At 64.4% G+C, this 54616-nt stretch carries 60 protein-coding genes and 1 pseudogene (2 of these 61 only partly in view); 27 read left to right on the forward strand and 34 right to left on the reverse strand.

Annotation, left to right across the window (positions count from 1 at the left end):
- On the forward strand, positions 1 to 354 hold the 3' end of the coding sequence (locus tag DPM33_RS29675; protein ID WP_112100943.1) for a TraB/GumN family protein. 711 nt of this gene lie to the left of the window's left edge; the window shows 354 of its 1065 coding nt (coding positions 712-1065); its start codon lies off the left edge, out of view; the stop codon is at positions 352 to 354.
- Positions 355 to 893: 539 nt separating this feature from the next.
- Here DPM33_RS29675 and lpdA read toward each other — a convergent pair.
- The 13 genes from lpdA to mdh all read right to left on the reverse strand — a co-directional run bounded on the left by lpdA (position 894) and on the right by mdh (position 13837).
- A complete protein-coding gene (gene lpdA, locus DPM33_RS29685) occupies positions 894 to 2300 on the reverse strand; it encodes a dihydrolipoyl dehydrogenase (RefSeq protein WP_112100945.1) in 1407 nt (468 codons plus the stop codon).
- A 23-nt stretch (positions 2301 to 2323) separates the two neighbouring features.
- Entirely contained in the window at positions 2324 to 3079 is a 756-nt protein-coding gene (locus tag DPM33_RS29690) for an SDR family oxidoreductase (RefSeq protein WP_112100946.1), read from the reverse strand.
- On the reverse strand, positions 3076 to 3537 hold the full coding sequence (locus tag DPM33_RS29695; protein ID WP_112101014.1) for a hypothetical protein: 462 nt from the start codon (positions 3535 to 3537) through the stop codon (positions 3076 to 3078). Before DPM33_RS29695 ends, DPM33_RS29690 begins: the two co-directional genes overlap by 4 nt.
- A gap of 59 nt (positions 3538 to 3596) precedes the next feature.
- Positions 3597 to 4205 (reverse strand): hypothetical protein, encoded by a 609-nt coding sequence (locus DPM33_RS29700; RefSeq protein WP_245442464.1) that lies wholly within the window; start codon positions 4203 to 4205, stop codon positions 3597 to 3599.
- Positions 4202 to 4936, reverse strand: a complete 735-nt coding sequence (locus DPM33_RS29705; protein WP_112101016.1) for a DUF4241 domain-containing protein — start codon at positions 4934 to 4936, stop codon at positions 4202 to 4204. The genes DPM33_RS29700 and DPM33_RS29705 overlap by 4 nt, the downstream gene beginning before the upstream one ends.
- Positions 4937 to 5006: 70 nt before the next feature.
- Positions 5007 to 6281, reverse strand: a complete 1275-nt coding sequence (gene odhB / locus DPM33_RS29710; protein WP_112100947.1) for a 2-oxoglutarate dehydrogenase complex dihydrolipoyllysine-residue succinyltransferase — start codon at positions 6279 to 6281, stop codon at positions 5007 to 5009.
- Between the two features lie 63 nt (positions 6282 to 6344).
- Entirely contained in the window at positions 6345 to 9332 is a 2988-nt protein-coding gene (locus DPM33_RS29715) for a 2-oxoglutarate dehydrogenase E1 component (protein WP_112100948.1), read from the reverse strand.
- A gap of 127 nt (positions 9333 to 9459) precedes the next feature.
- Positions 9460 to 10362, reverse strand: a complete 903-nt coding sequence (sucD, locus tag DPM33_RS29720) for a succinate--CoA ligase subunit alpha (RefSeq protein WP_112100949.1) — start codon at positions 10360 to 10362, stop codon at positions 9460 to 9462.
- 12 nt (positions 10363 to 10374) lie between these two features.
- The gene (locus DPM33_RS29725; RefSeq protein WP_112100950.1) at positions 10375 to 10863 is read right to left on the reverse strand and encodes a DUF1579 family protein; all 489 of its coding nucleotides are present in this window, start codon (positions 10861 to 10863) and stop codon (positions 10375 to 10377) included.
- Between the two features lie 3 nt (positions 10864 to 10866).
- Entirely contained in the window at positions 10867 to 11238 is a 372-nt protein-coding gene (locus tag DPM33_RS29730; protein ID WP_112101017.1) for a cupin domain-containing protein, read from the reverse strand.
- A gap of 16 nt (positions 11239 to 11254) precedes the next feature.
- Positions 11255 to 11635, reverse strand: coding sequence for a hypothetical protein (locus DPM33_RS29735; protein ID WP_112100951.1), 381 nt, complete (start codon positions 11633 to 11635; stop codon positions 11255 to 11257).
- A gap of 15 nt (positions 11636 to 11650) precedes the next feature.
- Complete coding sequence (gene sucC / locus DPM33_RS29740) at positions 11651 to 12844, reverse strand: ADP-forming succinate--CoA ligase subunit beta (RefSeq protein ID WP_112100952.1); 1194 nt, start codon at positions 12842 to 12844, stop codon at positions 11651 to 11653.
- Positions 12845 to 12868: 24 nt separating this feature from the next.
- The gene (mdh, locus tag DPM33_RS29745) at positions 12869 to 13837 is read right to left on the reverse strand and encodes a malate dehydrogenase (protein WP_112100953.1); all 969 of its coding nucleotides are present in this window, start codon (positions 13835 to 13837) and stop codon (positions 12869 to 12871) included.
- A 211-nt stretch (positions 13838 to 14048) separates the two neighbouring features.
- Between mdh and DPM33_RS29750 the strand changes: the two genes are divergently transcribed.
- Positions 14049 to 14477, forward strand: a complete 429-nt coding sequence (locus DPM33_RS29750) for a GNAT family N-acetyltransferase (RefSeq protein ID WP_112100954.1) — start codon at positions 14049 to 14051, stop codon at positions 14475 to 14477.
- Here the strand turns inward: DPM33_RS29750 and DPM33_RS29755 are convergent.
- From DPM33_RS29755 to DPM33_RS29770, 4 genes are all read right to left on the reverse strand, one after another.
- Positions 14474 to 15334 (reverse strand): ADP-ribosylglycohydrolase family protein, encoded by an 861-nt coding sequence (locus tag DPM33_RS29755; RefSeq protein WP_112100955.1) that lies wholly within the window; start codon positions 15332 to 15334, stop codon positions 14474 to 14476. The two genes, DPM33_RS29750 and DPM33_RS29755, sit on opposite strands and share 4 nt — an antisense overlap.
- On the reverse strand, positions 15331 to 16545 hold the full coding sequence (gene zapE / locus DPM33_RS29760) for a cell division protein ZapE (RefSeq protein WP_112100956.1): 1215 nt from the start codon (positions 16543 to 16545) through the stop codon (positions 15331 to 15333). The genes DPM33_RS29755 and zapE overlap by 4 nt, the downstream gene beginning before the upstream one ends.
- Positions 16546 to 16738: 193 nt before the next feature.
- Complete coding sequence (locus DPM33_RS29765; protein WP_112101018.1) at positions 16739 to 17302, reverse strand: protease inhibitor Inh/omp19 family protein; 564 nt, start codon at positions 17300 to 17302, stop codon at positions 16739 to 16741.
- 188 nt (positions 17303 to 17490) lie between these two features.
- Positions 17491 to 17943, reverse strand: coding sequence for a VOC family protein (locus DPM33_RS29770; RefSeq protein WP_245442466.1), 453 nt, complete (start codon positions 17941 to 17943; stop codon positions 17491 to 17493).
- 132 nt (positions 17944 to 18075) lie between these two features.
- Between DPM33_RS29770 and DPM33_RS29775 the strand changes: the two genes are divergently transcribed.
- The 8 genes from DPM33_RS29775 (at position 18076) to DPM33_RS29810 (ending at position 25307) form a co-directional block, all read left to right on the forward strand.
- On the forward strand, positions 18076 to 19083 hold the full coding sequence (locus DPM33_RS29775; RefSeq protein WP_112100957.1) for an MBL fold metallo-hydrolase: 1008 nt from the start codon (positions 18076 to 18078) through the stop codon (positions 19081 to 19083).
- A gap of 62 nt (positions 19084 to 19145) precedes the next feature.
- Positions 19146 to 19307 (forward strand): DUF1328 family protein, encoded by a 162-nt coding sequence (locus DPM33_RS29780; protein WP_112100958.1) that lies wholly within the window; start codon positions 19146 to 19148, stop codon positions 19305 to 19307.
- Positions 19308 to 19461: 154 nt separating this feature from the next.
- Entirely contained in the window at positions 19462 to 20346 is an 885-nt protein-coding gene (gene dapF, locus DPM33_RS29785; protein ID WP_112100959.1) for a diaminopimelate epimerase, read from the forward strand.
- Complete coding sequence (gene mtaB, locus DPM33_RS29790) at positions 20346 to 21659, forward strand: tRNA (N(6)-L-threonylcarbamoyladenosine(37)-C(2))-methylthiotransferase MtaB (RefSeq protein ID WP_112100960.1); 1314 nt, start codon at positions 20346 to 20348, stop codon at positions 21657 to 21659. Before dapF ends, mtaB begins: the two co-directional genes overlap by 1 nt.
- Before the next feature lie 15 nt (positions 21660 to 21674).
- Positions 21675 to 23375: a signal recognition particle-docking protein FtsY gene (gene ftsY, locus DPM33_RS29795; RefSeq protein WP_112100961.1), complete on the forward strand. Its 1701-nt coding sequence runs from the start codon at positions 21675 to 21677 to the stop codon at positions 23373 to 23375.
- Between the two features lie 60 nt (positions 23376 to 23435).
- Positions 23436 to 24092: a septation protein A gene (locus tag DPM33_RS29800; RefSeq protein ID WP_112100962.1), complete on the forward strand. Its 657-nt coding sequence runs from the start codon at positions 23436 to 23438 to the stop codon at positions 24090 to 24092.
- Positions 24093 to 24110: 18 nt separating this feature from the next.
- A complete protein-coding gene (locus DPM33_RS29805; RefSeq protein WP_112100963.1) occupies positions 24111 to 24731 on the forward strand; it encodes a pyridoxamine 5'-phosphate oxidase family protein in 621 nt (206 codons plus the stop codon).
- A gap of 39 nt (positions 24732 to 24770) precedes the next feature.
- Positions 24771 to 25307, forward strand: coding sequence for an NADPH-dependent FMN reductase (locus DPM33_RS29810; protein WP_112100964.1), 537 nt, complete (start codon positions 24771 to 24773; stop codon positions 25305 to 25307).
- 224 nt (positions 25308 to 25531) lie between these two features.
- On the opposite strand, the gene DPM33_RS29820 is transcribed toward DPM33_RS29810, so the two are convergent.
- Both DPM33_RS29820 and DPM33_RS29825 read right to left on the reverse strand, forming a co-directional pair.
- The gene (locus tag DPM33_RS29820) at positions 25532 to 25738 is read right to left on the reverse strand and encodes a tautomerase family protein (RefSeq protein WP_010912352.1); all 207 of its coding nucleotides are present in this window, start codon (positions 25736 to 25738) and stop codon (positions 25532 to 25534) included.
- A 159-nt stretch (positions 25739 to 25897) separates the two neighbouring features.
- Positions 25898 to 26818, reverse strand: coding sequence for an SMP-30/gluconolactonase/LRE family protein (locus tag DPM33_RS29825; RefSeq protein ID WP_112100965.1), 921 nt, complete (start codon positions 26816 to 26818; stop codon positions 25898 to 25900).
- 294 nt (positions 26819 to 27112) lie between these two features.
- Between DPM33_RS29825 and DPM33_RS29830 the strand changes: the two genes are divergently transcribed.
- Positions 27113 to 27277 (forward strand): hypothetical protein, encoded by a 165-nt coding sequence (locus DPM33_RS29830; RefSeq protein WP_245442469.1) that lies wholly within the window; start codon positions 27113 to 27115, stop codon positions 27275 to 27277.
- A gap of 120 nt (positions 27278 to 27397) precedes the next feature.
- Here DPM33_RS29830 and DPM33_RS29835 read toward each other — a convergent pair whose 3' ends face one another.
- The 5 genes from DPM33_RS29835 to ccmA form a co-directional block, all read right to left on the reverse strand.
- A complete protein-coding gene (locus DPM33_RS29835) occupies positions 27398 to 27976 on the reverse strand; it encodes a DsbE family thiol:disulfide interchange protein (protein WP_112100966.1) in 579 nt (192 codons plus the stop codon).
- Positions 27973 to 28140 carry a heme exporter protein CcmD gene (ccmD, locus tag DPM33_RS29840; RefSeq protein WP_112100967.1) on the reverse strand — a complete coding sequence of 56 codons (168 nt, stop codon included), beginning with the start codon at positions 28138 to 28140 and terminating at the stop codon, positions 27973 to 27975. Before ccmD ends, DPM33_RS29835 begins: the two co-directional genes overlap by 4 nt.
- Before the next feature lie 82 nt (positions 28141 to 28222).
- A complete protein-coding gene (locus tag DPM33_RS29845; protein WP_112100968.1) occupies positions 28223 to 28606 on the reverse strand; it encodes an Imm50 family immunity protein in 384 nt (127 codons plus the stop codon).
- The gene (ccmB, locus tag DPM33_RS29850) at positions 28606 to 29271 is read right to left on the reverse strand and encodes a heme exporter protein CcmB (RefSeq protein ID WP_112100969.1); all 666 of its coding nucleotides are present in this window, start codon (positions 29269 to 29271) and stop codon (positions 28606 to 28608) included. Before ccmB ends, DPM33_RS29845 begins: the two co-directional genes overlap by 1 nt.
- Positions 29272 to 29482: 211 nt before the next feature.
- Positions 29483 to 30091, reverse strand: a complete 609-nt coding sequence (gene ccmA, locus DPM33_RS29860) for a heme ABC exporter ATP-binding protein CcmA (RefSeq protein WP_112100970.1) — start codon at positions 30089 to 30091, stop codon at positions 29483 to 29485.
- A 284-nt stretch (positions 30092 to 30375) separates the two neighbouring features.
- Between ccmA and acnA the strand changes: the two genes are divergently transcribed.
- Positions 30376 to 33066, forward strand: a complete 2691-nt coding sequence (acnA, locus tag DPM33_RS29865; protein WP_112100971.1) for an aconitate hydratase AcnA — start codon at positions 30376 to 30378, stop codon at positions 33064 to 33066.
- 155 nt (positions 33067 to 33221) lie between these two features.
- Here acnA and DPM33_RS29870 read toward each other — a convergent pair whose 3' ends face one another.
- On the reverse strand, positions 33222 to 33893 hold the full coding sequence (locus DPM33_RS29870; protein ID WP_112100972.1) for a ceramidase domain-containing protein: 672 nt from the start codon (positions 33891 to 33893) through the stop codon (positions 33222 to 33224).
- 185 nt (positions 33894 to 34078) lie between these two features.
- Between DPM33_RS29870 and DPM33_RS29875 the strand changes: the two genes are divergently transcribed.
- Entirely contained in the window at positions 34079 to 34870 is a 792-nt protein-coding gene (locus tag DPM33_RS29875) for a DUF1223 domain-containing protein (RefSeq protein WP_112100973.1), read from the forward strand.
- A 639-nt stretch (positions 34871 to 35509) separates the two neighbouring features.
- Complete coding sequence (locus DPM33_RS29880) at positions 35510 to 35896, forward strand: DUF2794 domain-containing protein (RefSeq protein WP_112101021.1); 387 nt, start codon at positions 35510 to 35512, stop codon at positions 35894 to 35896.
- An 85-nt stretch (positions 35897 to 35981) separates the two neighbouring features.
- Here the strand turns inward: DPM33_RS29880 and DPM33_RS29885 are convergent, their stop codons facing one another.
- The 4 genes from DPM33_RS29885 to DPM33_RS29900 form a co-directional block, all read right to left on the reverse strand.
- A complete protein-coding gene (locus DPM33_RS29885) occupies positions 35982 to 36563 on the reverse strand; it encodes a GNAT family N-acetyltransferase (protein ID WP_112100974.1) in 582 nt (193 codons plus the stop codon).
- Between the two features lie 117 nt (positions 36564 to 36680).
- A complete protein-coding gene (locus DPM33_RS29890; protein WP_112100975.1) occupies positions 36681 to 37421 on the reverse strand; it encodes a Bax inhibitor-1/YccA family protein in 741 nt (246 codons plus the stop codon).
- Between the two features lie 228 nt (positions 37422 to 37649).
- The gene (locus DPM33_RS29895; protein WP_112100976.1) at positions 37650 to 40190 is read right to left on the reverse strand and encodes an ABC transporter permease; all 2541 of its coding nucleotides are present in this window, start codon (positions 40188 to 40190) and stop codon (positions 37650 to 37652) included.
- Positions 40190 to 40888: an ABC transporter ATP-binding protein gene (locus tag DPM33_RS29900; RefSeq protein ID WP_112100977.1), complete on the reverse strand. Its 699-nt coding sequence runs from the start codon at positions 40886 to 40888 to the stop codon at positions 40190 to 40192. The genes DPM33_RS29895 and DPM33_RS29900 overlap by 1 nt, the downstream gene beginning before the upstream one ends.
- A gap of 83 nt (positions 40889 to 40971) precedes the next feature.
- Between DPM33_RS29900 and DPM33_RS29905 the strand changes: the two genes are divergently transcribed.
- Together DPM33_RS29905 and thpR are read left to right on the forward strand one after the other, a co-directional pair.
- Positions 40972 to 41634 (forward strand): arylesterase, encoded by a 663-nt coding sequence (locus DPM33_RS29905; RefSeq protein ID WP_112101022.1) that lies wholly within the window; start codon positions 40972 to 40974, stop codon positions 41632 to 41634.
- A gap of 118 nt (positions 41635 to 41752) precedes the next feature.
- On the forward strand, positions 41753 to 42346 hold the full coding sequence (gene thpR, locus DPM33_RS29910; protein ID WP_112100978.1) for an RNA 2',3'-cyclic phosphodiesterase: 594 nt from the start codon (positions 41753 to 41755) through the stop codon (positions 42344 to 42346).
- Here thpR and DPM33_RS29915 read toward each other — a convergent pair.
- Positions 42253 to 42768: a low molecular weight protein-tyrosine-phosphatase gene (locus tag DPM33_RS29915; RefSeq protein ID WP_112100979.1), complete on the reverse strand. Its 516-nt coding sequence runs from the start codon at positions 42766 to 42768 to the stop codon at positions 42253 to 42255. The two genes, thpR and DPM33_RS29915, sit on opposite strands and share 94 nt — an antisense overlap.
- A gap of 103 nt (positions 42769 to 42871) precedes the next feature.
- Here DPM33_RS29915 and DPM33_RS29920 point away from each other — a divergent pair, with 103 nt between their 5' ends.
- The 3 genes from DPM33_RS29920 to DPM33_RS29935 all read left to right on the forward strand — a co-directional run bounded on the left by DPM33_RS29920 (position 42872) and on the right by DPM33_RS29935 (position 44461).
- Positions 42872 to 43165: a 4a-hydroxytetrahydrobiopterin dehydratase gene (locus DPM33_RS29920; protein WP_112100980.1), complete on the forward strand. Its 294-nt coding sequence runs from the start codon at positions 42872 to 42874 to the stop codon at positions 43163 to 43165.
- An 86-nt stretch (positions 43166 to 43251) separates the two neighbouring features.
- A complete protein-coding gene (locus DPM33_RS29925) occupies positions 43252 to 43614 on the forward strand; it encodes a YkvA family protein (RefSeq protein ID WP_112100981.1) in 363 nt (120 codons plus the stop codon).
- A gap of 340 nt (positions 43615 to 43954) precedes the next feature.
- A complete protein-coding gene (locus DPM33_RS29935; RefSeq protein ID WP_112100983.1) occupies positions 43955 to 44461 on the forward strand; it encodes an invasion associated locus B family protein in 507 nt (168 codons plus the stop codon).
- 65 nt (positions 44462 to 44526) lie between these two features.
- On the opposite strand, the gene DPM33_RS29940 is transcribed toward DPM33_RS29935, so the two are convergent.
- Complete coding sequence (locus DPM33_RS29940; RefSeq protein WP_112100984.1) at positions 44527 to 45876, reverse strand: chloride channel protein; 1350 nt, start codon at positions 45874 to 45876, stop codon at positions 44527 to 44529.
- Positions 45877 to 46067: 191 nt separating this feature from the next.
- Positions 46068 to 46367 carry a hypothetical protein gene (locus DPM33_RS29945; protein WP_112101023.1) on the reverse strand — a complete coding sequence of 100 codons (300 nt, stop codon included), beginning with the start codon at positions 46365 to 46367 and terminating at the stop codon, positions 46068 to 46070.
- Positions 46368 to 46670: 303 nt separating this feature from the next.
- Here DPM33_RS29945 and DPM33_RS29950 point away from each other — a divergent pair, with 303 nt between their 5' ends.
- The 4 genes from DPM33_RS29950 (at position 46671) to DPM33_RS29965 (ending at position 50332) form a co-directional block, all read left to right on the forward strand.
- Positions 46671 to 48113, forward strand: a complete 1443-nt coding sequence (locus DPM33_RS29950) for a DHA2 family efflux MFS transporter permease subunit (protein ID WP_112100985.1) — start codon at positions 46671 to 46673, stop codon at positions 48111 to 48113.
- Between the two features lie 100 nt (positions 48114 to 48213).
- Positions 48214 to 49443: a dual-specificity RNA methyltransferase RlmN gene (gene rlmN / locus DPM33_RS29955; RefSeq protein WP_112100986.1), complete on the forward strand. Its 1230-nt coding sequence runs from the start codon at positions 48214 to 48216 to the stop codon at positions 49441 to 49443.
- A 14-nt stretch (positions 49444 to 49457) separates the two neighbouring features.
- Positions 49458 to 49868 (forward strand): hypothetical protein, encoded by a 411-nt coding sequence (locus DPM33_RS29960; RefSeq protein WP_112100987.1) that lies wholly within the window; start codon positions 49458 to 49460, stop codon positions 49866 to 49868.
- Positions 49865 to 50332, forward strand: a complete 468-nt coding sequence (locus tag DPM33_RS29965) for a hypothetical protein (RefSeq protein WP_112100988.1) — start codon at positions 49865 to 49867, stop codon at positions 50330 to 50332. Before DPM33_RS29960 ends, DPM33_RS29965 begins: the two co-directional genes overlap by 4 nt.
- A gap of 2 nt (positions 50333 to 50334) precedes the next feature.
- Here the strand turns inward: DPM33_RS29965 and DPM33_RS29970 are convergent.
- Positions 50335 to 50484, reverse strand: a pseudogene (locus tag DPM33_RS29970) (LysE family translocator); the annotation flags it as partial.
- A 187-nt stretch (positions 50485 to 50671) separates the two neighbouring features.
- On the opposite strand from DPM33_RS29970, the gene DPM33_RS29975 reads away from it, so the two are divergent.
- The 3 genes from DPM33_RS29975 to DPM33_RS29980 all read left to right on the forward strand — a co-directional run bounded on the left by DPM33_RS29975 (position 50672) and on the right by DPM33_RS29980 (position 52868).
- The gene (locus DPM33_RS29975) at positions 50672 to 51895 is read left to right on the forward strand and encodes an argininosuccinate synthase (RefSeq protein WP_112100989.1); all 1224 of its coding nucleotides are present in this window, start codon (positions 50672 to 50674) and stop codon (positions 51893 to 51895) included.
- A gap of 145 nt (positions 51896 to 52040) precedes the next feature.
- On the forward strand, positions 52041 to 52352 hold the full coding sequence (locus DPM33_RS35970; RefSeq protein ID WP_146770343.1) for a hypothetical protein: 312 nt from the start codon (positions 52041 to 52043) through the stop codon (positions 52350 to 52352).
- Positions 52353 to 52397: 45 nt separating this feature from the next.
- On the forward strand, positions 52398 to 52868 hold the full coding sequence (locus DPM33_RS29980; protein ID WP_245442472.1) for a hypothetical protein: 471 nt from the start codon (positions 52398 to 52400) through the stop codon (positions 52866 to 52868).
- Between the two features lie 93 nt (positions 52869 to 52961).
- Here the strand turns inward: DPM33_RS29980 and DPM33_RS29985 are convergent, their stop codons facing one another.
- Entirely contained in the window at positions 52962 to 53765 is an 804-nt protein-coding gene (locus tag DPM33_RS29985; RefSeq protein ID WP_112100991.1) for a lytic murein transglycosylase, read from the reverse strand.
- 454 nt (positions 53766 to 54219) lie between these two features.
- Between DPM33_RS29985 and DPM33_RS29990 the strand changes: the two genes are divergently transcribed.
- Positions 54220 to 54616 carry the 5' portion of a DUF1236 domain-containing protein gene (locus DPM33_RS29990; RefSeq protein WP_112100992.1) on the forward strand. 218 nt of this gene lie beyond the right edge of the window, so only the first 397 of its 615 coding nucleotides appear in the window; its start codon is at positions 54220 to 54222; the stop codon falls past the right edge of the window.

Here is a 54616-nt window from a genome sequence, read left to right on the forward strand (position 1 = left end):
GCCTCGCTGCCGCTCGAATTCCATATGAAGAGCCTGGTCGAGACGATGAAGCTCGGCGACAAGGTGAACGACGTCAACGAGACGATGATCGTGCTCTACCAGCGTGGCGAGGTCGGCATGTTCTGGCCGCTGTTCAAGGCCGTGCTGCCGGACTCCTCGGACGACAAGGCCGGCTATACCGCCTTCGAGGAGACGATGATCACCAGCCGCAACAAGGTGATGGCGGCGCATGCCGGTCCGATTTTGGCCAAAGGCAACGTCTTCATGGCGGTTGGCGCCATGCATCTGCCCGGCTCGGAAGGACTGGTCGAGGATTTTCGCAAGGCAGGGTATACTGTTACCGTCGTCAACTGAGTCGACTGGCGATTGGCGGGCCCGAAAACGCCGTTTTTTCAGCGCTTTCGGTCCGTTTGTGTGAAACCCATTGCGGGATCCGCGCGTTGATGGCTGTTATTTTGATGCTTTCATCCAAGGAGGACACGTTTCATGGCGAACCCTAACGACCCCTTCACTCCTTCGAGCACGCCTCCCAAGTCGGGTGGCGGCGGCAGCGGGTGGCTGATCGCCCTAGTTGTCATTATCCTGGCCATTGTTGCGTATTATGTATTTGGCAGAAGCGGCGGCGAGCATGCCCCGGCCCCGGCTGAGCCGCCGGCCGCCAGCACCCCGGCTCCGGCGCCGGCAACGCCGGCTCCAGCGCCTGCGCCCGCTCCGGCACCTGCCCCGGCTCCCGCGCCAGCCCCGGCTCCCGCACCGGCCCCTGCACCGGCCCCTGCGCCAGCTCCTGCACCGGCGCCGGCTCAGTAATCGGGCTACAGCTCAACAACGAACGGCCCGCCGAAAGGCGGGCCGTTTTCGTTTGGTGGCAACCGCAGCCGGCGCGTACCGCGCGCCTAGATATGAATCGGCTTGAAGAACGTCGCCAGCGCCGCTTCCTTCACCGCTTCGGACATCGTCGGATGCGCGTGGCAGGTGCGGGCGAGATCTTCCGAGGAGCCGCCGAACTCCATCAGCACCGCCGCTTCGTGGATCATCTCGCCGGCGCCGAAGCCGACGATATGGACGCCGAGCACACGGTCGCTTTGCTTGTCGGCCAGGATCTTCACGAAACCGTCGGTGTGCAGCATGGCGCGCGCGCGGCCATTGGCGCTGAACGGAAACTTGCCCACCTTGTAGTCGATGCCGGCCTTCTTCAGCTCTTCCTCGGTCTTGCCGACCGAGGCGATCTCCGGGCTGGTGTAGACGACGCTCGGAATGACGTCGTAGTTCACGTGGCCGGCCTGGCCGGCGATCGTCTCGGCCACCGCCACGCCTTCGTCCTCGGCCTTGTGCGCCAGCATCGGCCCGGCAATCACGTCGCCGATGGCATAGATGCCCGGTACGTTGGTCCTCAAATGCGCGTCCGTCTTGACCCGACCGCGCTCGTCCATTTCGACGCCGGCTTCCTTCAGCCCCAGGCTGTTCGCATAGGGGCGGCGTCCGGTGGAAACCAGCACGACATCCGCCTCGATGGTTTCGGTGGCGCCGCCCTTGGCCGGCTCGAAGGTGACCGCCGCGCCCTTCTTGGCCTTGGCGACGCCGGTGACCTTGGCGCCGAGCTTGAACTCGAAACCCTGCTTCGACAGCAGGCGCTGGAACTGTTTCGATACCTCGCCATCCATGCCGCCGAGGATGGTGTCGAGGAATTCGACGACCGTGACCTTGGCGCCGAGCCTGGCCCACACCGAGCCGAGCTCCAACCCGATGACGCCGCCGCCGACCACCACGAGGTTGGCGGGCACCTTGGCCAGAGACAGCGCGCCGGTGGAAGACACGATCACCTTCTCGTCGAAATCGACCTTGACGCCCGGAATGCCGGCGACGTCCGAGCCGGTGGCGATGACGATGTTCTTGGTCTCGATCTCCTCGACCTTGCCGTCCTCGCCCGTCACCGAGACCTTGCCGGCGCCGACCACCTTGCCGGTGCCGCGGAAGCTGTCGATCTTGTTCTTCTTGAACAGGAAGGCGACGCCGTTGACGTTGGCGGCGACCGTCGTGTCCTTGTGCGCCATCATCTTCTTCAGGTTGAGCTTGGGCGCCGGTATCTCGACGCCCAGCGTATCGAAGGCGTGGCCGGCCTCGGCGAACATCTCGGAGGCGTAGAGCAGCGCCTTCGACGGGATGCAGCCGATGTTGAGGCAGGTGCCGCCGAAGGTGGCGTTCTTCTCGACCACCGCCGTCTTCAGCCCGAGCTGCGCCGCCTTGATGGCGCAGACATAGCCGCCCGGTCCCGATCCGATGATAACGACGTCATAAGCCATAGTCTTGTCCTTTGCTTTGGCGCCTAGCGGCCGCCGCTCACATTCAGGATCGCGCCCGTTATATAGGAGGCCGCGTCCGACAGAAGATAGAGAACCGCGCTCGCGACTTCATCCGAGGTGCCCGCGCGTTTCATCGGCAGCAGGTCCTGCATCCGCGCCACGCGATCCGGCTGACCGCCCGAGGCATGGATTTCGGTCTCGGTGATGCCGGGGCTGACCGCGTTGACGCGAATGCCTTCCAGCACCACCTCGCGCGCCAGGCCGATCGTCAGCGTATCGATCGCGCCCTTGGAGGCGGCGTAGTCGACATACTCGCCGGGCGAGCCGAGCCTTGCGGCAGCGGACGATATGTTGACGATGGCGCCGCCCTTGCCGCCATGCCGTGTCGACATGCGCTTCACCGCTTCGCGGGCGCACAGGAACGAGCCGACGACGTTGATGCGCATCATGCGCTCGACCCGCTCGGCGCTCATCTCGTCGACCCGCGCCTTGAGGTCGACGATGCCGGCATTGTTGACGAAGGCGTCGAGCCGGCCGAAGGCCCGGTCCACCGCCCCGAACATCGCGAGGACATCGGCCTCGCTGCCGACATCGCCCTTGACCGCGAAGGCATCGCCGCCCGCGGCCCTGAGCTCGGCGACCAGCGCATCCGCAGCCGCCTGGTTGGAGACGTAGTTGACCGCCACGCGGTAGCCGGCCTCGCTCGCCTGCCGGCAGATGGCGGCGCCGATGCCGCGGCTGCCGCCGGTGACCAGCAGCGTCTTTTTGCCCGCGCTCATTCCTGGCAGCCTTTCAGCACGAAGATGTCCCATGGCACTTTCGAAAAGCCGGCGGGACCATAAGCGGCCGACATTTCGAGCGATGGCCCGAGATCGGGGAAGATCAGGTTTTTCGGCGCATCGGCACCTTCGGCCGGCAGCAGGCCGACGCCGCCCTTGTCATCGGCGCTGTAGATGACGCCTTCCCAGACCGTGCAGGCGGCGAGTTCGTCGCCGGTGACGTCGCCGGTCGGGCATTTGTACATCAGCGAGCCATGCGGCCGCGCGGCCGAGCCTTCGGTCCACATCGCGATGCCGTCGAGCACGACATTGTTGTCGAGGATCATGCGGAAAGCGTTGGTGATCGTTGCCGAGGTACCGGCCGGGGTGAAATCGATCTCGGCGCCGCTCTTGGCCTCGCCGTAGACGGCGAGCTGGATTGGGCAGGCGGCCTGGGCGGCCGCCGGGATCATCGTCATGCCGACCGCTATCGATGCGGTCGAAAGGCTTTCGAATAAGAAAGAGCAGATCGTCACCGCTATCCGCCTTGAACAGCTTGATCGAGGATGAAGATTGTCGAAAGAAAATAATCTATCGCGAACGCGACATTGTCCTTCCCGTCGACCGGAATCGCGTTCACCTCATATTTGAGGGTCAGGACGCGAGTACTCTCCGCCAGCTCGATATAGACGTCGCGCTCGCGACCGCCGCCGATTGCCCATTTAAAGTCGCTCTTGTTCAGGAATTGCAATGCCTTGGGCAAGGTATGTATTTCTATCGGGCTCGTGCCAGCGAAGGTCACGGGATGCCGGCCCACGTCGACGTCGAGATGGCCATACCAGGTCGCCATCATTCCACCCGGCTGCAATCTCCCGAAGACGGGCTCGACGCTAATCGATCTCAGACGAAAATCGGGGCTGAAGAAGAACTCGCAATTGCGACCATAGATGCACCAAGCCGACTCGGTGTCCTCGTGGCGAAAATGATTATCCGCCCGCACATCCTCGGGATCGATTAAGCCTCGAACCGTTTCACGACTGCTTCTGCCAAGTTCGAGAGGCCCCGCCCGGCCTGTCGTTACAAGCTCGAACAGGTCGATGGGCTTGGCGGAGTCGGCCATCCGGGGCGAGGCGGCATTCGTCATCATTTGGCCTGGTCGCCTGCGCGGCCGTCGGCGTTTTCGAGCACGCCGAAATCGGTCATCAGGACCACCGGCTCGCCGGCAGCGTCCAATCCCCAGAAGGACGGGTAGAAGCCATCGCCCCAGCCGCTCCAGAACATCGCGATGTTGACGGGGCTGCCGGCGTCCGGATGGTGCATGACGAACCGGTCCTGGTTGGGCGCGAACTCGTCGGCCAGTACGTCGTCATAGTAGTTCTGATCGGGTTTGAGCTTGTTCTGGGCGGCCATCATCAAGCCCATCGCGGCCTTGTCCATGAACGAGCCCAGGCCGGCATCGACGGGATAGCCGAAGATTTCGTCGCCATTCAGCGTCGAAACATCCTGTCCGGGCAGGATGGCGAGTTCCCAGCGCACCGGGACGCCGGAACGGAAGCGAAGGAATGCCGCGGCGACGCGGCCCTGCGCCTCGAACAGCGTGACCGGATAACGGCCGGGCTTCACCCTGCGGGCCAGCGCCGGCCAGTCGTCGTTCGTGATCAGCGGATCGCAGGCGATGATCTCGCCCGTCGGAAGCTCGAGCTCGCCGATCGGCGTAGCGGTGATCTTGCGCTCCGCCAATTGCACGTCGCTGAGCGCGAAGACGCCGAAATTGCTGCTGGCTGTTGCCGCGTCCCAATCTGCGGCGACGGCCAGCGAAGGAATGGCGGTGGACAGGCCGACCACGACAATGCTTTGCCGGACAATCCGCCGCCTCAGGCTTCGCGCCGCCCGGCCCAGCCCGAACCCTAAGTGCTCCAGCCAGCCGCTCACGGCGCGCGCTGCCCGATCACAGATCGAGCACCAGCCGCTCGGGATCCTCCAGGCTTTCCTTGACGCGCACCAGGAAGGTCACCGCTTCCTTGCCGTCGACGATACGGTGATCGTAGCTCAGCGCTAGATACATCATCGGACGGATGACGATCTGGCCGCCGACCACCATCGGCCGGTCCTGGATCTTGTGCATGCCGAGAATGCCCGACTGTGGTGCATTCAGGATCGGCGTCGACATCAGCGAGCCATAGACGCCGCCATTGGAAATCGTGAACGTCCCGCCCTGCATGTCGGCGACCGAAAGCTTGCCGTCGCGCGCCGCGAGGCCGAGGCGTCCGATCTCCTTCTCGATCTCGGCAATGGACATCTGGTCGGCATCGCGCACCACCGGCACCACCAGGCCCTTGTCGGTGCCGACGGCGACGCCGACATGGGCAAAATTCTTGTAGATGATGTCGGTGCCGTCGATCTCGGCATTGACCGCCGGAATCTCCTTCAGCGCATGCGTCACCGCCTTGGTGAAGAAGCCCATGAAGCCGAGCTTCACGCCATGCTTCTTCTCGAACACGTCCTTGTATTTGGACCTGAGCGCCATCACCGCGCTCATATCCACCTCGTTGAAGGTGGTGAGCATGGCGGCGGTCGACTGCGCTTCCTTCAAGCGGCGCGCGATGGTCTGGCGCAGCTTGGTCATGCGCACGCGCTCCTCCCGCGGCGCATCCTCGGCCATGGACGGCGCGCGGGCGACGATCGGGGCCGGTGCGGCCTTCGGCGTCTCGGCCGGTTGCGACGGCGCGCCCCTGGCGATGGCATCGAGCACGTCGCCCTTCAGCACCTGGCCGCGCTTGCCGGAACCCGACAGCTGGTCGACCGCGAGATTGTTTTCGGCGATCAATTTGGCAGCGGCAGGCGCCGGCGGCATGGAGCGCGGCTCGATGGCGCCGACGTCACCGGCGACCTTGGCGGTCTCGGCCGCGGCCTGCTTGACCGTGGAAGCAGCTTCCGGGCTGGACGCCTGCGCCACCGCCTGCGGCTTGGTGGCCGGGGCGGCGCCGCCTGCCGAAATCGAGCCGAGCAGCGCGCCGACATTGACCGTCTCGCCTTCCTTGACGGTGATCTCGGAGAGCGTTCCGGCGCCCGCGGCGGGCACCTCCACCGTCACCTTGTCGGTTTCGAGCTCGACCAGCGGCTCATCGGCGGCGATCGCGTCGCCGACCTTCTTGAACCACTTGCCGACGGTCGCCTCGGTGACGGATTCGCCGAGGGTGGGGACGCGGATTTCGGTAGCCATTGTGCCTGTCCGTTGTCTTCTCGAGGTCTGTTTCGTCAGGTCTGATTATTCGCCCAACTCTGCCTACTCACCAAGCGCGTCATCGAGCAACGCGGCGAGCTGGCTGAGATGCTTCGACATCAACCCTGTCGCCGGCGAAGCCGAGGCCGGCCGTCCCGTGTAGCGCACCCGCTGATGCTTGGCGTCGATATGCGCCAGCACCCATTCGAGATACGGGTCGATGAACGACCAGGCGCCCATGTTCTTGGGCTCTTCCTGGCACCACACCATTTCGGCATTGCGGAAGCGTGACAGCTCGGTGATCAGCGCCTTGGCCGGGAACGGATAGAGCTGCTCGACGCGCAGCAGATAGATGTCGTTGATGCCGCGCTTCTCGCGCTCCTCGTAGAGATCGTAATAGACCTTGCCCGAGCACAGCACGACGCGGCGGATCTTGGAATCCTTGACCAGCTTGATCGGCTGGTTCGACAACAGCTGCGCGTCGTCCCACAGCAGGCGGTGGAACGAACTTTCGCCCGACATCTCCGGCAGCGTCGACACCGCCCGCTTGTGGCGCAGCAGCGACTTCGGCGTCATCAGGATCAGCGGCTTGCGGAAGTCGCGCTTCAGCTGTCGGCGCAGGATGTGGAAATAGTTAGCCGGCGTGGTGACGTTGGCGACCTGCATGTTGTCTTCGGCGCAAAGCTGCAGGAAGCGCTCCAGCCGCGCCGACGAATGTTCCGGCCCCTGGCCTTCATAGCCATGCGGCAAAAGACAGACGAGGCCCGACATGCGCAGCCACTTGCGCTCGCCCGACGAGATGAACTGGTCGAACACCACTTGGGCGCCGTTGGCGAAATCGCCGAACTGCGCTTCCCACAGCGTCAGCGCCTTGGGCTCTGCCAGGCTGTAGCCATATTCGAAGCCGAGCACCGCCTCTTCCGACAGCATCGAGTTGATGACTTCATAGCCGGCCTGCGCCGCCGACAGGTTGTTCAGCGGGATGTAGCGGGTCTCGTCGCGCTGGTCGTAAAGCACCGAATGGCGCTGCGAGAAGGTGCCGCGTTCCGAATCCTGGCCGGAAAGCCGGATCGGATTGCCGTCGAGCAGGATGGCGCCGAAGGCCAGCGCCTCGGCCGTCGACCAGTCGATGCCTTCGCCGGACTCGATCGCCTGGCGGCGATTCTCGAGGAAGCGCAGGATCGTCTTGTGCGCCTCGAAATCCTTCGGCACTTCGGTCAGCTTCTTGCCGATCTCCTTCAGCGTGCGCACCGGCACGGCGGTCTTGCCGCGGCGCTGTTCGTCCTGGTTGTCGGCGGTGCGCAGGCCCGACCACGCGCCGTCCAGCCAGTCGGCCTTGTTCGGCTTGTAGCTCTGGCCGACTTCCCATTCGGTTTCCAGATGCGCGCGCCAGTCGGCCCGCATCTTGTCGACCTCGGCCTGGGTGATGTGGCCTTCGGCGATCAGCCGGTCGGCATAGACCTGCACCACCGTCTTATGGGTGCGGATGTTGCGGTACATGATCGGCTGCGTGAAGGCCGGCTCGTCGCCTTCATTGTGGCCGAAGCGGCGGTAGCAGAACATGTCCACCACCACCGGCTTGTGGAACTTCATGCGGAATTCGGTCGCGACCTTCGCCGCATGCACCACCGCTTCCGGATCGTCGCCGTTGACGTGGAAGATCGGCGCCTCGATCATCTTGGCCACATCCGACGGATAGGGCGAGGAGCGCGAGAAGCGCGGATTGGTGGTGAAGCCGATCTGGTTGTTGATGATGACGTGCAGCGTGCCTGCGACGCGATGGCCGCGCAGGCCCGAAAGGCCGAGGATCTCGGCGATAACGCCCTGGCCGGCGAAGGCGGCGTCGCCATGCAGAAGCAGCGGCATCACCTTGGCGCGCTCCGACAGCGGCACGACCTCGCCGCGCTCGCGGCCGGCGAACTGGTCCTGCTTGGCGCGCGCCTTGCCCATCACCACGGGGTCGACGATTTCCAGATGCGAGGGATTGGCGGTCAGCGACAGGTGCACCTTGTTGCCGTCGAACTCGCGGTCCGACGAGGCGCCGAGATGGTACTTCACGTCGCCCGAGCCTTCGACCTCGTCGGGGGCGGCCGAGCCGCCCTTGAATTCGTGGAAGATGGCGCGGTGCGGCTTCGCCATCACCTGGGAAAGCACGTTGAGGCGGCCGCGATGCGCCATGCCGAGCACGATTTCCTTGAGGCCGAGCTGGCCGCCGCGCTTGACGATCTGCTCCAACGCCGGGATCAGTGATTCACCGCCGTCGAGGCCGAAGCGCTTGGTGCCCTTGTACTTGACGTCGATATATTGCTCGAAGCCCTCGGCCTCGACCAGCTTCGACAGGATCGCCTTCTTGCCGGTGGGGGTGAAGGTGATCTCCTTGTCGGCGCCTTCGATGCGCGCCTGGATCCACGCCTTCTCTTCCGGGTCGGAGATGTGCATGAACTCGACGCCGAGCGTCGAGCAATAGGTGCGGGTCAGGATGTCCAGCATCTGCCGGATGGTGCCGAACTCGAGACCCAGCACATTGTCGAGGAAGATCGGCCGGTCGTAGTCGGCTTCGGTGAAGCCGTAATTCTCCGGCGACAGCTCGTTGTAATCCTCGAGCGGCTTGGCGATGCCGAGCGGATCGAGATTGGCGTGCAGATGGCCGCGCATGCGGTAGGCGCGGATCATCATGATGGCGCGCACGGAGTCGCGCGTCGCCTGGTGCACGTCGGCGTCGGAAAGCGTGGTGCCGTTGACGACCGCCTTTTCCTTGACCTTCTTTTCGATCGCCTTTTCGACCAGGCCCCAATTGCCGTCCAGCGCCGAGACTAGCTCGCCATTGGCCTGCATCGGCCAGGAGGGCTTTGCCCAGGAGGCGCCCTTGGCGTTCTTGCGGACGTCGCCCGCGTCGTCCTTCAGCGCCGCGAAGAAATCCTGCCACTCCGGATCGACGGAAGCCGGATTGTCTTCATAGGCCGCGTAGAGCGCGTCGATATAATCGGCATTGCCGCCATAGAGGAACGAGGTGAGCGAGAATTGGTCGTTGGCCTGATCTTGCCTTGCCATGTCGTTTCAGCGGAGCCTGGCTCCGTCTCCTTCTTGGAGTGAATGGTGAGTGGTGAATAGTGAATGGCCCGAGACGGCGCCGCTATTCACTTGTCCTTTCCATTCACCATTCACTACGCACTATTCACTAACCCTTGATCGCCTCGACCAGCGTCGTCCCAAGACGCGCCGGCGACGGCGAAACTTTTATCCCGGCCGATTCCATCGCCGCGATCTTGTCTTCCGCGCCGCCCTTGCCGCCCGAGATCACCGCGCCCGCATGGCCCATGGTGCGGCCGACCGGCGCCGTGCGCCCGGCGATGAAGCCCGCCATCGGTTTCTTGCGGCCGCGCTTGGCTTCGTCCTTGAGGAACTGCGCGGCGTCTTCCTCGGCCGAGCCGCCGATCTCGCCGATCATGATGATCGACTTGGTCTCGTCGTCGGCGAGGAACATCTCCAGCACATCGATGAATTCGGTGCCCTTGACCGGGTCGCCGCCGATGCCCACCGCCGTGGTCTGGCCGAGGCCGACATTGGTGGTCTGGAAGACTGCCTCATAGGTAAGCGTTCCCGAGCGGGAAACAACGCCGACCGATCCCTTGCGGAAGATGTTGCCGGGCATGATGCCGATCTTGCATTCGTCGGGCGTCAGCACGCCCGGGCAGTTCGGGCCGATCAGCCGCGAGGTCGAACGGTCGAGCCGCGCCTTGACCTTGACCATGTCCATAACCGGAATGCCTTCGGTGATGCAGACGATCAGCGGGATCTCGGCCTCGATCGCCTCGATGATGGCTTCGCCGGCGCCCGCCGGCGGCACATAGATGACCGAGGCGTTGGCACCGGTCCTTGCCTTGCCCTCGGCGACGGTGGCGAAGATCGGCAGGGTCTCGCCCTTCGAGCCGGTCCAGGTCTCGCCACCCTTCTTCGGATGGATGCCCCCCACCATCTTGGTGCCGTGATAGGCCAGCGCCTGCTCGGTATGGAACGTGCCGGTCTTGCCGGTCAGACCCTGCACCAGCACCTTGGTATTCTTGTCGATGAGAATGGACATCGCGGCCCTTTTCTAAAAACCGTTGATCGTGGAAGGCGAGACGCGCCGGTAGAGGCCGCTCACCATGTCTTGCCAGGCATCGCTGCCCGCGGGTCTGAACTGAAGTTTCATGCGGTAGGTATCGGCGCCGTCAAAACCATACGAAACGCGGGCGGCGCCGCGAGGCGATGACCGTTCGAGCATAAGCTCGCTGCCGTTCCACATGCCGGTGGCGGGTGACGCCGGCACGAACCCCATCGAGTCGAACTGATGCATGGTGACGAGGCCGTTCTGCTGGTCGTAGCCGAACACATTGTGCGCGCCGAACGAAACCGTGCCGTCGCGGCGCTGCCGATAGCGTTGCACCACGAACAGGCCGCCGAACTGCGCCTCGGCCAGCACTTCGGCAGTCGCCGTGCCGGCATCGGTCCATTGCGTGGCCGCGACCTCTTCCTCGCCGCGCCACGCGCCGACCAGCGCCTGCAGGCGTTGGTGACCGTCCGAGAGGGAGAAGGCGTTCATGGCTCAGAGCCGCTTCAGATCGGTGACGGTGAGGTCACTCTTGGCATTGCCGGTGTTCAAGGTCGTCGCCGGCTCGAACATCAGCACGACAGGTTCTGCCGTCAGCGAACGCGGCCGATGTTCGACGCCGCGCGGCACGACGATGAAGTCGCCCTCGCCGAGCTCGACCGGTCCGTCGCGGAAATCGATGGCGATCCTGCCGCGCAGCACGAGGAAGGCCTCGTCCTCATTGTCATGCGCGTGCCAGTCGAAGATCTCGCCGAACTTGGCGACCTTCGCCTGACTGTCATTCACGTCGCCGGCGATATGCGGATCGAAGACCTTGGCGATCTTCGCGTCCGCCGCCTCGACCAGGTTTATCTTGCGCGGAGGCATCCGCTCATTCCCTTTGTCATCCGGCGTCAGCAACATGCTGTTCACCGATCTCTTCTCTTAAAAAATGGTCGGGTGTCAGGTTGAGATCGTTCTCCTTGCCGTACATCCAACCTCTCATCTTCATCGAGGGCTTGAACGGGCTTCTTCCGCTTCCGACGACCACGTACCACTCACGCCCAACCTCGTCCGACGCCCGGTGCAGCCAGAAACGCCGCCCATCGTCTGTATGCTCGGCAACCACGCCGTGCACCTTGTAGTGCATCGGCTCTTCATCCAGCATCCAATGATAGTGGCACGACCAGAGATATTGCTCGATTTCGTCGGTCGAATACGGACATACGGCCGACTGATCGAGACTCTGGACTTCTTCCTCCCAATGGATTGGGAAGCCACCCAATTCGACGCTCCTTGATTAACCCTTCACTGCCTTGACGATCTTCTTGGCCGCGTCGTCCAGGTCGTCGGCCGAGACGACGTTCAGGCCGCTGTCATTGATGATCTTCTTGCCGAGCTCGGCATTGGTGCCTTCCAGACGCACCACCAACGGCACCTTGAGGCCCACTTCCTTGACGGCCGCGATCACGCCTTCGGCGATGACGTCGCATTTCATGATGCCGCCGAAGATGTTGATCAGGATGCCTTCGACCGCCGGATCCTTGGTGATGATCTTGAACGCCGCCGTGACCTTTTCCTTGGAGGCGCCGCCGCCAACGTCGAGGAAGTTAGCCGGCTCGGCGCCGTAGAGCTTGATGATGTCCATCGTCGCCATGGCAAGCCCGGCGCCGTTGACCATGCAGCCGATATTGCCGTCGAGCGCGACATAGGCGAGGTCGTATTTCGACGCCTCGATCTCCTTCTCGTCCTCTTCGGTGGTGTCACGCAATTCCATCACGTCCGCGTGGCGGAACAATGCGTTGTTGTCGAACGACACCTTTGCGTCGAGCACGCGCAGATGGCCGTCCTTCATGACGATCAGCGGGTTGACCTCGAGCAGGCTCATGTCCTTCTCGACGAAGGCCTTGTAGAGGATCGGGAACAGCGTGCCGCCGTCCTTGGCCGCATCGCCGTCGAGCTTCAGCGCGCCGTTGAGCGTCCTCACGTCATCGGCCGTCACGCCCTTTTCCGGGTCTATGGCGACGGTGACGATCTTTTCCGGCGTGTCATGCGCGACCGTCTCGATGTCCATGCCGCCTTCGGTCGAGACGACGAAGGCGATACGGCCGACCGAACGGTCGACCAGGATCGACAGATAGAGCTCGCGGGCGATGTCGGCGCCGTCCTCGATATAGAGGCGGTTGACCTGCTTGCCGGCAGGACCGGTCTGCTTGGTGACCAGCGTGTGGCCGAGCATCTCGTTGGTGTTGGCGACCACTTCGGCCGCCGACTTCGCCAGCCGCACGCCGCCCTTGGCGTCGGGGCCGAGTTCCTTGAACTTGCCCTTGCCGCGGCCGCCGGCATGGATCTGGCTCTTCACGACATAGAGCGGGCCGGGCAGCGCTGCTGCCGCGGCTTCCGCCTCGCTTGCCTTGAACACCGGAACGCCGCTTGCCACCGGCGCGCCGAAGGTCTTCAGCAGCGCCTTGGCCTGATACTCATGGATGTTCATGCGCTTGATCTCCGGAGAGGACGATTACTTGCCGGCGAGATGCGGGGCGATCTTGGTGCAGGCCTCGGTCAGGCCCTGAACCGCCGCGACCGAGCTATCGAACATCTTCTGCTCGGCCTTGGACAGGTCGATCTCGATGACGCGCTCGACACCGCCGGCGCCGATCACCACCGGGACGCCGACATAGGTGCCCTTGACGCCATACTGGCCCGACAGGTGCGCGGCGCAGGGCAGCACGCGCTTCTTGTCCTTGAGATAGGCTTCGGCCATCGAGATGGCGGAGGCGGCCGGCGCGTAATAGGCCGAGCCGGTCTTGAGCAGGCCGACGATTTCGGCGCCGCCATCGCGGGTGCGCTGCACGATCTGATCGAGCTTCTCCTTCGAGGTCCAGCCCATCTTGACGAGGTCGGGCAGCGGAATGCCGGCCACCGTCGAATAGCGGATCATCGGCACCATCGAGTCGCCATGGCCGCCGAGCACGAAAGCGGTGACGTCCTCGACCGAAACCTTGAACTCTTCCGCCAGGAAGTAGCGGAAACGCGACGAGTCCAGCACGCCGGCCATGCCGACGACATGGCTGGTCGGCAGGCCCGAGAACTTCTGCAGCGCCCAGACCATGGCGTCGAGCGGGTTGGTGATGCAGATGACGAAGGCTTTTGGCGCGTACTTCTTGAGGCCGGCGCCGACCTGCTCCATGACCTTGAGGTTGATGCCCAGAAGATCGTCGCGGCTCATGCCCGGCTTGCGCGGCACGCCGGCGGTGACGATGCACACATCCGCGCCCTCGATGCCGGCATAGTCGTTGACGCCGGTGAGGCGAGAGTCGAAGCCGTCGACCGGCGAGGATTGCGCGATGTCGAGGCCCTTGCCCTGCGGAATGCCCTCGGCGATATCGAACAGCACCACGTCGCCGAGGTCCTTGAGGCCGATCATATGGGCGAGCGTGCCGCCGATCATGCCCGAGCCGATGAGCGCTATCTTGTTGCGTGCCATGTGAGGATGTTTTCCCTTGTCTATGACGAGACCGTGACGTGGCCGGGGAGGCCGAAAGGATGCGGGGAAACCGCGAGAATTAGCCGCACCGAATACCTCCGGCCGAAGCAAAATTCAAACGGTTATTTTGAGCCCAGTGTTTTCAATCGGTTAGATGCTTCGGGAATTACGTAAACGTCAAAGTTTGTGAGCCGACCGAGGAGAATTCACAATGGACGTCGAAATCCGAAGGCTTCATCCCGGCGATGACGCCCTTGTGATGCGGGTGGCCGACGAGGTGTTCGACGAGCCGGTGCGGCCGGATCGGCTCGCCGCCTATCTGGCCTCGCCCGGCCATTTCATGATGGTGGCGATAATTGACGAAATCGTGGTAGCGCAGTGCGCCGCCGTCATCCACCGCCACCCGGACAAGGTGACCGAGCTTTACATCGACGAAGTCGGCGTCGCGCCGCCTTTCCAGCGGCAAGGCATCGCCAGGCAGATGATCGACGCCATGTTCGAGATCGGCCGCGAGCATCGCTGCGAGGAGGCCTGGGCGGGGACGGAGCCCGACAACGGACCGGCACGGGCACTTTACGAGGCGAGACGAGAGCCGCATGGAACGGCGGAGACGTTTGTGATGTATGTCTACCGGCTCTAGCCCGTCGATCCGCGCAACAGCCATAGCTTCTCGCCCCGCGCCACGATGTCGTCCCGCCAGGCAAGTTTTTCCAGCCAGTCGGCCGGAATTCGCGACAACCCGTAAAGCGCACCGGCCAACTGGCCGGTCACGGCGCCGACCGTGTCTGCATCGTCACCCAGATTGGCTGCCTTCAGTACGGCGGATCTGAAATCGTCGGTCGTCGCCACGCACCAGCACGCGGCATCCAGCGTCGCCGGAGCATGGCCGGCGCTCGAAATATCTTCACGCTGGCGGGTCGACATGGCCGAGAGGTCGCCCGGTATTCTGCCTGTCTCGATCATATCCCAGAGGAACGCTGCCAGATGCCCGCAGCATCGTTGCGGTACCGGCGCAGCGTGGGTCGTACGACCCTGCGCCAGCGCAAGCCGGACCGCATCGCTCCTCGAGCGGGCGCACAGGACCACCGGCGCCAGGCGCATGATCGAGCCGTTGGCCTGGTATTCGGGGTCGGCATTGTTTTCGAGGGCGCCGTTGCGTTCGAAAGCGTCCAGCGCAACGAACGTGGCCATGCCTATATCGAAGCAGGCGCCGGTCACCGAATTCAGCCCATGGCGCCACCAGTTGACGAAGTGAGCCAGAAGATGGCGCGGCACGACCGCGCCGTCCTTGGCGATCAGGGAATCGGCCAAACACAGCGCCATCGAAGTGTCGTCGGTCCATTCGCCCGGCTTCAGGCCGAAAGGACCGCCGCCGACCATATCCGTAATCGGAGGGAGGCTGTCGCGCGTGACGAATTCCAGCGTGGTGCCCACCGCGTCACCGACGGCCAGCCCGACAAGCGCGCCGACCGCACGATCCCGCCGGTCGTCGATCATTGGGCTGCCTGGCCGGCACGCGGCTCATCCGGCCGCGACGATCTCGCCTCGTCGCGCCGCTCCGCCCAGTCCTCCAGCCAGTCGCGGCTCTGCATCTCGACCAGGCGCGAGGCAGTGCGCTCGAATTCGAACACTTCGTTGCCGCGCTTGGCGGTGTAGAGCCCTTGCGGAGGCGCCGCCGCGCTCATCACCAGCCGCATGCGGTGGTCGTAGAGCGTGTCGATCAAGAGGATAAAACGCTTGGCCTCGTTGCGCTTGCCTTCGCCCAGCACCGGCACATGGTCGATGAACACGGTCGAGAAGCGGCCGGCGATCGCCAGATAGTCGCGCGCGCCGAGCGGCTTTTCGCAGAGGTCGGCAAAGGAAAAGCGCGCCGCGTCGCCCACGGCGCGCGGTACGACGAGATGGCGGCCTTTGAGCGTCAGTGTGACCTCGCCGGCCGGCTGCCCATTCGTCATCGCCTCCCAGGCGTCGTCCAGCGCGCGATCGGCCGCGGCGTCATCCGGCGTCACATAAACCGGCTGGCGGTTGAGCTTTTCCTGCCGGTAATCCTTCTCGGCATCCAGCGTCATCACCTCGGCATTGCGCTCAAGCAGCGAAATGAACGGCAGGAAAAGCTGGCGATTCAGCCCGTCGCGATAAAGGTTCTCCGGCGCCACGTTGGAGGTGGCGACCAGCACCACGCCGCCGGCAAACAGTGCCGAGAACAGGCGCGACAGGATCATCGCGTCGGCGATGTCGGTGACGGAGAACTCGTCGAAGCACAGCACCCAGGCCTGGTCGGCGAGCGCCCGAGCCACCGGGGGGATCGGATCGTCCTCCTTGACCGTGCCTTCCTTGCGCGCCTGCCGGTGCTTCTGGATGCGGTCCTGCACGTCGGCCATGAAATCGTTGAAATGCACGCGGCGCTTGCGCCGGACCGGCAGCAGCTCGAAGAACATGTCCATCAGCATGGTCTTGCCGCGACCGACGCCGCCGTGGATGTAGAGGCCCTTGACCGGCGCGCGCGGCTGCCGCTTGGCCGCGAACAGCCAGCCCAGCGCGCTCGATTTCTGCGCCAGCCTTTTGGATGCGATTTCGTTGATCAGCCGGTCGAGCGCGGCGACGATCCGCTCCTGCGCCGGATCGCGCGCGGCCGCGCCGCTCTGGACCAGATGGTCGTAGCGCTGCCTGACGGTCGCATGGGTCTGGATGCCGTCGCGCAGATGCATGGGTCCGGTCATTTGCTTTTTGAGCGGAACGCTCGAGGAAGGGCCAGGGTGTGTTGAGATTCAGGTCAGGCCGAGTCGAAAATGGTGGTTTCCGAGAACCGGAGCGGAGCGTACTTCAAGTACGTGAGCACCGGAAGCGCAGGAAGCCGGCATTTGCAGGCCGGCCTCGCCTGAATATCAGCACACCCTCGCGTTACCTTGTAAGCGAGATGGGCTGCCCGCTGGAAGTCTGGCCGTCGAACTTTTCGCCGCCCGAGGAATAGAGCCTGGCCAGCGTGCCGCCATTTTCGTCGTAAAGCGTCAGCTGCTTGCCGGCGACGTTCCACGACTTGATGCCGTCGATCGGGGCCGGGCAGTGCAGCGGACCGGCGCGATAGCCGGCGCCGAACTTGGTCTGCGGCGTCGCCACCTTGCAGCTCTGCCCGGAGACATTGACGTTCCACACGCCGGCGACGCTGGTCGCGGTGAGATCGGTGGCGCCGGCAGGCGCCGTGCCGTCAGGCGGCAGCGAAGCGACCTGGCTGTTCTTCGGCGCGGTCGGGAATTGCGACGGATCGGTGGTGCCGGGCGCAGCCGGCGGCGGCAGTTGATTCTGCGTCACCGTACCGGCAGGCGCCGGCGTCAACGGCGCCGGCTGCTGGTCGTCCATCGACGAAAAGCGCGAGGTCGAGCAGCCGCTCGCAACCAGCGCGGCCAGTGATACGGCCAAAAGGCCAGTCTTTGAAAAGAGGCTGGGCCTCGAAAAGGGGCGGGTCATTGAAAAATTCATTCAAACCTCCGTCGGATCCGGCCGGGCGGAGCCCATCCGCGTAATCTCCACTCCACCAAGATGGCGAAGGTGGCAGAATTTCAACCTGATATGGTTAAAATAGGGTTTTCGGAGTTGCTGTTGTAAATTTATCGCAGCCAAGGGAACTGCGCCCGAGATCTCTCGGCGGCGAGGGACTAAGTTATTGAAATAGAATTATTATATCCGGACGCTCGGCACGAATACATAGCCATCCGGGCCGACGACATAGCATTCGCGCAAGCCGTGCGGCTTGTCGATCGAGCCGGGCAGCACGACGCGGCCGAGCGCCGCCGCCTTTTTCTCGATCGCATCCGATCGGCGCCGTAAAGGCGCAGTTCGATGCCGGCTCCGCGCGTTTCGGCGCCCGCGGTGACGCCGGTCATCGGGTTGTCGAGATAGGAATGGTCGGCATGCAGCATGAAAATCGAGCCGAGCAGTTCGATTGCCGCGAAATCCTCGTCGGCATGGATGATCCGGGCGCCGAGCACGTCGCGGCAGAAAGCCTCCATCGCCGCCATGTCGGTGACCAGAAGATTGACGCCGACCCCAAGCGGCAGCGAGCGGCCGAAATCCTCGGCCTTCATCCACGGTGTCCTGGTTCGCTTCATGGCCATGGTGAAATGCCCCCCTCCCACGATCCTAATCGAAGCGAGCTTCGGCCATTGGCATTCGGCAGCAAAATGCTTGCGCCAGTCCGGCGCGGCCTTATCTCAGGAGGGACCGAGCCGGCGGGAGAAAGAATGGCCGCAAGCAGAAAAACCGCCAACCGCTATTACGGCGGCCCGTCCAGCGATCATTTCGACGGCAGCTTGTTCTTCAATCCCGGCGGTAGGCCGCCGGGGCGTTTTGCCGATTTGCTCAGATGGCAATTCAGCGGCGGGCGGGTGAAATGGCCGGCCGCCTTCCCAAGCCCCCACCCGCCGGCAAGACCGGACAGCCGGGTGGACGGCGGCGCGCTCAGGCTCACCATGGTCGGCCATGCCTCGCTGCTCATCCAGACGGCGGGCCTGAATATCCTCACCGATCCGGTCTGGTCCGAGCGCGCCTCGCCATTCGCCTTCGCGGGTCCCAGGAGGGTCAATGCGCCGGGGATTGCCTTTGCCGACCTGCCGCCGATCGACCTGATCCTGGTCAGCCACAATCACTACGACCATCTCGATCTCGCCACGCTGAAGCGGTTGCGAAAGAGCCACGACCCGCTGGTGATCACGCCGCTCGGCAACGACGCCATCATCAGTCGCGCGGTGCCCGGTTTGCGGCTTGGCGCGCATGATTGGGGAGACAGGATCGATTTCGACGCGGCCTCCATCCATGTCGAGCCGGTGCATCACTGGTCGGCGCGCGGCGGACGCGACCGCCGCATGGCGCTGTGGGCGGGCTTCGTCGTCGAGACGGCCGCCGGCAAAATCTATTTCGCCGGCGACACCGGCTTCCATGACGGCATCAATTATCGGCTGATGGCGCAAAAGCATGGCGGCTTTCGCCTCGCCATCCTGCCGATCGGCGCTTACGAGCCGCGCTGGTTCATGGCGCCGCAGCACCAGAACCCGGAGGAAGCCGTGCAGGGCATGAAGCTTTGCAAAGCCGCCTTCGCCGCCGGTTGCCACTGGGGCACCTTCCACCTCACCGACGAGCCGATCGAAGAGCCGGCGCAAAAGCTCGCCTCGGCGCTGGCCTCCGAAGACCTGCCGCCGGAGCGGTTCCGCGCTATGCGCCCGGGCGAGGTCTGGGACATACCGGCTATCTGACGGAGGAACCCGAGCCGACGAAACGCGTTGGTTCCACAACGCAATTTCGCTCGGAGTTTCCCATGATCAAGTGGATCATCATCCTTTTGATTGTCGCCGCGGCCGCGAGCCTGCTCGGCATGCCGGCATTGGCCGGAGCCGCCGCCACGGGCGCGCGCGTTCTCATCGGCATCGTGCTGATCGTCTTCCTGCTGATCGTGCTTGGGGTTTTCGCGGTTACATGAGCGCGACCTCTCGGTTGTCGCGGCCTCTTGGTCGTCACGGCGCGACCTCTTGCTCGTCGCCCGGCACCTTTGCCGTCACTGGAGCCGTGTTGGACTGGTAATTCCCGCCCGTTTCCGCCATATAGCGCCCAAACGGATTGGAACGACGGGTTAGATGGCAGGCACCGCCCCCTTCGCCAAGATGAACGGCATCGGCAACGAGATCATCGTTGCCGATATGCGTGGCCGTGCCGACAAGGTAACGGCGGACGCGGCGATCGCGCTCAACGGCGACGCGGCGACCAAGTTCGACCAGATTATGGCCATTCATGACGCACGGACACCCGGCACCGCCTATTATATCGACATCCTGAATTCCGACGGATCCGGCGCGCAGGCCTGCGGCAACGGCACGCGCTGCGTCGTGCAGGCTCTGGCCGCTGAGACCGGGCAGAAGAGCTTCACCTTCGAGACCCGCGCAGGCATCCTGAGTGCGCAGGAGCATGCCGACGGTACGATCTCTGTCGACATGGGCAAGCCGCGCTTCGGCTGGCAGGACATCCCGCTGGCGGAAGAGTTCCGCGATACGCGCATGATCGAGCTGCAGATCGGCCCGATCGACGCGCCGGTGCTGCATTCGCCCTCGGCGGTGTCGATGGGCAATCCGCATGCCATCTTCTGGGTCGACAACGACGTCTGGTCCTACGAGCTGGACCGCTTCGGCCCGCTGCTCGAAAACCACCCGATCTTCCCCGAGCGCGCCAACATCACGCTGGCGCAGGTGACGTCACCCGAAACCATGATCATCCGCACCTGGGAGCGCGGCGCCGGCCTCACCAAGGCCTGCGGCTCGGCCGCCTGCGCCGCCGTGGTCGCGGCCGCCCGCACCAGGCGCACCGGCCGCAGCGTCTCGCTAATGACGCCGGGCGGCGGCGAATTGCATGTCGAATGGCGCGACGACGACCACGTCATCCTGACCGGTGCTGCCGAATGGGAATTTTCCGGCAGCTTCGATCCCTCGACCGGCGCCTGGGCTCGCGACACCGAAAGCGCCGCCTGATGTCCGCCCCTGAAAAAGGCGCGATATCCAATGGTATCGACGTCGTCACCTTCGGCTGCCGCCTCAACACCTATGAATCGGAAGTGATGCGCCGCGAGGCCGAGAGCGCCGGGCTGGGCGCGCTCGCGGGCGGGGCAGTCATCTTCAACACCTGCGCCGTCACCGCAGAGGCGGTGCGCCAGGCGAAGCAGGCGATCCGCAAGGCGCGCCGCGAGAACCCTGAGGTGCGCATCATCGTCACCGGCTGCGCGGCGCAGACCGAGCCGCAGAATTTCGCCGCCATGGACGAGGTCGATCTCGTGCTCGGCAATGAGGAGAAGCTCAAGGCCAATTCCTATCGCGCGCTGCCCGATTTCGGTGTCAACGACACCGAGAAGGCCCGCGTCAACGACATCTTTTCGGTGCGCGAGACGGCAGGCCACATGGTCGACGCCATCGAAGGCCGGGCGCGCGCCTTCGTGCAGGTGCAGAATGGTTGCGACCATCGCTGCACCTTCTGTATCATCCCCTATGGTCGGGGCAATTCGCGCTCGGTGCCGATGGGCGCCGTGGTCGAGCAAGTGAAGCGCCTTGCCGGCAACGGCTATGCCGAGATCGTGCTGACCGGCGTCGACATGACGAGCTTCGGCGCCGACCTTCCCGGAAGCCCGAAGCTTGGAAAGCTGGTGAAGACTATTCTGCGCCAGGTGCCCGACGTGAAGCGGCTGCGGCTGTCCTCGATCGATTCCATCGAGGCCGACGACGACCTGCTCGACGCGATCGCTACCGAGCCGAGGCTGATGCCGCATCTGCACCTGTCGCTGCAATCGGGCGACGATATGATCCTGAAGCGTATGAAGCGTCGCCATCTGCGCGACCAGTCGATCCGCTTCTGCGAGGACGTGCGCAAGCTGCGCCCTGCAATCGTCTTCGGCGCCGACATCATCGCCGGCTTCCCGACCGAGACCGAGGCGATGTTCGAGAATTCGGAGAAAATCGTCGAGGAATGCGGCCTGACGCATCTGCACGTCTTCCCGTTCTCGCCGCGCGAAGGCACGCCCGCCGCGCGCATGCCGCAGGTTCGCCGCGAACTGGTAAAGGCGCGCGCCGCGAGACTGCGTGCCGCCGGCGAAGCCGCGTATGGCCGTCACCTCGCCTCGCTCCCCGGCACGCGGCAGTCGATCCTGATCGAGCGCGACGGGCTCGGCCGCACCGAAGGTTTTACGCTGGCCGCGATCGGCACGGGCGCGCCCGGAGAGATCGTCGACGCCATGATCACCGGCCATGACGGCGCCCGACTGATTGCGGCCCCGCTGGCCGCGCAAGCCGCCTGAGAAACTGCGAGACGCATGGCTGGTTTTTTCAAGAAGATATTTTCGTTCGGCAAGAAAGAGGTCGTCGAGGAGCGCGTCGACGAGACGGCCCCGCTGCCGCCGATCAAATGGGATGCGCTGGACGCGCTGAAGCCCGAGGCCGATCAGCCCGCGCCGGAGGCTTTGGCGCGCGAGCAGGAGCCTGCGGCCGCGCCGACCCCAACGGTCGAGCTTGCGCCCGAGCAGGTGCCTGCCCCTGAAGAGCCTGCGCCCGAGCCATCACCGGCTATCCCACAGCCGCCGGAACCGACGATTCCCGCCGAGCCAATTCCGCTGCCGGAGCCCGAGCCGGAAGAAGAGCCGCAGCCTGAGCCAGAGAAGCCTGAGCCGCCGGCCCCCGAAGAAGTGCCGCCAGCCCAGCCTGAACCCGCGCCCACGCCGACACCGGGTCCCGAACCCGCGCCACAGGAAGTGCCTGCACCCGCGCCGGCCGAGCCGGAGATCGAGCCTTCGCGTCCGGAGCCGCAGCCGCAGCCCGCGCCTGTAGAAGTGCCCACCCCACCGAGCGAGGTTCCCGCCGAGACGCCCGCGCCGATCGAGGTTCCGCCACTGGCGCAGCCTTCCGCGCAGCCGTCCCCAGAAGTAGGCGCTGCCCCTCATCCGCCTGCCGGCACCTTCTCCCCGTATAGTGACGGGGAGAAGGAAGAAGGTCCGGCGCCAGCGCCCATTCCACAGCCCGCTCCCTCCGCCGGCAAGGTGACGGTCGCGAAAAAGGTCGAGCAGAAGGCCGAGCTGGTCAAAGCGCCGGAGCCGGTGGCGCGGCGCTCCTGGTTCCAGCGCATGCGCGACGGGCTCGCCCGCTCCTCGCGCGAGCTGACCGGCAACATTGCCGGCGTCTTCACCAAGCGCAAATTGGACGACGACACGCTGCAGGACCTGGAGGACGTGCTGATCCGCGCCGATCTCGGCGTCGAGACGGCGCTGCGCGTCACCGATTCGCTCGCCTCCAGCCGCTATGGCAAGGATGTCTCGGACTCCGAGGTCCGCGCCGTGATGGCGGCGGAGGTTGAGAAGGTGCTGAGCCCGGTCGCCAAACCGCTCGAGCTCGACCTCAACCACAAGCCACATGTCATCCTGGTCGTCGGTGTCAACGGCACCGGCAAGACCACGACCATCGGCAAACTGGCGGCAAAACTCACCGATGGCGGCCTCAAGGTGATGCTGGCCGCCGGCGACACGTTCCGTGCCGCCGCGATCGAGCAACTGAAAATCTGGGGCGAGCGCACGAAATCGCCGGTCATCGCCACCAAGCTCGGCGCCGATGCCGCCGGCCTCGCCTACGACGCCTTCGAGAAGGCCAAGGAGGCCGGCTCAGACGTCCTGATCATCGACACCGCCGGCCGGCTGCAGAACAAGACCGAGCTGATGGCCGAACTGGAGAAGATCGTGCGCGTGCTGGGCAAGCTCGATCCGGAAGCGCCGCACACCGTGCTGCAGACCGTCGACGCCACCACCGGCCAGAATGCGCTCAACCAGGTCGAGATCTTCCGCAACGTCGCCGGCGTCAACGGCCTGGTGATGACCAAGCTGGACGGAACGGCGCGCGGCGGTATTCTGGTCGCGATCGCCGCCAAGCACCGGCTGCCGGTCTATTTCATCGGCGTCGGCGAGCAGGTCGACGACCTCGAACCGTTTTCCGCCAGCGAATTCGCCAGAGCGATCGCCGGCGTGGCTTGATTGGCGCGCTTTTTTGAAATGGCCTGCATTTTGGCCAGATCATGCGCAAGAAGGGTTTTTATGAACATCATCGAACGCGACCCGTCCGATCCACGCCGCAAGCCGGTCAATCCCGGCTTGAAGTTCCTGCTCGAGCTTGGTCCCGGCCTGGTGTTCTTCTTCACCACGATCCGCGGCGAGTGGCTGGCCGAAAAATTCCCGGTGCTCAGCCATCTCGGCGAGCCGATCCTGATCGCCACCGCCTTCTTCATGGTCGCGACCGCGCTTTCGCTCAGCGCCTCCTGGCTGCTGACGCGCAGCCTGCCGCTGATGCCGCTGGTGTCGGCGATCGTCGTCTTCGTCTTCGGCGCGCTCGCGCTTTACCTGCAGGACAAGACCTTCGCCTTCATGAAGCCGACGATCATCAATTCGCTGTTCGGCGTCACGCTGCTTGGCGGGCTGCTGTTCGGCCGGTCGCTGCTCGGTTACGTCTTCGATTCCGCTTTCCAGCTCGATGCCGAAGGCTGGCGCAAGCTGACCTTCCGCTGGGGGCTGTTCTTCCTGTTCCTGGCCGTGCTCAACGAGGTCGTGTGGCGCAACTTCTCGGAAGCGACCTGGCTATATTTCAAGGTCTGGGGCACGATCCCGATCACCTTGCTGTTCACCTTCAGCCAGATGCCGCTCATCATGCGTCACTCGCTCGAGGAAAAGCCCAAGGAAGAGAAGGCGGGGAATTGAGGGCAGTCAGGGGGCGGTATGGAATTCCTCACCACGCATGACGAGCTGAGGACGATCTACAAGACGCCCCGGCCGACCGACGGCTCGATTCGCAAGGAACTGAAAAGCCTCGACGGACATTGCCGTTCCTTCATCGGCAAGAGCCCTTTCGTGCTGATCGGCTCCTCCGACGGCGCCGGCAATGCCGACGTGACGCCCAAGGGTGACAAGCCCGGCTTCACCGCCATCCTCGACAACTCCACCATCGCCATCCCCGACCGCCCCGGCAACAACCGTCTCGACACGCTGGAAAACATCATCCGCAACCCGTCGGTCGGGCTGCTCTTCCTCATCCCCGGCATGAACGAGACGTTGCGCGTCAACGGCGATGCCCGCATCACCGTCGACCCCGCCCTGCGCGAACGTCTGGCCGTCGACGGCAAGGAACCGCAGAGCGTCATCGTGGTGACGGTCAAGGCCGTCTACATGCACTGCGCCAAGGCTTTCATGCGCTCCGACCTGTGGAAGCCGGAGACCTGGTACGACCGCGCCACTCTGCCGACGCTCGGCCAGATCATCCGCGACCAGCTGGCACTTAGCGAAAGCGCCGGGGAGATCGACCGCGAGCTTGACGACGATTACCGGCAGACCATGTGGTAGGCTTCCCGGACGACTCACTCTTTCGTCCGGCTCCCTCCCTTGATCGAGATCATCGCCATATCCGGCAGCCTGCGCGCCGCCTCGACCAACTCCGCCCTGGTGGCGGCGTTGGCCGTCAACGCGCCCGAGAACTGCCGTATCGAGGTTTATGACGGTCTCGGCCGCTTGCCGATCTTCAATCCAGACGACGAAGGCGAGCGCACGCCGCCCGAAGCCGCATGGCTGATCGAAGCCGTCACCCGCGCCGACGGCGTCATCGTTTCCTGCCCGGAATACGCGCATGGCGTGCCCGGCGGTCTGAAGAATGCGTTGGATTGGCTGGTGTCGCGCGACGCCGCGGTCGGCAAGCCGGCGATGCTGGTCCACGCCTCGCCACGCTCGCTCTATGCGCGCGCTGCGCTGAGCGAGATCATGCGGACCATGTCGTTTGCGCTGTATGAAGAGGCTGCGCTGGAAATCGCGCTGCTGGGCAAGAAGCCGGCTGAGATTAAGGCGATCCTGGCGGAGGGTGCGAACCGCGAGGCGATGCGTGAGGCGGTGCGGAGTTTCGCGGGTTTTATCGGTGATGAACGCTAACCCGCTTCGCTCGCGTTCCTTCGCGCCCCCCTCTGCCCTGCCGGGCATCTCCCCCACAAGGGGGGAGATTGGCGGTTTCGCCGCCTGCACTCTTTCTGCGACGTTGGTGATTGGCGAAAAGCAGGGCGACATCTGATCTCCCCCCTTGTGGGGGAGATGTCCGGCAGGACAGAGGGGGGGCGCTGTCCCGCTGACCCCTCGCAACTTTCCAGACTGCGGTGAAGCTACCCCTTCCGCAGCGTCTCGACATCGGTCTTGCCGACATACCAGTCGCGGGCATTGACCTCCTCGAACACCACCCAGACATCGTCATTGCCGAGCCCGGTGGCCTCCATGATGGCCGCGGTCACCTTTTTGGCGATGTCAGCCTTCTTGCCGGCCGGATCGGCGGCGATCACTTCCTTGACGATGCGGATGTTGACGAATGGCATGATGTCCTCCCCTTGAGTTCTGCCGGTTGGCGTCAGGCGGCGGCTTGGCAATTCGCTCCGGCGAATCGGATGGCGCCGGTTGCGAAAACCGCAGCGCTGCCGGCGCTGCGGGGATGCGCAGAAAGGCCAGCAAGGGCCAAAGAAGGGCGCGCAGAAGCGTCAAAAAGTCTTGGCCCCGTTCACCATCAGCCGCACCATGTAGAGCGAGGTGGTGCCGGCGATGTAGAGGCAGTTGAGCTTGTTGCCGCCGAACACGCAGTTGGCGGTCACCTCCGGCACCTTGACCTTACCGATCAGCGTTCCGTCCGGATCGTAGCAATGGATGCCATCTGCGGCACTGGTCCAGATACGCCCGTCGGAATCGAGCCGGAACCCGTCGAACAGGCCGGCGGTGCAGTCGGCGAACACCTTGCCGCCGGAAACCTTCTTGCCGTGCTTGCCGACAGTGAACACCCGCATATGCGCCGGGTTCTTCTCGCCATGCGTGCGGCCAGTGTCCACGACATAGAGCAGGCTTTCGTCGAGCGAGAAGGCGAGCCCGTTGGGCCGCACCATGTCGGTGATGACAGCCTCGATATCGCCGGTATCGGGATCGACGCGATAGACGTTGCAGTTGCCGATCTCGCTTTCGGCCTTGTCGCCCTCGTAGTCGGTATCGATGCCGTAGCTCGGATCGGTGAACCAGATCGAGCCGTCGGAGCGCACCACCACATCGTTGGGCGAGTTCAGCCGCTTGCCTTTCCATTTGTCGGCTATGGTGGTGACCGAGCCGTCATGCTCGGTGCGGCTGACGCGGCGGCCGGAATGCTCGCAGGTCACCAGCCGGCCCTGCCGGTCGACCGTGTTGCCGTTGGAATTGCCGGATGGCTGGCGGAACACGCTGACGCTGCCGTCGGTCTCGTCATAGCGCAGCATGCGGTTGTTGGGGATGTCGGACCAGACGACATAGCGGCCGGCGGCGAACCAGGCTGGCCCCTCCGCCCAGCGGCAGCCGGTGAACAGCTTTTCCACCTGCGCGCTGCCGTTGAACAGGCGCGCGAAGCGCGGATCGAGAACTTCGTAATAGTCTGCGGCCGCCATGCATTTCCTCCCGGCATCAGGTGACGGCCGGATCAAGCCAGCCCGCAACCGTTCTGGCAAGACGGCAAACCAGCAAATTGTACGACAATACGGATGAGAACTGCGTGAAGCGGGAGTGCCCGTGCATGCCTCACCGGAGGCATGGCCCGTTAGCCAGGAATTAACCGGCTATGCGCTGGTTGCAATGGTGCATTGCAACATCTTTCTTTTGCAGCGCATCATTCCTATGTCATGCTCACAATCGTCAGGGAGGAACAACCGGCCGCATCAGTGCGGCATGAAAGGAACCCTGTCATGTTCGACAATCTTGTCTCCCGCGCCCGCGCCAGCATGGCCAAGCGCCGCAACTACAACCGCCTCGTCGCCGAAATCGAGAACCTGTCGAGCCGCGATCTCGCCGATCTGCGCGCCGACCGTTCCGAGATGCTTTATCAGATTCACAAGCAGATCTACGGCTGAGTATTTTCCGGTCGAGGGGAATTCCCCCTCACCAATCCGACCTCTCCCCAAGGGTATGCGCAGGCACCAACCTCTTCTTGGGGAGAAGGTGGCCGCGAAGCGACCGGATGAGGGGGGCGCCTAACCCGGCGCTGCCAGCGCTTTCTCGACCTGCGGCAACAGCAACGTCCTGACGGAGTCGGGCGTCAGCGGCCCGACATGCTTGTAAGCAATCTTGCCGTCCTTGCCGATGACGAAGGTCTCCGGCACGCCGTAGACGCCCCAGTCGATCGCCGTGCGCCCGGCCGGGTCGACGCCGATCGCCTGATACGGATTGCCGACCTCGCCGAGGAAGCGGCGAGCGTTTTCCGGCTCGTCCTTGTAGTTCAGCGCGGCAAGCGTGAAGCGCTTGTCCTGCGACAGGCCGAGCAGCACCGGATGCTCTTCCCGGCACGGCGCGCACCAGGACGCAAACACGTTGACCAGCGTCACCTTGCCGGCGAAGGATTTCGAATCCAGCCCCGGCAGGTTCGTCCCCTCGAGCGGCGGCAGGTTGGTCTGCGGCGCCGGCAGGCCGATCAGCGCCGAGGGGAGCTCCGAGACATCGCGGCCTGACAGAAGCTGCGACAGGAACAGCCCCGCCAGCCCCAGGAACACCAGGAGCGGCAAAAGCACGAACAGGCGGCGGCGCGACGCCGGGGCTTCGGTTTCGATGCTCATGACTTGGCAGCCTTGTCGGAGCGCCTACGCACACCGGCAGCTTCCAGCGCCGCGAGCTCGCGCTTGCGCGCCCGCTGGTCGAGCAGGATCCAGCCGATCAGCCCGGCGAGCACGATCGCCGTAATGGCGTAGGCGGCGGTGACGAACAAGGCGTGCGCGCTCATTTCTCGATCCACGACTTTCGACGGATTTCATAGTCTTGCCGGTCATTGGCCGCAATGAACGACGTGTGCGGCAGATTTGCGGTCACAGCGAGCCTGACTGCAGGATGCCGGTTATGCCGATGATGCGCATCCACTGGCACGTCAGCGACAGCCGGGCCGCTCCCTCGCAGGTAAGCAGTATCTTGCCGTCCTCGTCCCACATCCTGATAGCCCTCAAGCCGTGGCTCCGGAATTTGCGAAGGCTGATCGTCTCGACCGCCATGAACTCCAGAGCAAAGGACACTGCGTTGAACTCGCGCCATTTGGCCGGTGGCCGATAAGGCAGCACCGTCGAGATAAAGGACAGATGCATGCTCGGACCATCTCGGTCCATCGTGGCCGAGGTGATCTCGACGGAAGACAAATCCGGGTAGTGACCGTAGATGGTCTGGAGAAAGATCGGGTTCTCGATCCTGAGCGGCCACATCAATCCGTCCCGTGCCGCAGCGCCAGCGCCGCCGCCAACGGGCCGAGCACGGCAAGAAACAGCGTCAGCGCGGCGAGAATGAGAAAGGGCTGCAGGAACGGCGCCGGATCGGCGACAGCGCCATAGCTTGCCGAAACGCCGAAGATCAGCACCGGAATGGTGAGCGGCAGCACCAGCACCGAGATCAGCAACCCGCCGCGCGGCAGCGCCACCGCGACCGCGGCGCCGGCGGCACCTATGAAGGTGATGGCCGGCGTGCCGACGAGCAGCGTGAGCGCCGTGGCGCCGATGCCCAGCGGCTCCATGTTCATGAACAGGCCGAGCAGGGGCGCCGCGACCACCAGCGGCAGCACACTGCCCGTCCAATGCGCCAGGCATTTCGTCAGCACCGTCAGCGCCAGCATGTGGCGGTCGCCGTTGAGCACCAGAAGGTCGAGAGAGCCGTCCTCGCGGTCGGCCTGGAACAGCCGGTCGAGGCCAAGCAGGCAGGCGAGCAGGGCCGCGATCCACAGGATCGCCGGACCGATGCGGGACAAGAGGTTGAGGTCGGGACCGACGCCGAAGGGGATGGTGACGATGACGGCGAGGAAGAAGATGACGCCGATCAGCGCCCCGCCGCCGGCGCGGATGGAAAGGCGGATATCGCGCAGGAAGAGGGACCACATTATGAATTGGCCCTTTGTTGAAGTGGGCGTTCCTTCGCGCCCCCCTCTGTCCTGCAGGACATCTCCCCCGCAAGGGGGGAGATTGGCCGCTTCTGCGCCCCGCTCACTCTTCCAACGTTGGTGATTGGCGAAATCGCCGGCGACGTCTGATCTCCCCCCTCGTGGGGGAGATGGCCGGCAGGCCAGAGGGGGGCGCCGTAGAGCACCGACATCAATGACCTACCTTCATTTGCAACTCGCGCGCCCCCTCCAGCCCGAGCGGTAGATGCGTCGCCGCCACCACAATTCCTCCCTCGCTAAGGTGCCCCCGCATCAACCCCGCGAACCGCTCCTCCGAGGCCTTGTCGAGCCCCGCCGTCGGCTCATCGAGCAGCCATACCGGCCGCCGGCTGACCAGCAGCTTGGCGATCGACGCCCGCCGCCTCTGCCCGGTCGACAGATAGCCGAATGGCAGATGCCCGAGCCCGCCGAGCGCCACCGTGTCCAGCGCTTCCTCGACACTCAGTCCCGGCTCGCCCTGAAAAGCGCGCCAGAAGCCGAGATTCTCTTCGACGCTTAGCGCCGTCTTCATCGCGTTGAGGTGGCCAAGATAATGCGATGCCGAGGCGACCGTCGGGAAAGCCTCGCCACCGCCTTCGACCTGCACCTTGCCCCCGGCCGCCGGCAGCAGCCCGGCGACGATCCTCAGCAGTGTCGATTTGCCGGCGCCGTTCGGTCCGGTGACGATGAGCGCCTCGCTCCTTTCGAGGACGAATCCGATGTCGGAAAGGACCCGCTCGCCGCCGCGCTCGCCGCCCAGATTTTCGGCGATCAGCCGCATCCTTGCCCGTCCCCAAAGCACCGTTTCGCGGTCGCGGCCGCATCGCACAAATTAGCCTTTCGACTGTCTAGAACTATTCCAGGAAATTCTCTATATGCGGTTCATCCGTGCCAGCGGTCGGCGCGGGAACAGAATTAGCGCCGAACCAGCGCACGCGCCGCCTTGAACGGCTCGGGTTGCTTGGGAGCGGACAGCGGAAATGGCCGTACCCGCACCTTTGCGCGTGATTGCATGCCATCGGCGTCCGTTCCCTTTCAGGCTGAACAGACAAGGACGGATCGCACGTGTCAAAATCCCTCGACAGTTTCAAATGCCGCCGCACCCTGACCGCGGGTGGCGCGGACTATGTCTATTTCGACCTCGTCGAGGCCGAGAAGAACGGCCTCACCGGAATTGCCCAGCTGCCCTATTCGATGAAAGTGCTGCTGGAGAATCTGCTGCGTAACGAAGACGGCCGCTCGGTCACCAAGGACAGCATCCAGGCCGTGGCTGGCTGGCTGACCGACAAGGGCACCGCCGGCGTCGAGATCGCCTATCGCCCGGCCCGCGTGCTGATGCAGGACTTTACCGGCGTTCCGGCCGTGGTCGACCTCGCCGCCATGCGCGACGGCATCAAGGCGCTCGGCGGCGATCCGGAAAAGATCAACCCTCTGGTGCCGGTCGACCTCGTCATCGACCATTCCGTCATCGTCGACGAGTTCGGCACGCCGATGGCCTTCGCCCGCAACGTCGAACTCGAATATGAGCGCAACGAGGAGCGCTACAAGTTCCTGAAGTGGGGCCAGCAGGCCTTCCGCAATTTCCGCGTCGTGCCGCCGGGCACCGGCATCTGCCACCAGGTCAACCTCGAATATCTTGGACAGGTGGTGTGGACCAATTCGGAAGACGGCGAAACCATCGCTTATCCCGACACCTGCGTCGGCACCGATTCGCACACCACCATGATCAACGGCCTCGGCGTGCTCGGCTGGGGCGTCGGCGGCATCGAGGCCGAGGCGGCGATGCTCGGTCAGCCCGTCTCCATGCTTTTGCCCGAAGTCATCGGCTTCCGCCTCACCGGCAAGCTCAAGGAAGGCGTCACCGCCACCGATCTGGTGCTCACCGTCACCCAGATGCTGCGCAAGAAGGGCGTCGTCGGCAAGTTCGTCGAGTTCTTCGGCCCCGGCCTTTCCAACATGACGCTGGCCGACCGCGCCACCATCGGCAACATGGCGCCTGAATATGGCGCGACCTGCGGCTTCTTCCCGGTCGACTCGGAGACCATCCGCTATCTCACCATGTCCGGCCGCGAGGAAAACCGCATCGCGCTGGTCGAGGCCTATTCCAAGGCGCAAGGCATGTGGCGCGACGCCGGCTCGGCCGACCCTGTCTTCACCGACCTGCTCGAGCTCGAGCTCGGCGACGTCGTGCCGTCGATGGCCGGTCCGAAGCGTCCCGAAGGCCGCGTCGCGCTGGAAGGCATCCCGGCCGGCTTCGCCAAGGCGATGGAGACCGAATACAAGAAGGCCGCCGAGATCTCCAAGCGCTACGCCGTCGAAGGCACCGACCACGATCTCGGCCATGGCGACGTCGTCATCGCCGCCATCACCTCCTGCACCAACACCTCGAACCCGAGCGTGCTGATCGGCGCCGGGCTCTTGGCCCGCAACGCCAATCGCGTCGGCCTGAAGCAGAAGCCTTGGGTGAAAACCTCGCTTGCCCCCGGCAGCCAGGTGGTCGCCGAATATCTGGAAAAATCCGGCCTGCAGAAGGAGCTCGACCAGATCGGCTTCAACCTGGTCGGTTTCGGCTGCACCACCTGCATCGGCAATTCCGGCCCGCTGCCGGCGCCGATCTCCAAGACCATCAACGATAAAGGTTTGATCGCTGCCGCGGTCTTGTCCGGCAACCGCAACTTCGAAGGCCGCGTCTCGCCCGACGTGCAGGCGAACTATCTCGCCTCGCCGCCGCTGGTGGTGGCGCATGCGCTGGCCGGCACGGTGACCAGGGACCTCACCACCGAGCCGCTCGGTGAGGGCAGCGACGGCAAGCCGGTCTATCTCAAGGACATCTGGCCGAGCTCGGCCGAGATCCAGGAGTTTATCGAGAAGAACGTCACCCGCGAACTGTTCGCGCGCAAATATGCCGACGTCTTCAAGGGCGACGCCTACTGGCAGAGGGTCAAGGCGCCGGAAGGCCAGACCTATGCCTGGGACGATCACTCGACTTATGTGCAGAACCCGCCCTATTTCGCCGGCATGGGCCGCGCTTTCGGCAAGGTCGGCGACATCAAGGGCGCGCGCGTGCTTGGCCTGTTCGGCGACAAGATCACCACCGACCACATCTCGCCGGCGGGTTCGATCAAGGCCGCCTCGCCGGCCGGCAAGTACCTGACCGAGCATGGCGTCGGCGTCGCCGACTTCAACCAGTACGGCACGCGGCGCGGCAATCATGAGGTGATGATGCGCGGCACTTTCGCCAACATCCGCATCCGCAACCACATGCTGGGCGAGAACGGCCGCGAGGGCGGTTACACCATCCACTATCCCTCGAAGGAGGAGATGTCGATCTACGACGCCGCCATGGAATACAAGCAGGAAGGCGTGCCGCTGGTGATCTTCGCCGGCGTCGAATACGGCAACGGCTCGTCGCGTGACTGGGCGGCCAAGGGCACCAATCTGCTTGGTGTCCGCGCCGTCATCGCACAGTCCTTCGAGCGCATCCATCGCTCGAACCTGGTCGGCATGGGCGTCATCCCCTTCGTCTTCGAGGACGGCACCTCATGGGCCTCGCTGAACCTGAAGGGCGACGAGCTGGTCGAGATCGACGGGCTGGACGCCATCAAGCCGCGCCAGAAGATGGTCGCCAAGGTCACCTATGGCGACGGCACGGTGAAGAACGTGCCGATCATCTGCCGCATCGATACGCTGGATGAGCTCGACTACTTCAAGAACGGTGGCATCCTGCAATACGTGCTGCGCGATCTGGCTGCTTAGCAGCAGCCAGGCAGTAGGACTTAGGCAATAGGCAGTAGGGAAAGGGACACCTACTGCCTACTGCCTACTGCCTACTGCCTACTGCCTACTGCCTACTGCCTACTGCCTACTGCCTACTGCCTACTGCCTACTGCCTACTGCCTACTGCCTACTGCCTACTGCCTGACTTTCGGCTTTCCGAACCGCGCCGTCGCCGCCAGCAGCACGGCGAGCATAAGCCCGTTGAAGACGTGCCAGAGGAAATGCGTGCCGAGCGGGAAGCTGGCGCAGACCAGCGGATCGATCATGCGGCAGAAGACCGAGACGACGAAGATCGCCGACCCGGTCAGATTGTACCACCCGGCCCGGTTACCGCTGGCCGCCACCCAGGCGCCGAAAAAGGCAAGCGCCAGGAAAGGCGGCAAGTAACCGGTGGTGCCGTTCGAGGCCTGGCGCAGCCAGTCCGGCACGGCAAAGGTGATCAATCCGGCGACGACATAGAAGGCGACGAAGACCAGGATCGCCATGCTCCATTCCATGCCGAGGAAGCGGCGCAGGTTGAACAGCGTGTAGGCCAGCGTGAAGCCGGCGATCGGCAGGATGTCGGCCCAGATCGTGCCTTTGGTGGCGAAGGTGTGGAATACGGTGGAGCCGATGCCGATCGCCACCACCCACCAGGCCAGGACTTCGGCGAAGATGCCGGCCTTATAGCGTCGCACCTGCCAGACACCCCATAGTCCCGCGGTAATGAAAGCCAGGTTGGTCAAAGCATTAGCCGGCTCTGCCCAAAGTCCAGGCCCGGTGCGTTCGCAATAGATATCGACGGGGGTCAGGAGAGTTTGCCACATGGTGAGGATGCTGCTCCCGAATCGAACCGTGCCGTGCAATGCAACGGGCCTCTCCTATTGCGCCCTTACCTGAGGTTGCAACAGCAAAATTTCACCGCAACGTGACTTCCCGTTGACTGTCGCTTCTGCCACATATTTTAGCAATCAGAACAAGGCCGGCGTCACCGGCGGGAATCGGAAAAGTCATGGCATTTCGAGGACGATTGCGGCTTGCGGCGGTAGCGCTGGCCCTGACGGCGTTGGGCGGCGTGGCCCTTGCGGCCGAGCCGGAGAAAGCCGCGACGGGCAAGCCGCAGGCTGACGGAAAGCCCTTGGGCGTGGTCGAATTGTTCACCAGCCAGGGCTGCAGCTCCTGTCCGCCGGCAGACGAGTTCTTCGCCGAGCTCGCCGGCAAGGACGACGTCATCGCGCTGGCCTACCACGTCAATTACTGGGACTATCTCGGCTGGCAGGACACGCTGAGCACCAAGGAAAACACCGAGCGCCAGTATGATTATATGCGCTCCTTCGGCAGCCGCTCGGTCTACACGCCGCAAGCCGTCATCAACGGCCGCAGCCACGTCAACGGCGCCAGCCGCAAGGAGGTCGACGGCGCGCTGGCCCGCATGGACAGGACCGGCGAGGGCATGCGCGTCGGCATCAAGGTGAGCCGCACCAGCGACCGCGTCATGATCGACGCCGGCGACGCCGGCAACGGCCCGAGCGACGCCCATGTGGTGATCGTCTATTTCGACCCGCCGCAGATGGTGCAGATCGGCCAGGGCGAGAACAGCGGCCGCAGCCTGACCTACTGGAACGCCGTCTCCGACATCCAGACCGCCGGCATGTGGCATGGCAAGGCCCAGCGTTACGAATTGCCGATGACCGAGATCGCCAAGAAGGGCGGCTGTGCGGTGCTGCTGCAGTCGGTCGGCAAGGACGGTATGCCCGGCCCGATCCTCGGCGCCGCCTTCATCCGCAAGCCCGACCGTCTTTAGCCTCCGCCTTCTCCCTTTCGCGATGCGAATTCATCGTGCCAGTGGCACGATGAAAGGCGCGCGAACGCCGAGGCGCTGCGAAGCAGCGGGGAATCCGGCGGGGGGTGAATCGACGCGCAGCGCCGAGACGGATTAGGGAGCGCTCCAGCTCGGCCACAAGCCCGAAACCACCGCTGCCTTATTCCTTTCAACACCCTTCATCCGACCGAGCTTCGTTCGGCCAACTTCTCCCATGAGGGAGAAGAAAAGAAAAAACCGGCGTCAGCTTGCTTCTGACGCCGGTCATTCAGGTTTTGGGATCGTCGCACCTGATTTTTCCAAGGAAAAACCGAGGTTGGTTCGATCCGACGCTGACCCGTGGGCGGGGGGCTTGGGGTTTACGAGCCGGTGCCGGACCGAACCGTCTCAGGCAACGCCGGTAAATTCGTCGGACATTGGGGCATGAGCGCGGATTATTTGTGGCAACAATGTGGCGAAGTATCACCAATTCCAACATGTGTTTCGCAAACGTGACTGGACGTTTGGGAAACCGCGCGACCCTGCGCGTGCTTGGGCCCCTGCCATTCGATCGCGCCCTTGCAATTCCCTCATGAAAGCGCGAACCTTGGCCGGCGCATGATTCAATCGAAGGATCGAGGCATGACCGATCACAGCAGCGGGACGGAGGATGGGGAAGCATCCGGAATATTGATCCCGTTGCACGAGGCGCGCAACGCGCGCCTCGTGCAGCCGGTGCGATTCGACCGGCGCGAACTCGACCAGATCCTGAGGCTTTACGGACGCATGGTGGCGGCCAATGAATGGCGCGATTATGCGATTGATCATCTGACTGATCGCGCTGTCTTTTCCGTCTTCCGCCGCGCCAGCGAAGTGCCGCTGTTCCAGATCGTCAAGGACCCCAGGCTGGCGCGCCGCCAAGGCGCTTTCGCCGTCATCGCCGCCGGCGGTCGCATCCTCAAGCGCGGCCAGGAACTCGGCCGCGTCCTTGGCGTGTTCGATGCCAAGCTGAGGGTCGTCGAGGCCTGAGCGGGAAGGGGAAATGAAGAACTGAGGAAAGAAGGCGCTTGGCGCGCCCGGTGTGGCCTTCGTTTTTCTTCAGTTCTCCAATTCTTCAGTTCCTCAATTCCTTTTGAGCCCGGAATCTCCGCTCCGGCAGCGATTCGGGATCCGGCGGCAGGTCGGCGCCGCCATTCAGAGACAGCTGCATGAACACCGTGTCCAGCCAGCGTCCGTGCTTGAAGCCCGACCCTTCCAGGCGTCCGGAATGGCGGAAACCGAGCTTCTCGTGCAGCCGCACCGAAGCGCTGTCGGCGTGGCCGTCGCCGATCACAGCGATGATCTGGCGGAAGCCCGCCGCGCGCGCCGTCTCGATCAGCGCCAGCATCAGCAGCGAGCCCACGCCCTGCCCCTTGGCCTCGGGCGCGACATAGACCGAATCCTCGATGACGAACCGGTAGGCCGGGCGCGGCCGGAACGGCCCGGCATAGGCATAGCCGAGCACGACGCCATTCTTCTCCGCCGCCATATAAGGAAAGCCGCCAGCGGCCAAGCTGTCGAATCGGTTACCCATTTCGGCTCGGCTGGGGGGCTCAAGCTCGTAGCTAGCCGTGCCGTGCCTGACCGCGTCGGCATAGATCTCGGTGATTCGGTCGAGGTCGGCGGCAGTCGCGGCTCTGATTTCCATATTGCTCATAATTTGTGCAGCTTGTTTTTCTGCCTCGATGACAGCAGAGGGGCGCGCAAAAGGAAAGGGCGGCCGTTGGGCCGCCCTTTCGCGAATCTATGGTCCAGCAGGACCGGCCAACCGCCTTTAGCGGCGCTGGCCCATGAACTGCAGCAGGAACATGAACAGGTTGATGAAGTCGAGATAGAGCCTCAACGCGCCCATGATCGCCTTGCGGCCGGCGACATCAGATTGGTCGCCCTCATAATACATCTCCTTGATCGCCTGGGTGTCGTAGGCGGTGAGGCCGGCGAACACCAGCACGCCGATCGCCGAGATGGCGAAGCCGAGCGCGGACGACTGCAGGAAGATGTTGATCAGCATCGCGATCAACAGACCGATCACGCCCATGACCAGGAACGAACCGAACGCCGAGAGGTCGCGCCTGGTCGTGTAGCCGTAGAGCGACAGGCCGCCGAAGGCCGCGGCCGTGGCGAAGAAGGTCTGGGTGATGCTGGTGCCGGTGTAGACGAGGAAGATCGTCGACAGCGACAGGCCGACAAGGCCGGCATAGACCCAGAACGTGGTCTGCGCCGCCCCTACGCTCATCGACTGGATGCGGAACGACAGGAACATCACGGCGGCGAGCGGCGCCAGGATGACGACCCAGCGGAACGCGCTGGCGTAGATGAGCTGGCCGAACGCGGTCAGCTGGCCGTCGCCGGTGATGGCGAGTTGGAAGGCGCCCCAGGCGGCAAGGCCGGTGATGAGCAGGCCAAGCCCCATGAGGTTGTAGACTTTGATCATATAGGCGCGCAGGCCCTGATCGATATCGACGCGCGCGCCGGAGGCGGCGCCCGTCTGGAAGTTGCGAATGGGATCAGCCATTGGAAATCCTCTGTTGCTTCTGCCCCGTCCGGTGACAGGTCTCTTGGGGACCAGGCGCCGCTGGCAGGGCTCCAGCATGCCTGCCGCGAAATATGATGGTTCTTGACGTCAAGAACAAGACGGTAACGGGCCGTAACCCTTTGTGAAAAGGCAAAAGGCCGGTTTTCAGGCCTTGCATCAGACATTCTTACAAAGAATTAACCGGACGGGCGGCCTCGAGACCCCTTGTCAGAGGTTGCGCAGCACCGGCGCCGCCTTGTGACCCAGCACTCGCCAGGTGCCGGCGAGGCCGATGCCGACGGTGACCGTCAGCGAAACTAGGATCGTCGCCACCGCGACCTCCGGCATGAAATGCGAGGGCAGCGTCATGATATGCGCGACCACGAACCAGGCGGCCATGCCGCCGGCGGCGAGCGCGAACAGCGCGGTCGCGAGGCCGATCAGCACATATTCCAGCGAGAACGCGGCAATCAGCGTCCGGCGCGTCGCGCCGAGCGTCTTCAGCACCACCGCATCGTGGATGCGCGCCCGGTTGCCGGCGGCAAGCGCCCCGGAAAGCACCAGCACCGAGGCGATCAGCGCCACGCCGGCAGCAGTGCGGATCGCCGTGCCCAATTGCGCGACCAGCCGGTTGACGATGTCGAGCGCGTCCTTGACGCGCACCGTCGTTACCGCCGGAAATGCGCGGGTGACGGCGTTGAGCAGCCTTGCGTCGTCGGCGGTGGTGGCTTGTTTGTCGGTCAACGTCGCCAGCCAGCCATGCGGCGCCCCGGCAAAGCTGTTGGGCGAGAAGATCATGACGAAATTGATGCCCATCGTCTCCCATTGCACCTGGCGGAAACTGGCGATCTTCGCCGTGACGTTGCGCCCCAGCACATTGACGGTCACGCTGTCGCCGAGCTTCAGCCCGATCGCCTTGCCCTCCTCGGCCGAGAACGACACCAGCGGCTCGCCGGAATAATCCCGCGGCCACCAGGCGCCTTCGGTCAGCGTCGCGTTTTCCGGCTGCTTCGCGTCATAGGTCAGGCCACGGTCGCCGCGCAGCACCCAGGCGCCGTCGGCCGGGATCTTCACCTTGTCGACGTCGACGCCGTTGAGCGCCATGATCCGGCCGCGCAGCATCGGCACCTTGACCAGCGTTCCCCGAGGCGCCTCCTTGCCGACCAGGCTGGTGAAGGCATCGACGTCGCCGCTCTGGATGTCGACGAAGAAGAAGTTCGGCGCCCGTTCCGGCAGGCTGCCCGAGATCTGCCGCCTGAGATTGCCGTCGATCAGCGCCAGCGTCACCAGCAGCGTCAGCCCGAGCCCGAGCGACAGCACCACGGACGGCGTCAGCGCGCCCGGACGGTGGATGTTGCCGAGCGCCAGCCGCAACGGGACCGAGCGCACGCGCGGGCTTCTCCTGGCGAGCCACTGCACCAGCACCGCCACCAGCCGCAGCACCAGGAAGGCACAGACGGTGGCGCCGACGAAGATCGAGGCGATGCGGTAGTCGTTGGCCGAAAGGATCGCCAGCGCCGCCAGCGCGACGACGATCGCCAGCGCCGCGCCCGCGTAGGGCAGGCGCGGCAGGCCGCGGCTCTCGAATCCCATTTCGCGGAACAGCGCGGTTGCCGGCACGTCGCGGGCGCGGCCGAGCGGCAGCAGCGCGAAAGCCAGCGTCACCAGCAGGCCGAACAGCGCCGCCATGGCGAGCGCCCCCGGATAAAAGCCGCCTTGCGCCGGCACGGGGATCACCGATTGCAGAAGCGCGCTCGCCACGAACGGCATGGCGGCGCCAAGGGCGAGCCCGAGCACGATGCCGAGGCCGGCGATCAACAGGATCTGGACGAGATAGACGCTGAAGACGAAGCCGCCGGAGGCGCCGAGGCTCTTGAAAATGGCGATGACGCCGCGCTTGCCGTCGAGATAGGCGCGCACGGCATTCGCCACGCCGACGCCGCCGACCACCAGCGCCGTCAGCCCGACCAGGGTCAGGAACTGCGAAAACCGCTCGATGTTGGCGGAGAGCGCGGGTGCCGCGTTGCTGCGCGTGCGGATCGACCAGCCGGCCTGCGGAAAATCCTTCGCGGCTTGCGCCTGGATGTCCTTGATCCGCGCCTCGGACGTGCCGTCGGGCAGCCTCACCTTATAGGCGTTCTCGACCAGGCTGCCGGGCTGCACAAGGCCGGAAGCAGCTAGGCCTTCGCTGGAGATCATCAGCCGCGGCGCGAAGCCGAAACCGTCGGACACCGCATCCGGCTCGCTGACCAGCCTGGCCCGCAGCTCGAAAACGGCGCTGCCGAGCTTCAGCCGGTCGCCGATGTGCAGATTGAGCCGCTCGAACAACAAATCGGGCGCGGCGGCGCCGAAGACGCCGGACCTTTCGCCGAACAATTGTTCTTTCGGCAGCGCCGGATCGGTTTCGAGCGCGCCATAGAGCGGATAGGAATCGTCGACCGCCTTGGCTTCGACAAGCGCCTGGTCGGAGCCGTCCTCCAGCCGCGCCATCGAGCGCATGCCGGAAGTCCGCGAAACCGCGCCGAGGCCCTTGATGAAGCCGAGCTCGGCGTCCGAGGCGCCGCGCTGGTTGATCTGGAAGCGCAGGTCGCCGCCAAGCAGCGTCTGGCCCTGATCGGCGACGCCGGCGGAGATCGCCTGCGCCACCGAATTGACGCCGCCGATCGCCGCGACGCCCAGCGCGATGCAGGCCAGGAAGATCATGAAGCCGGACAGGCCGCCGCGCATCTCGCGCAGCGAGAAGCGGATGGCGAGCTTCAACGTCCGCATCAGGCCGGCACCTTCACCGGCTTGGGCGCGTCCTCGATGCGTCCCGAGCGCATCGACACCTGCCGCGCGCAGCAGGCGGCAAGCGCCGGATCATGCGTCACCAGCACCAGCGTCATGCCGCGCTCCGCCGCTTTGGCGAACAGAAGATCGGCGATCTGCTTTCCCGTCGCCTGGTCGAGATTGCCGGTCGGCTCGTCGGCAATCAGAATGCGCGGCGACGGCGCCAGCGCCCGGGCGATCGCCACACGCTGCTGCTCGCCACCCGATAGCTCGCCCGGATAGTGCGTCACACGGTCGCTCAGGCCGACCGCCGCGAGCTCTCGCGCGGCGACGCCGAACGGATCGGCGTGGCCGGCAAGCTCGAGCGGCACGGCGACGTTCTCGAGCGCCGTCATATTCGGAATGAGGTGGAAGGACTGGAAGACGATGCCAATATTTCGGCCACGAAACGAAGCGATCTGGTCCTCGCTTTTGCCGTTGAGCAGCGCGCCGTCGATCCGTACCGTGCCCGAATCGACCCTTTCCAGGCCGGCCAGAACCATGAGCAGGGTAGACTTGCCCGAGCCCGACGGGCCGACAATGCCGGTGGCTTCACCGGCCGCCACGTCGAGGCTCACGCCCTTCAGCACGTGGACGGAGGACGCGCCCTCGCCGAGCGTCAGCGATACGTCCCTCAGCATGATGACGGCTTCTGTCACAATGAAAGCGCCCTATATGTGGAAAAAGGAGACGGATCCGTGTCTCCTTCCTTGGATTGTTCCGGTCATATGGGGCTCGCCGCATGGCATTCAAACATCGTTTTGCCGCAACCCCTGCCGTTTTCGCTGCCCTCATCTTCTTCTTCACCCTTTGCGGCGCCATTTCGTCGGCGCGTGCCGATACCTTCACCATCGTCGGCTTCGGCGACAGCCTGATGGCGGGTTACAGCCTTGGCCCGGGCCAGGGTTTCACCGACCGGCTGCAGGCGGCCCTGAAAGCGAAGGGCCTCGACGTCACCGTCGCCAATGCCGGCGTGTCGGGCGACACCTCGAGCGGCGGCCTGGCGCGGCTCGACTGGTCGGTGCCGGACGGCACAAGGCTGGTGATCCTCGAACTCGGCGCCAACGACATGCTGCGCGGCGTAGCGCCGGAAATCCCAGAGAAGAACCTCGACGCCATGCTGGGTAAGCTGAAGCAGCGCAAGATCCCGGTGCTTCTGGCCGGCATGCGCGCCGCGCCCAATCTCGGCGGCGACTACCAGAAGGCTTTCGACGCCATCTATCCGCGGCTCGCCGAAAAATACGGCGCGCCGCTCTATCCGTTCTTCCTCGACGGCGTCGCCGGCCACCCGGACCTGCAGCTGGAGGACGGTCTGCATCCCAATACCCGGGGTGTCGACGTCATGGTCGAGCGCATCCTGCCCGTGGTCCAGAAAGCGATCGCCGACAATGGGGGCGCGTCGTGAGTCCGGAATGTCACGCTTTCCGCTGGGGAAACCCTGTGGACAACAAACCGCTTGCCCCGCGCTTGCATCGATGATTCGCTAGGGCTGAGAGTTTCGATTCGAGGACAGGAGGCTTCACATGCCACGTCTTTTCACCGCCCTCGAAATTCCGCGTGATGCTGCTCTCTCGCTCTCCCTGCTTCGGGGCGGGCTGCCCGGAGCGCGCTGGATCGATGTCGAAAACTACCATCTGACGCTGCGCTTCATCGGCGATGTCGAGGGCCATGTCGCCGACGAGATCGCCAACGCCCTCGACAGGGTTCACCGCCCCTCTTTCCAGATGACGCTCTCCGGCGTCGGCGCCTTCGGCGGCAAGAAGCCGCACGCGGTATGGGCCGGCGTGTCGGCTTCGCCCGACCTGACGGCGCTGCAGGGCGAGATCGACCGCATCTGCCAGCGGCTCGGCCTGCCGGCCGATCCGCGCAAATTCTCGCCGCATGTGACGCTTGCCCGCCTGCGCAACGGGAGCCCGATCGACGTCGCGCAATATCTTTCGGCGCGCGGCAATTTTTCCGCACAGCCCTTCCGCGTTGGCCGCTTCGTCCTGATGTCGTCGCGCGATTCGGTCGGCGGCGGCCCCTATATCGTCGAGGAGGCCTGGCCGCTGGTCGGCGAAACGCTGGCCTCGAGCCGCTTCGCCAGCGCCTCCGACGCCTCGCGGATCATGCGATAGACCGAGGCGAAGGCCTCGTCGCCGTCATAATAGGGATCCGGCACGTCTCGTCCGCTTCCGGTCGCAAATTCCAGATAGAGATGGATGCGATCTCGTGCGGCCTGCGGCGCCAGCGCCTTGAGGTCGCGCACATTGGCCCGGTCCATGCCGAGGATCAGGTCGAAACGCGAAAAATCCTCCGGCAGTACCTTGCGCGCCCTTTGCCCTGATATGTCGACGCCATGCTCGGCGGCGACCGCGATCGAGCGCGGATCCGGAGCCGAGCCGACCTCCCAGCCGCTGGTCGCGGCCGAAGCGAGCACGAAGGCTTGCTCTGCTCCACGCTCGGCGAGCACGGCACCAAACACGCCCTCGGCAAGCGGCGACCGGCAGATGTTGCCGAGGCAGACGAACAGAATGGAATTTATGGGCTTTACGCTCATTCGATATGCGCCGTTTGTGCATTTGGAACCCCAAAACCGCAAAGCACCCTTGGGCGACTTGCATTATGGTGGGGTCAAATTCGAGATAGCACGGGAAATCATTATGACGAGAGAAAAACTCAGCAAGGACGCCGTCACCGCTGCTCTTGCCGAACTCGGCGGCTGGTCGCTGGCCACGGACGGCGCCTCGATAAAACGCAGCTTCGTGTTCAAGAATTTTTCCGAGGCCTTCGCTTTCATGACCCGCGTGGCTCTGGCGGCCGAGAAGATGGACCATCACCCCGACTGGTCGAATGTCTACAAGACCGTCGACGTGACGCTGAATACGCATGACGCCGGCGGCGTGACGGCGCTCGACATCGAGCTCGCCAAGCGGATGAACCGCTATTTCGGGTGAACTCTTGTAGCAGGCTGGCGCTTTCACCACATTTTGTCGCGGCGGGCCGGCGCGCAACGATGCGCCCGGCCGCCAAGGAGAGATGCATGGCGCAAGGCACCGGTTTCGATTTCTTCGGCTTCGGCGACAAGCTCGCCAGCGAAAGTGAGGTCCGCGAGAAATTCTGGCGCACCGCCAAGAAGGCGGCGCGGCAGATCCCGTTCATGGACGAAGTGGTCGCCGCCTATTACTGCGCCATGGACAAGGACACGCCGCTGCGCGCCAAGGCTACCCTGTTCGGCGCGCTCGGCTATTTCGTCCTGCCGTTCGATTTCATTCCCGATTTCGTCGTCGGCCTCGGCTATACCGACGATCTTGCAGTGCTGACCGCGGCCATCGCCGCCGTCAGCGCTCATATCACGCCGGCCCACAGGCAGGCTGCCAGGGACGCGCTGGCCGACAGGAACTGACCGAATGCATGTCGCCCAGAAGTGCGCAGCGGTTCTGGGACGACGACATGCATCAAAGCAAGGACTTAAAGCGCGGCGCGCTTTCAGCCTTGGCTTCGCGCCCGCAGATCAGCGCGTCCGAAAAGACAAACTCTTGCCGTTTTCGTGGCCTCCAACTCCGCGCCGGGACGTCGCGCCAGCCGCTTTCAACGGTGGCGGCGTGAATGGTGGCGGTTTCCTGGGGTGAGTTCCTTTTCTTCGAGGACAATTCACCGTTTGGTAACCCTGATTAAATCAAAATGAAGCGACGGCAGGACGCCAGGCGGCCCGCCTCCGCACCATTTGGAATACGGGAAGAACGATGCGCGGATTGATTGCTACAGTTTCCAGCCTGGTCCTGGTGGCCGCCTTCGCCGCGCCGGCGCTGGCACAGCAGGCGACCAAGATCGGCCAGCACAATGCCTGGGGCACCTACAGCTATCAGTCGGCCGGCGGCAAGGTCTGCTACGTGCTGACCGTGCCCACGGACAAGCAGCCGAAGACGCTCGACCATGGCGACATGTTCTTCTTCGTCAGCCAGCGGCCCGGACAGCAGGTCTCCTACGAGCCGCAGTTCATCGCCGGCTACAACTTCCAGGAAGGCTCGAAGGCCACCGTCACCATCGACAAGAAGTCGTTCTCGATGTTCACCCGCGGCAAGTCCGCCTGGGTCGAGAACGCCGCCGAGGAGCCGGTGCTGATCGCCGCCATGAAGACCGGCACCGACATGAAGGTGCAGGCCAAGTCCGGCCGCGGCAACCCCACCTCCTACGTATTCTCGCTGAAGGGCATCTCGGCCGCGCTGTCCTCGATCGCCAAGTGCAAATAGGCAAGAGCCAGATCTGACCAAAAAGGCCGGGCTCCAAGCCCGGCTTTTATTTCTGAATGCGTGATTCAGCTCTGTGCCGGTATGGCCTCGGCTCTGCGCCGCCGGATCGCCTCGGCCACGAACACCCGCGACAGCGCATGATAAAGCGGCTCGTTGGAGACCAGCCTGGCCGTGCCATAACCCAGCACCGCGGCGCACATCAGCGCAATCACATTGTCATGGTTGCCCGTCATTTCGAGGATGATGACGAAGGCCGTCATCGGCGCCTGCACGACACCCGCGAAATAGCCGGCCATGCCGAGCAGCGCCGCGGTGCCGGTGGCCGCGCCGAAGATCAGGCCGAGCGTGCTGCCCAGCCCCGCGCCCACCGCCAGCGAAGGCGCGAAGAGGCCGCCGGGTATCCCCGACACCATCGACAAGAGGCCGGCGGCGAATTTCTCGACGAAGAAGAAGGCCGGCAGCGGCATGCCTTCGATCGCGCCGCGCGCCTGGGTGTAGCCGGTGCCGAAGGTCAAGCCGCCCGACGCGAGGCCGATCGCGGCCACGGCGAGCCCGCAAACGGCCGCCACGACCAGCGTGCGCGGCAGCGGCTGCAGCCCGTTCCAGCGCCGGATGCGGCGCATGATTTTCAGCGCCAGCAGCGAAAACAGCGCGCCGACACCGCCGCCGATGATGCCGCAGGCCAGCACCAGCGGCCAGTCGGCGGCGAAGGCGACCGTGTCCCTGGCGACGCCGAAATAGGTGTAGTTGCCAAGCAACCCGAGCGAAGCGAGGCCGGCCAGGATCACCGCCGTCAGCACCAGCCCGTTGGTGCGTGCCTCATAGGCCCGGCCCATTTCCTCGATGGCGAAGACGATGCCGGCCAGCGGCGTGTTGAAGGCGGCGGCGATGCCGGCGGCCGAACCCGCCAGGATCAGCCCGCGCGCCTGCGCCATGCCGCCCCAGCGCGCAGCCTGCAGCATCAGCGAAGCGCCGACCTGCACCGTTGGGCCTTCGCGGCCGATCGAGGCGCCGCAGGCGAGGCCGACGATGGTGAGCGCGATCTTGCCCACTACCAGCCGGAGCGACAGGATGCGGCTGCGATCGTCCTCCTCGCGCAGATGGCGCGCCGCGATCGCCTGCGGAATGCCGCTGCCTTGCGATCCCGGGAAGAAGGAATGCGCCAGCCAGGCGCAAAGGACGAAACCGAGCGGCGTCACCACGAGCGGCAGATAGAAGCGCCAGCCGCCCGCATTGCCGGTCATGAGATGGAACAGGGCCTGCGCCCGGTCGGCGAGCAGGGCGAACAGGACGCTGATCAGGCCGATCGAGATGGCGCCTGCCCAGAAGACGAGACGCGGCTGCCAGACGCGCCGCGACACCCACATGGCCTGGGAACGCCGCAGCATGCGGTATTTTCGCGATATGCCGGCCATGACCGTCCTCTTGATGGTGATCCGCCCTAGCACACTCGCCGAGCCGATCAACCCCGCGAGGAAAGGCCCGGTGTCATGCCGGCCAAGTCAAGGAACGCGGCTCGAGGGTCACGGCACGGGGCCTTGCCGGATGGCGGATAACCCGCCGGCGTACCGGCCGGCGGGGAGGTCAGGACGCGGGATCGGCGCGATTACATCGCCATTTTTTCACATTCGGCCTGGGCCTTCTTGGTCGACGTGTCGATCATGTAGGCTTTGCCCTTGGCGTCGGTCATCATCATCATGCAGTGCTTGATGGGCTTGGCCTTCTTCATCATGTCGGCGCTCATCTTGGCGTCCGGCATCATGGTGCCCATGTGACCGTCCGGCATGATCGCGGTGACTTGCCCACCCTTCATCATGGTCATTGTGCCCATCGTGTCTTCGGCGAAGGCCGGCGCGGCGGAAAGACCGACGAGGCCGGCGACAAGAACGAATTTGATCGAATGCATCCGGAAAACTCCCATTGTTGAGGGGCATTGGTCGCCCCTTTCAGGTTCGCGGATGCGCTTCGATCGGTTACATCAACACGAATATGTGATCAGCCGTCGCGTTCCGCCTTGCGCAAGCGGGGGTCAAAATTTGTTGACCTCCCTGCCAGTCGAAATCGCTACCCTCTCGCATCGGTCGAGACATAAAGCAGTCCGGTGCGGTGGGGGTCCGGGCCGGCTGGGCTGCACGACGTGACCGCCGGTTTGATTGCGGACGGCTCACGATCGAGCCGCCGCTTCCTGCACGACGGAACTGGCGGACCATTGGAACAGCATGTTTTTGCGACCGAGCGCGACCCCCGGCTCAAGCTGATCATCCCGTCGATCGTCGCCATCGCCTTCCTGATGGAGCAGCTCGATTCCACCATCCTCACCACCGCTATTCCCTCCATCGCGCAGAGCCTCGATACCACCCCGGTCCGGCTCAACCTCGCGATCACCACCTACATTCTGACTCTAGCCGTCTTCATTCCGGTCAGCGGCTGGTTCGCCGACCGGTTCGGCGCCCGCAAAATCTTTGCCCTGGCGCTCTTCACCTTCACCCTGGGCTCGGTCCTGTGCGGCGCGGCGGAAAGCGTCGGCATGCTTTTGGCCATGCGCGCGCTGCAGGGCCTGGGCGGCGCCATGATGACGCCGGTCGGGCGGCTGATCCTGCTGCGCTCCTTTCCGCGCAGCGGCCTGATCACCGCCATGACCTACATGACCCTGCCGGCGATCGTCGGGCCCGTCATCGGCCCGCTGCTCGGCGGCCTGCTCACCACGTACGCGTCGTGGCGCTGGATTTTTTACGTCAATGTGCCGTTCGGCCTGATCGGAATTTTCGCCGCCTTGCGCTTCGTCGACGATTTCCAGGACGACGAAGCGCAGCCTTTCGACTTCGCCGGCTTCCTCATGGTGGGCGCAGGCGCCGCGCTGCTGCAATTCGGTCTCGAAAATATCGGCCGTCCGGTCATTTCATCGCTGGCGACCGTGCTGGTGCTGGCCGCGTCCGTCCTGCTGCTGCTGGCCTTCGGCCGTCATGCTCGCAGCGTCGCCGCGCCCGCGGTCGATCTGACGCTGTTCCGCTTCCGCTCCTTCTGGGTCGGCACGCTGGCCGGCGGGCTGTGTCGCATCGGCCTCAACGGCGCGCCCTTCCTTTTGCCGCTGATGCTGCAGGTAGGCTTCGGCATGAGCCCGGTCACCTCCGGCTCGCTGACCTTCGTCGGCAGTTTCGGCGCGCTTCTGATGCGGCCGCTGCTGGCGTCGCTGTTGCGGCGCTTCGGCTTCAAGGCCGTGCTGACCGGCAGCGCGGTGGTCGGCTCTTTTGCCGTGGCGGGTTTTTCTCTGCTCCATGCCGACACGCCGCACTGGGCGATCGGCCTTTACGTCTTTTGCTTCGGCATCGTCCGCTCGGCGCAGTTCATGTCGTCCAACACGCTGTCCTATGCCGACCTGCCGGCGGAGAAGCTCAGCCGCGCCACCAGCCTTGGCGGCGTCCTGCAGCAGCTCAGCGTCTCGCTCGGCGTCTCGATCGCCGCCATGGTGCTCAGCCTGGTGTCCAGCCAGGTGCATGCGCCGACGGCGGACCAGTTCCACTGGGCGTTCCTGCTGACGGCGGTCATCCCGCTGCTTCCCATTCCGGGGTTCTTCTTCCTGCACCCGGAAGACGGCGCCCAGGTCAGCGGCCATCGCCGCAAGGCGGAGGCCACCGACGCCGCCACGCCTTGACCCGCCCGCGCATGACTCCGCGGTCAAGCTGTGCTATGCGCCGCGCTTCCTGTCTGGCCGATGCTGAAATCGGCCGCAAATCGCTTATATTGGCGCCACCATGACCATTTCGCTTGATCTTACCGTCGAAGGCGCCCGTGACGCCTTGCGCGCTCGCACCGCAGAGAAGCCGTCGCTGATCGGCCTGACCCGCGCCGAGCTCGGCGAAGCCCTCATCAGTGCCGGCATCGTGCCGGAGCGCCAGGCCAAAATGCGCGCTCAGCAGCTCTGGCACTGGATGTATGTGCGCGGTGTCTCGGACTTCGCGCATATGTTCAACATCTCCAAGGATCTGCGCGCCGAGCTCGACAGGCATTTCACCGTGTCGCGCCCCGAAATCGTCGAAGAGCAGATCTCCGCCGACGGCACGCGCAAATGGCTGTTCCGCTTTCCGCCACGCGGCGCCGGCCGCCCGGTCGAGATCGAGACGGTCTACATCCCCGAGGAAGGCCGCGGCACGCTCTGCATCTCATCCCAGGTCGGCTGCACACTGACCTGCTCCTTCTGCCACACCGGCACGCAGAAGCTGGTGCGCAATTTGACGACGGAAGAGATCCTGGCGCAGCTTCTCACCGCGCGCGACCGGCTCGGCGACTTCCCCGACCGCGACACGCCGGACGGCGCCATCGTGCCGGCCGAGGGCAGAAAAGTTTCCAACATCGTCATGATGGGTATGGGCGAGCCGCTCTACAATTTCGAGGCGGTGAAGAAGGCGCTGCTGATCGCCTCCGACGGCGACGGCCTGTCGCTGTCGAAGCGCCGCATCACGCTCTCGACCTCCGGCGTCGTGCCCGAGATCACGCGCACCGGCGAGGAGATCGGCGTCATGCTGGCTATCTCGCTGCACGCCACCAATGACGACCTGCGCGACCTTTTGGTGCCGATCAACAAGAAGTTCCCGCTGAAAGAGCTGATCGCCGCCTGCAAGGCCTATCCCGGCCTCTCCAACGCCAAGCGCATCACCTTCGAATATGTGATGCTGAAGGACGTCAACGACTCGCTCGAGGACGCCAAGGCGCTGGTCAAGCTGCTCAAGGGCATTCCGGCCAAGATCAACCTGATCCCCTTCAACCCCTGGCCCGGCACCAACTACCAGTGCTCGGACTGGGAGACGATCGAGAAATTTGCCGACTACATAAACAATGCCGGCTACGCCTCGCCGATCCGCACCCCGCGCGGCCGCGACATCCTCGCCGCCTGCGGCCAGCTGAAGTCGGAGTCCGAGCGCATGCGCAAGGTCGACCGCCTGGCGCTCGAAGCCATGATGATCGCGGGGCACGGCGAGGCGTGAGATTCGTCAGGCGATTGGCGGCGACATCTCTCTGCTATCTTCTGGCTGCCTTCACCGTGGCTTTCGTCGTTCTGACATTCGATAGCTTGGCATGGCACCGCCCTCCCATGTTCCTGTCCGGCCCGGACGGGTTCGCGGTCCTGTTCGTTGGAACATTGATGGCGGCTGTCTATGCGGCGCCGCTGGCAATTCCGATGGTTGTCGTATCCCGGTTTCTGCGCACGAGGCACCGGATCATGTTCGCTTTCACCGGGGTTTTGGTCGGGATTTTTATGTTTGCCGTCATGTACGCCGACCACCCGCGCGTTGAGAGGCCCCCTGGCCTTGACGTGCTGGTCGCCCTGATCATGGCTGGAGGTCTGGGAAGCACTGTTTATCGGCTGGCCGAAAGCCGATTCCTGCAGATAGCAGGACAAGCCGCATGAGGCGCATCATCGCCTACCTCGTCCGCTTCGCCGTCATCCTGGTCGGCTATCTCGTCGCCTCGCTGGCGGCGAGCGCCTTCCTCAACATCCTGTTCCTGGCGCATCATGGCTACACGCCGGCCGATCCCGACCCAACGGCGACCGCGTCGCTCTATTTCTCGGTGCCCTTCGTGGCGCTGTTCGTCGCGTATTTCGCCTTCATACCGGCGGCGCTGGTCATTTTGATCGCCGAAGTCCTCGGGCGGCGCGACTGGCTGTTCTACGCGCTCGGCGGCACGGTCATCGCGCTTGCCTTCCTCGGCTTCGTCCATCGCGTCGCCGACCCCAACTTCGATGTCACCGCGACCAACGCCAGACTGGCCATGATCGGCGCAGGCGTGGTCGGCGGCATCTTCTATTGGCTCTCAGCCGGCCGCTGGGCCGGAAGCTGGCGCCGCGAGGCACTGCCCGACCTGGAAGCCTGACGCTATTTCGCCTGCGCCGTGATGGTCTTGAGGGCGAAGGCCGAGAACACACCGGCAAAGAGATAGTCGACCACGCGCGTGACGCGCGGGCTTGCCTTCATCGCCGTGGAGAATTTTTCGGCCGCCAGCACCATCGGCGAAGTATCGGGAATGAAGGACATGGGTCGCCTCGGGATAGGTCGCGTTAGCCTGTAACGCTGCGCCTTTTGCCGCGCCAGCATCTGCCGGGCCAAACATCTGGCCCAGCCTGTGCCATAACCAGGCGCCCCTTCGTCTCTTGCGCCGCCCGGAACGGCCGTGATACCTCGCCCGCGAAACTTTCCCCGCGGAACCGCCAAAATGTCCAAGATCAAGAACGTCAAGAAAGTCGTGCTCGCCTATTCCGGCGGCCTCGACACCTCCATCATCCTGAAATGGCTGCAGACCGAGCTCGGCGCCGAAGTCGTCACCTTCACCGCCGATCTCGGCCAGGGCGGCGAGCTGGAGCCGGCCCGCAAGAAGGCCGAGATGATGGGCATCAAGGACATCCGAATCGTCGACGTGCGCGAGGAGTTCGTCGCCGACTTCGTCTTCCCGATGTTCCGCGCCAACACCGTCTATGAAGGCACCTATCTGCTCGGCACCTCGATCGCTCGGCCGCTGATCTCCAAGCACCTGGTCGAGATCGCGAAAGAGACCGGCGCCGACGCCATTGCCCACGGCGCCACCGGCAAGGGCAACGACCAGGTCCGTTTCGAGCTGTCGGCTTATGCGCTCAACCCCGACATCAAGGTCATCGCGCCCTGGCGCGACTGGTCGTTCAAGTCGCGCACCGACCTTATCAACTTCGCCGAGCAGCACCAGATCCCGGTGGCCAAGGACAAGCGCGGCGAAGCGCCGTTCTCGGTCGACGCCAACCTTCTGCACTCCTCCTCCGAGGGCAAGGTGCTGGAGGACCCGTGGAGCGAGCCGCCGGAATTCGTGCATCAGCGCACCGTCTCGCCGATGGACGCGCCGGACGCCGTCACCGAAATCGAGATCGAGTTCCTCAAGGGCGATCCAATCGCGCTCAACGGCAAGAAACTGTCGCCGGCCACCATGCTGGCGGCGCTCAACGACCTAGGCCGCGACAACGGCATCGGCCGCCTCGACCTCGTCGAGAACCGTTTCGTCGGCATGAAGTCGCGCGGCGTCTACGAGACGCCCGGCGGCACAGTCCTGATCGCCGCCCACCGCGCGATCGAATCGATCACGCTCGACCGGGCTGCGGCGCACCTCAAGGACGAGTTCATGCCGCGTTATGCCGAGCTCATCTACAACGGCTTCTGGTTCTCGCCCGAGCGCGTCATGCTGCAGGCGATGATCGACAAGAGCCAGGAAGACGTCGAAGGCACGGTGCGGCTGAAGCTCTACAAGGGCAATGTCATCGTCACCGGCCGCAAGTCGAAGAAGACGCTTTATTCCGACGCTCTGGTCACCTTCGAGGACGACCGCGGCGCCTACGACCAGAAGGACGCCGAAGGCTTTATCCGGCTGAACGGACTACGCTTGCGGACGCTGGCGGCGCGCAATCGCAAGCACTGATATTTCGCCGATACGGCGGCGAACAAACGACCCGGCGGAAACGCCGGGTTTTTATTTCAATACGCTAATATAACAAACCCTGGCCCAACGCCTGTGCTGTTGACCTGCCCGCGGTATCGGTTACTTTGTTCGCGGGACAGGGGGTTTGGATTTGAAGAATCGAATTTTGTTACTGTTGACCGCAACAGTGGTCGCGGTCGGATGTCAGACGGCGAGAGCAGGGACGAAGCCGCCAGAACCGAACCTGGCCAAATGCGTCGCATCCTCCCGCGTCTGGAATCTTACGGTCAAACACCAACTCGCCTCCTTCATGGGAGTGTCGCTGGACCGCATGCCGGCGCTCTTCTGCCAGCGCCTTTTCGACGGCGTTCGCACCGGGCGCATCAGTTACTCCGATATAAACAGGCTGCAATTCGATCAGCCGACCGAGATCTGGAAGGTCATCAAGGGTAAGTGACCGACAGACTGCCGGGCAACATGGTGGAGCGGAGGGATTTCGATAGTGAAGTGCAGTATTTTTCTCATTCTTTCGGCTGCGGTCGTCTTCGGCGGATTGCAGTTCGCGCCGGCCCTGGCGGCGCCGGCGTCCAAGTTCCGCACCTGCAGCGGCATTGACGGCACGTTTCAGATTCCCGCATCCCAGAAATGCCCGTTGAGCGGCTATGCGCGGGCCGACCAACCGACCAAAATGGACACAGACGGCCGGCCTATGCCGGCTACGCCAGCCCCGCGGTCATCCAAGTTCCGTACTTGCAGCGGCTTTGATGGCACCTTCCACGTACCCGTTTCCCAGAAATGCCCGTTGAGCGGCTACGCGCATGGCGACCAACCGACACAAATGGACGCCAGGCGCAGCGCGAATCCGGCCTCGGCGCCGCAGTCGCTCAGATACCGTAACTGCAGCGGTATTGACGGCACATTCCAGGTTCCCGTTTCCCAGAAATGCCCGTTGAGCGGTTACGCGCATTATTGAGAGTCGTCGTTCCGGGGGATTGGAATCAACTCCTGCCCATATCAAAAAAGCCCGGCGCGAGCCGGGCTTTTCGTTGCAGCGGATTTAGTTCTTTCAGTTGGCGTCGATCGCCTCGGCGATTTGGGCGATGGCCTGCTGATAGACGCTTGCCGAATTCCAGCCGGCGATCGCGCCCATGTTTGCCTCGTAGCTCGCGCCGGCATGCCAGCCATGCCCCTTGAGGAAGTTGGCGGTCGAGGCGAGCGCGGTGTTGCGGTCGCGCAGATTGCCGCTGCCGACGCCGTATTTCAGCACGTTTCCGGGCAGGAACTGGGTGTGGCCGATCTCGCCATGCATGGCGCCGACCGAGGAGGCGCTGAGCGCGCCGCGATCGACCAGCTTCAGGGCCGCGATGGCATGCGGGGTGAAATAGTCCGGGCGGCGGCAGTCATAGGCAAGCGTCACGATGGCCGAGACCGTGTTCTGGTTGCCCATCGAGGCGCCGAAGCCGGTCTCCATGCCCCAGATGGCAAGCAGCACGCCCGGCGGCACGCCATAGGTCTGCTCGATATTGGCGAACATCGCCGCGTTCGCCTTCTTCAGCGCGCGGCCCCGCGAGATGATCGCGGAAGCGCCACGGCGCTTCATGAACGCTTCGACCGAGCCGCTGAAGGCCTTGTGGATGGCGCGGTCGGCCGAAATCGTCCTAGTCGCGTAGGTCGCCCCGGCCAATGCCGAAAGGCCCTTTTGGCCGACGCCGTTGGCTCTGGCCTCGGCGGCAAAGTCCTGCTTCCAGGCATCGAAGCCGGCGCCGTTCTTGCCGCAACTGGCCGCGGCCTCAGCGCCTGTCGCCAGCCCGAGCACCGCCACCACCGCCGCGGCGGCCACAAAAATCCTACCCTTGGCAAAAAATGCCATGCCTTTCTCTCCTGATTGCCTGAATCACGTCCCGGTTGCGAATTTGCCAGCGAAACGCCCGGTTGTCACCGCCCCCCCGGGGGGCGCGGCGCCCGACACTGGCGAAAGACAGGCAATTCGCCTACGATCAAGGGCTAACTGTGGCGGGCTTGCCTCATACGCCGGTGACGGAAAAGATATTCTTCGCCGGCGAGCATGTCGCCGGCCCACTGATCCAGATCTGCGGCGCCGCTAGGCCGTCGGGCGAAAGCAGGTCATTGCCCAATTCGCGGCCAAATAGGCGAAAAGCGCCTTGGAAGACCCCGAAATAGCTCGGCCTGCTCACGCCCTTTTGACCGATTCGCCGAAAAACCGGAACAATTCGTGAGCGGGCGAAGGGCGCTTTAGCCGGAACGCATATGGCTCTGTTTCGTTTCCGAGCCCGAGGGAGCGTTGAAAAACGGAGTGAGAAACCATGAAACGCGTGTTGTTTCCGGCGCTTGCCGGTGCGCTGCTCACCATATCGGGCGCCGCTTTCGCCGATACCCCCGTCTCGGCGGTTGCCGACCTGAATGTCCGCGCCGGTCCTGGCCCGCAATACCCGGTCATCGGTGTGCTGGCGGCCGGTCAGGCGGCCACTCTTGTTGGATGCATCGAAGGCAGCAAATGGTGCACGATCGCCGAAGCCGGCGGCAAAGGCTGGATTTATTCCGACTATGTAACGGGTGATTTCGGCGGTAGTCGCGTGGTGCTGACACGCCGGCCGGCCGACGCCGGCGTTGCCATCGTCGCGCCGCCGACCGACAACGTCTACACCACGGACACCTACACCGGCGCCATCATTCCGGGCGACGACGCCGATGCCATCGAGT

The organism is Mesorhizobium hawassense, from assembly GCF_003289945.1.
GTDB lineage: Bacteria > Pseudomonadota > Alphaproteobacteria > Rhizobiales > Rhizobiaceae > Mesorhizobium > Mesorhizobium hawassense.

What these genes read in the sequence shown, in the direction of transcription:
- lpdA (WP_112100945.1), bottom strand. Translation starts at nt 2,300, where the DNA reads ATGGCTTATGACGTCGTTATCATCGGATCGGGACCGGGCGGCTATGTC.
- DPM33_RS29690 (WP_112100946.1), bottom strand. Translation starts at nt 3,079, where the DNA reads ATGAGCGCGGGCAAAAAGACGCTGCTGGTCACCGGCGGCAGCCGCGGC.
- DPM33_RS29695 (WP_112101014.1), bottom strand. Translation starts at nt 3,537, where the DNA reads ATGACGATGATCCCGGCGGCCGCCCAGGCCGCCTGCCCAATCCAGCTC.
- DPM33_RS29700 (WP_245442464.1), bottom strand. Translation starts at nt 4,205, where the DNA reads ATGATGACGAATGCCGCCTCGCCCCGGATGGCCGACTCCGCCAAGCCC.
- odhB (WP_112100947.1), bottom strand. Translation starts at nt 6,281, where the DNA reads ATGGCTACCGAAATCCGCGTCCCCACCCTCGGCGAATCCGTCACCGAG.
- DPM33_RS29715 (WP_112100948.1), bottom strand. Translation starts at nt 9,332, where the DNA reads ATGGCAAGGCAAGATCAGGCCAACGACCAATTCTCGCTCACCTCGTTC.
- sucD (WP_112100949.1), bottom strand. Translation starts at nt 10,362, where the DNA reads ATGTCCATTCTCATCGACAAGAATACCAAGGTGCTGGTGCAGGGTCTG.
- DPM33_RS29725 (WP_112100950.1), bottom strand. Translation starts at nt 10,863, where the DNA reads ATGAACGCCTTCTCCCTCTCGGACGGTCACCAACGCCTGCAGGCGCTG.
- DPM33_RS29730 (WP_112101017.1), bottom strand. Translation starts at nt 11,238, where the DNA reads ATGCCTCCGCGCAAGATAAACCTGGTCGAGGCGGCGGACGCGAAGATC.
- sucC (WP_112100952.1), bottom strand. Translation starts at nt 12,844, where the DNA reads ATGAACATCCATGAGTATCAGGCCAAGGCGCTGCTGAAGACCTTCGGC.
- mdh (WP_112100953.1), bottom strand. Translation starts at nt 13,837, where the DNA reads ATGGCACGCAACAAGATAGCGCTCATCGGCTCGGGCATGATCGGCGGC.
- DPM33_RS29750 (WP_112100954.1), top strand. Translation starts at nt 14,049, where the DNA reads ATGGACGTCGAAATCCGAAGGCTTCATCCCGGCGATGACGCCCTTGTG.
- DPM33_RS29755 (WP_112100955.1), bottom strand. Translation starts at nt 15,334, where the DNA reads ATGATCGACGACCGGCGGGATCGTGCGGTCGGCGCGCTTGTCGGGCTG.
- zapE (WP_112100956.1), bottom strand. Translation starts at nt 16,545, where the DNA reads ATGCATCTGCGCGACGGCATCCAGACCCATGCGACCGTCAGGCAGCGC.
- DPM33_RS29765 (WP_112101018.1), bottom strand. Translation starts at nt 17,302, where the DNA reads ATGACCCGCCCCTTTTCGAGGCCCAGCCTCTTTTCAAAGACTGGCCTT.
- DPM33_RS29770 (WP_245442466.1), bottom strand. Translation starts at nt 17,943, where the DNA reads ATGAAGCGAACCAGGACACCGTGGATGAAGGCCGAGGATTTCGGCCGC.
- DPM33_RS29775 (WP_112100957.1), top strand. Translation starts at nt 18,076, where the DNA reads ATGGCCGCAAGCAGAAAAACCGCCAACCGCTATTACGGCGGCCCGTCC.
- DPM33_RS29780 (WP_112100958.1), top strand. Translation starts at nt 19,146, where the DNA reads ATGATCAAGTGGATCATCATCCTTTTGATTGTCGCCGCGGCCGCGAGC.
- dapF (WP_112100959.1), top strand. Translation starts at nt 19,462, where the DNA reads ATGGCAGGCACCGCCCCCTTCGCCAAGATGAACGGCATCGGCAACGAG.
- mtaB (WP_112100960.1), top strand. Translation starts at nt 20,346, where the DNA reads ATGTCCGCCCCTGAAAAAGGCGCGATATCCAATGGTATCGACGTCGTC.
- ftsY (WP_112100961.1), top strand. Translation starts at nt 21,675, where the DNA reads ATGGCTGGTTTTTTCAAGAAGATATTTTCGTTCGGCAAGAAAGAGGTC.
- DPM33_RS29800 (WP_112100962.1), top strand. Translation starts at nt 23,436, where the DNA reads ATGAACATCATCGAACGCGACCCGTCCGATCCACGCCGCAAGCCGGTC.
- DPM33_RS29805 (WP_112100963.1), top strand. Translation starts at nt 24,111, where the DNA reads ATGGAATTCCTCACCACGCATGACGAGCTGAGGACGATCTACAAGACG.
- DPM33_RS29820 (WP_010912352.1), bottom strand. Translation starts at nt 25,738, where the DNA reads ATGCCATTCGTCAACATCCGCATCGTCAAGGAAGTGATCGCCGCCGAT.
- DPM33_RS29825 (WP_112100965.1), bottom strand. Translation starts at nt 26,818, where the DNA reads ATGGCGGCCGCAGACTATTACGAAGTTCTCGATCCGCGCTTCGCGCGC.
- DPM33_RS29830 (WP_245442469.1), top strand. Translation starts at nt 27,113, where the DNA reads ATGTTCGACAATCTTGTCTCCCGCGCCCGCGCCAGCATGGCCAAGCGC.
- DPM33_RS29835 (WP_112100966.1), bottom strand. Translation starts at nt 27,976, where the DNA reads ATGAGCATCGAAACCGAAGCCCCGGCGTCGCGCCGCCGCCTGTTCGTG.
- ccmD (WP_112100967.1), bottom strand. Translation starts at nt 28,140, where the DNA reads ATGAGCGCGCACGCCTTGTTCGTCACCGCCGCCTACGCCATTACGGCG.
- DPM33_RS29845 (WP_112100968.1), bottom strand. Translation starts at nt 28,606, where the DNA reads ATGTGGCCGCTCAGGATCGAGAACCCGATCTTTCTCCAGACCATCTAC.
- ccmB (WP_112100969.1), bottom strand. Translation starts at nt 29,271, where the DNA reads ATGTGGTCCCTCTTCCTGCGCGATATCCGCCTTTCCATCCGCGCCGGC.
- ccmA (WP_112100970.1), bottom strand. Translation starts at nt 30,091, where the DNA reads ATGCGGCTGATCGCCGAAAATCTGGGCGGCGAGCGCGGCGGCGAGCGG.
- DPM33_RS29870 (WP_112100972.1), bottom strand. Translation starts at nt 33,893, where the DNA reads ATGTGGCAAACTCTCCTGACCCCCGTCGATATCTATTGCGAACGCACC.
- DPM33_RS29875 (WP_112100973.1), top strand. Translation starts at nt 34,079, where the DNA reads ATGGCATTTCGAGGACGATTGCGGCTTGCGGCGGTAGCGCTGGCCCTG.
- DPM33_RS29880 (WP_112101021.1), top strand. Translation starts at nt 35,510, where the DNA reads ATGACCGATCACAGCAGCGGGACGGAGGATGGGGAAGCATCCGGAATA.
- DPM33_RS29885 (WP_112100974.1), bottom strand. Translation starts at nt 36,563, where the DNA reads ATGAGCAATATGGAAATCAGAGCCGCGACTGCCGCCGACCTCGACCGA.
- DPM33_RS29890 (WP_112100975.1), bottom strand. Translation starts at nt 37,421, where the DNA reads ATGGCTGATCCCATTCGCAACTTCCAGACGGGCGCCGCCTCCGGCGCG.
- DPM33_RS29895 (WP_112100976.1), bottom strand. Translation starts at nt 40,190, where the DNA reads ATGCGGACGTTGAAGCTCGCCATCCGCTTCTCGCTGCGCGAGATGCGC.
- DPM33_RS29905 (WP_112101022.1), top strand. Translation starts at nt 40,972, where the DNA reads ATGGCATTCAAACATCGTTTTGCCGCAACCCCTGCCGTTTTCGCTGCC.
- thpR (WP_112100978.1), top strand. Translation starts at nt 41,753, where the DNA reads ATGCCACGTCTTTTCACCGCCCTCGAAATTCCGCGTGATGCTGCTCTC.
- DPM33_RS29915 (WP_112100979.1), bottom strand. Translation starts at nt 42,768, where the DNA reads ATGAGCGTAAAGCCCATAAATTCCATTCTGTTCGTCTGCCTCGGCAAC.
- DPM33_RS29920 (WP_112100980.1), top strand. Translation starts at nt 42,872, where the DNA reads ATGACGAGAGAAAAACTCAGCAAGGACGCCGTCACCGCTGCTCTTGCC.
- DPM33_RS29925 (WP_112100981.1), top strand. Translation starts at nt 43,252, where the DNA reads ATGGCGCAAGGCACCGGTTTCGATTTCTTCGGCTTCGGCGACAAGCTC.
- DPM33_RS29935 (WP_112100983.1), top strand. Translation starts at nt 43,955, where the DNA reads ATGCGCGGATTGATTGCTACAGTTTCCAGCCTGGTCCTGGTGGCCGCC.
- DPM33_RS29940 (WP_112100984.1), bottom strand. Translation starts at nt 45,876, where the DNA reads ATGGCCGGCATATCGCGAAAATACCGCATGCTGCGGCGTTCCCAGGCC.
- DPM33_RS29945 (WP_112101023.1), bottom strand. Translation starts at nt 46,367, where the DNA reads ATGCATTCGATCAAATTCGTTCTTGTCGCCGGCCTCGTCGGTCTTTCC.
- rlmN (WP_112100986.1), top strand. Translation starts at nt 48,214, where the DNA reads ATGACCATTTCGCTTGATCTTACCGTCGAAGGCGCCCGTGACGCCTTG.
- DPM33_RS29965 (WP_112100988.1), top strand. Translation starts at nt 49,865, where the DNA reads ATGAGGCGCATCATCGCCTACCTCGTCCGCTTCGCCGTCATCCTGGTC.
- DPM33_RS29975 (WP_112100989.1), top strand. Translation starts at nt 50,672, where the DNA reads ATGTCCAAGATCAAGAACGTCAAGAAAGTCGTGCTCGCCTATTCCGGC.
- DPM33_RS29985 (WP_112100991.1), bottom strand. Translation starts at nt 53,765, where the DNA reads ATGGCATTTTTTGCCAAGGGTAGGATTTTTGTGGCCGCCGCGGCGGTG.